General features: G+C 70.4%; 36 protein-coding genes. 16 read left to right on the plus strand and 20 right to left on the minus strand.

The genetic code is table 11. The features are described from left to right. A partial coding sequence (locus M1M07_RS23440; protein ID WP_248675710.1) for a LysM peptidoglycan-binding domain-containing protein occupies positions 1-148 on the plus strand: 148 nt, incomplete at its 5' end. Between the two features lie 106 nt (positions 149-254). Here M1M07_RS23440 and M1M07_RS32865 read toward each other — a convergent pair. Then, on the minus strand, positions 255-377 hold the full coding sequence (locus M1M07_RS32865; protein ID WP_269437609.1) for a hypothetical protein: 123 nt from the start codon (positions 375-377) through the stop codon (positions 255-257). Between the two features lie 145 nt (positions 378-522). Between M1M07_RS32865 and M1M07_RS23445 the strand changes: the two genes are divergently transcribed. Further along, positions 523-1,950 carry a hypothetical protein gene (locus M1M07_RS23445; protein WP_197252366.1) on the plus strand — a complete coding sequence of 476 codons (1,428 nt, stop codon included), beginning with the start codon at positions 523-525 and terminating at the stop codon, positions 1,948-1,950. Positions 1,951-1,989: 39 nt separating this feature from the next. Here M1M07_RS23445 and M1M07_RS23450 read toward each other — a convergent pair whose 3' ends face one another. Then, positions 1,990-2,517 carry an O-acetyl-ADP-ribose deacetylase gene (locus M1M07_RS23450; RefSeq protein ID WP_248675687.1) on the minus strand — a complete coding sequence of 176 codons (528 nt, stop codon included), beginning with the start codon at positions 2,515-2,517 and terminating at the stop codon, positions 1,990-1,992. A 54-nt stretch (positions 2,518-2,571) separates the two neighbouring features. Between M1M07_RS23450 and malQ the strand changes: the two genes are divergently transcribed. Next, complete coding sequence (gene malQ / locus M1M07_RS23455; RefSeq protein WP_248675688.1) at positions 2,572-4,701, plus strand: 4-alpha-glucanotransferase; 2,130 nt, start codon at positions 2,572-2,574, stop codon at positions 4,699-4,701. An 81-nt stretch (positions 4,702-4,782) separates the two neighbouring features. Here malQ and M1M07_RS23460 read toward each other — a convergent pair whose 3' ends face one another. The 7 genes from M1M07_RS23460 to M1M07_RS23490 all read right to left on the minus strand — a co-directional run bounded on the left by M1M07_RS23460 (position 4,783) and on the right by M1M07_RS23490 (position 11,591). Then, positions 4,783-6,576 carry a long-chain fatty acid--CoA ligase gene (locus M1M07_RS23460; RefSeq protein ID WP_248675689.1) on the minus strand — a complete coding sequence of 598 codons (1,794 nt, stop codon included), beginning with the start codon at positions 6,574-6,576 and terminating at the stop codon, positions 4,783-4,785. Next, entirely contained in the window at positions 6,569-7,063 is a 495-nt protein-coding gene (locus M1M07_RS23465) for a MarR family winged helix-turn-helix transcriptional regulator (RefSeq protein WP_248675690.1), read from the minus strand. Before M1M07_RS23465 ends, M1M07_RS23460 begins: the two co-directional genes overlap by 8 nt. A 61-nt stretch (positions 7,064-7,124) precedes the next feature. Beyond that, entirely contained in the window at positions 7,125-7,556 is a 432-nt protein-coding gene (locus tag M1M07_RS23470) for a MaoC/PaaZ C-terminal domain-containing protein (protein ID WP_248675711.1), read from the minus strand. A gap of 187 nt (positions 7,557-7,743) precedes the next feature. Then, entirely contained in the window at positions 7,744-8,829 is a 1,086-nt protein-coding gene (locus M1M07_RS23475) for an ABC transporter substrate-binding protein (RefSeq protein ID WP_248675712.1), read from the minus strand. Between the two features lie 22 nt (positions 8,830-8,851). Next, entirely contained in the window at positions 8,852-9,784 is a 933-nt protein-coding gene (locus M1M07_RS23480) for a TauD/TfdA family dioxygenase (RefSeq protein WP_248675691.1), read from the minus strand. A 5-nt stretch (positions 9,785-9,789) separates the two neighbouring features. Beyond that, positions 9,790-10,734, minus strand: coding sequence for a TauD/TfdA family dioxygenase (locus tag M1M07_RS23485; protein WP_248675692.1), 945 nt, complete (start codon positions 10,732-10,734; stop codon positions 9,790-9,792). A 128-nt stretch (positions 10,735-10,862) separates the two neighbouring features. Beyond that, complete coding sequence (locus M1M07_RS23490) at positions 10,863-11,591, minus strand: IclR family transcriptional regulator (protein ID WP_248675693.1); 729 nt, start codon at positions 11,589-11,591, stop codon at positions 10,863-10,865. A 170-nt stretch (positions 11,592-11,761) separates the two neighbouring features. Between M1M07_RS23490 and M1M07_RS23495 the strand changes: the two genes are divergently transcribed. The 4 genes from M1M07_RS23495 to M1M07_RS23510 all read left to right on the plus strand — a co-directional run bounded on the left by M1M07_RS23495 (position 11,762) and on the right by M1M07_RS23510 (position 20,192). Further along, a complete protein-coding gene (locus tag M1M07_RS23495) occupies positions 11,762-13,204 on the plus strand; it encodes a DUF2397 domain-containing protein (RefSeq protein WP_248675694.1) in 1,443 nt (480 codons plus the stop codon). Next, complete coding sequence (locus M1M07_RS23500; RefSeq protein ID WP_248675695.1) at positions 13,201-14,346, plus strand: TIGR02678 family protein; 1,146 nt, start codon at positions 13,201-13,203, stop codon at positions 14,344-14,346. The genes M1M07_RS23495 and M1M07_RS23500 overlap by 4 nt, the downstream gene beginning before the upstream one ends. After that, positions 14,343-18,488, plus strand: coding sequence for a TIGR02680 family protein (locus M1M07_RS23505; protein ID WP_248675696.1), 4,146 nt, complete (start codon positions 14,343-14,345; stop codon positions 18,486-18,488). The genes M1M07_RS23500 and M1M07_RS23505 overlap by 4 nt, the downstream gene beginning before the upstream one ends. A gap of 147 nt (positions 18,489-18,635) precedes the next feature. After that, entirely contained in the window at positions 18,636-20,192 is a 1,557-nt protein-coding gene (locus tag M1M07_RS23510) for a long-chain-fatty-acid--CoA ligase (protein ID WP_197252376.1), read from the plus strand. A 49-nt stretch (positions 20,193-20,241) separates the two neighbouring features. On the opposite strand, the gene M1M07_RS23515 is transcribed toward M1M07_RS23510, so the two are convergent. After that, complete coding sequence (locus tag M1M07_RS23515) at positions 20,242-21,426, minus strand: thiolase family protein (protein WP_248675697.1); 1,185 nt, start codon at positions 21,424-21,426, stop codon at positions 20,242-20,244. 129 nt (positions 21,427-21,555) lie between these two features. Continuing rightward, the gene (locus tag M1M07_RS23520) at positions 21,556-22,431 is read right to left on the minus strand and encodes a hypothetical protein (protein WP_248675698.1); all 876 of its coding nucleotides are present in this window, start codon (positions 22,429-22,431) and stop codon (positions 21,556-21,558) included. 366 nt (positions 22,432-22,797) lie between these two features. Between M1M07_RS23520 and M1M07_RS23525 the strand changes: the two genes are divergently transcribed. Continuing rightward, positions 22,798-23,118: a chorismate mutase gene (locus tag M1M07_RS23525; RefSeq protein WP_248675713.1), complete on the plus strand. Its 321-nt coding sequence runs from the start codon at positions 22,798-22,800 to the stop codon at positions 23,116-23,118. A gap of 80 nt (positions 23,119-23,198) precedes the next feature. Here M1M07_RS23525 and M1M07_RS23530 read toward each other — a convergent pair whose 3' ends face one another. Beyond that, the gene (locus M1M07_RS23530) at positions 23,199-23,996 is read right to left on the minus strand and encodes an SDR family NAD(P)-dependent oxidoreductase (RefSeq protein WP_248675699.1); all 798 of its coding nucleotides are present in this window, start codon (positions 23,994-23,996) and stop codon (positions 23,199-23,201) included. Positions 23,997-24,200: 204 nt separating this feature from the next. Between M1M07_RS23530 and M1M07_RS23535 the strand changes: the two genes are divergently transcribed. Then, on the plus strand, positions 24,201-24,767 hold the full coding sequence (locus tag M1M07_RS23535; RefSeq protein WP_248675700.1) for an NADPH-dependent FMN reductase: 567 nt from the start codon (positions 24,201-24,203) through the stop codon (positions 24,765-24,767). Here the strand turns inward: M1M07_RS23535 and M1M07_RS23540 are convergent. Together M1M07_RS23540 and M1M07_RS23545 are read right to left on the minus strand one after the other, a co-directional pair. Then, positions 24,748-25,248, minus strand: coding sequence for a hypothetical protein (locus tag M1M07_RS23540; protein WP_248675701.1), 501 nt, complete (start codon positions 25,246-25,248; stop codon positions 24,748-24,750). The two genes, M1M07_RS23535 and M1M07_RS23540, sit on opposite strands and share 20 nt — an antisense overlap. A gap of 183 nt (positions 25,249-25,431) precedes the next feature. Further along, positions 25,432-26,856, minus strand: coding sequence for an aldehyde dehydrogenase family protein (locus M1M07_RS23545; protein WP_248675702.1), 1,425 nt, complete (start codon positions 26,854-26,856; stop codon positions 25,432-25,434). A 280-nt stretch (positions 26,857-27,136) separates the two neighbouring features. On the opposite strand from M1M07_RS23545, the gene M1M07_RS23550 reads away from it, so the two are divergent. From M1M07_RS23550 to M1M07_RS23560, 3 genes are all read left to right on the plus strand, one after another. Further along, on the plus strand, positions 27,137-32,647 hold the full coding sequence (locus M1M07_RS23550; RefSeq protein WP_248675703.1) for a glutamate synthase-related protein: 5,511 nt from the start codon (positions 27,137-27,139) through the stop codon (positions 32,645-32,647). Further along, a complete protein-coding gene (locus tag M1M07_RS23555) occupies positions 32,644-34,395 on the plus strand; it encodes a sulfite reductase subunit alpha (RefSeq protein ID WP_248675704.1) in 1,752 nt (583 codons plus the stop codon). Before M1M07_RS23550 ends, M1M07_RS23555 begins: the two co-directional genes overlap by 4 nt. A 135-nt stretch (positions 34,396-34,530) precedes the next feature. Further along, positions 34,531-36,594, plus strand: coding sequence for an elongation factor G-like protein EF-G2 (locus M1M07_RS23560; protein WP_248675705.1), 2,064 nt, complete (start codon positions 34,531-34,533; stop codon positions 36,592-36,594). 13 nt (positions 36,595-36,607) lie between these two features. On the opposite strand, the gene M1M07_RS23565 is transcribed toward M1M07_RS23560, so the two are convergent. Together M1M07_RS23565 and M1M07_RS23570 are read right to left on the minus strand one after the other, a co-directional pair. Further along, positions 36,608-37,294, minus strand: coding sequence for an alpha/beta fold hydrolase (locus M1M07_RS23565; protein ID WP_248675706.1), 687 nt, complete (start codon positions 37,292-37,294; stop codon positions 36,608-36,610). Positions 37,295-37,303: 9 nt separating this feature from the next. Then, the gene (locus tag M1M07_RS23570; RefSeq protein WP_197252384.1) at positions 37,304-37,798 is read right to left on the minus strand and encodes a carbonic anhydrase; all 495 of its coding nucleotides are present in this window, start codon (positions 37,796-37,798) and stop codon (positions 37,304-37,306) included. A gap of 190 nt (positions 37,799-37,988) precedes the next feature. On the opposite strand from M1M07_RS23570, the gene M1M07_RS23575 reads away from it, so the two are divergent. Further along, positions 37,989-38,648, plus strand: coding sequence for a YoaK family protein (locus M1M07_RS23575; RefSeq protein WP_197252385.1), 660 nt, complete (start codon positions 37,989-37,991; stop codon positions 38,646-38,648). Between the two features lie 9 nt (positions 38,649-38,657). On the opposite strand, the gene M1M07_RS23580 is transcribed toward M1M07_RS23575, so the two are convergent. Further along, positions 38,658-39,308 carry a hypothetical protein gene (locus M1M07_RS23580; RefSeq protein WP_248675707.1) on the minus strand — a complete coding sequence of 217 codons (651 nt, stop codon included), beginning with the start codon at positions 39,306-39,308 and terminating at the stop codon, positions 38,658-38,660. A gap of 324 nt (positions 39,309-39,632) precedes the next feature. Here M1M07_RS23580 and M1M07_RS23585 point away from each other — a divergent pair, with 324 nt between their 5' ends. After that, a complete protein-coding gene (locus M1M07_RS23585; protein ID WP_197252387.1) occupies positions 39,633-40,334 on the plus strand; it encodes an alpha/beta fold hydrolase in 702 nt (233 codons plus the stop codon). Positions 40,335-40,382: 48 nt separating this feature from the next. Then, positions 40,383-40,808: a PPOX class F420-dependent oxidoreductase gene (locus M1M07_RS23590; RefSeq protein WP_197252388.1), complete on the plus strand. Its 426-nt coding sequence runs from the start codon at positions 40,383-40,385 to the stop codon at positions 40,806-40,808. A 4-nt stretch (positions 40,809-40,812) separates the two neighbouring features. On the opposite strand, the gene M1M07_RS23595 is transcribed toward M1M07_RS23590, so the two are convergent. Together M1M07_RS23595 and M1M07_RS23600 are read right to left on the minus strand one after the other, a co-directional pair. Then, entirely contained in the window at positions 40,813-41,841 is a 1,029-nt protein-coding gene (locus M1M07_RS23595; protein WP_248675708.1) for a DNA polymerase IV, read from the minus strand. Next, positions 41,838-42,749 (minus strand): pseudouridine-5'-phosphate glycosidase, encoded by a 912-nt coding sequence (locus M1M07_RS23600; protein ID WP_197252389.1) that lies wholly within the window; start codon positions 42,747-42,749, stop codon positions 41,838-41,840. The genes M1M07_RS23595 and M1M07_RS23600 overlap by 4 nt, the downstream gene beginning before the upstream one ends. A 141-nt stretch (positions 42,750-42,890) precedes the next feature. Here M1M07_RS23600 and M1M07_RS23605 point away from each other — a divergent pair, with 141 nt between their 5' ends. Beyond that, positions 42,891-44,039 (plus strand): serine hydrolase, encoded by a 1,149-nt coding sequence (locus M1M07_RS23605; protein ID WP_197252390.1) that lies wholly within the window; start codon positions 42,891-42,893, stop codon positions 44,037-44,039. A gap of 9 nt (positions 44,040-44,048) precedes the next feature. On the opposite strand, the gene M1M07_RS23610 is transcribed toward M1M07_RS23605, so the two are convergent. Continuing rightward, positions 44,049-44,723: TauD/TfdA family dioxygenase (locus M1M07_RS23610; protein WP_248675709.1), on the minus strand; the 675-nt coding region annotated here is incomplete at its 5' end.

Here is a 44,723-nt window from a genome sequence, read left to right on the forward strand (position 1 = left end):
CACCCACACCGTCGCCCCCGGCGACAGCCTGTGGGCGATCGCCGAGCGCGTCTACGGTGACGGCAACCAGTACCAGCGCATCGCCGATGCGAACGGTATCGCGAACCCGGATCTGATCCACCCGGGCCAGGTGCTCACCATCCCGTAATCGCAACGGAAATTCGGACGCCCCCGCCACCTCGTCCGGTGGCGGGGGCGTCTGCGTCCGGGCGGCACGACGGACCCGCGCCTCTGCCTGCCGGTGGGCAACTCCCTCAGAGCGTGAACCTGATCGCCACCGTCGCCACGGCGTCACCGGCACACTCGGACACGCCCGTGGCGTCCACGAGTTTCCGGAGGGCGGCGAGGGCACGGCCGAACACGGCGGATCCGATCATGCGGCGATGATGACGCGCCGCACGGATGCGACGGAACCGTTCCGATCAGCGCGATCGCAACTCACACTCTGCGACAGCGTCGATTGTCGGAGTCCCCCGCTAGTCTTTCCGGCACATCGTTCGGGTCACGGAAGAGAGGTCGATCATGCCGGGTACGCCATGGGAGAAGGCCGGCACCCGGTTCGATCGCGACGTCGAACGGGCGTGGAAGGAATTCCGGGAGCGCCTGGCCGACCACGTGGCGGCGATGCGCGACGGCGACGGCCTGGTGCTCGAACCGCTGGCGGAGGAGTCCGCCGGGCCTGCCGGGCCCTGTGTGCAGTTCTACGCGTGGGACGGTGGGCAGGTGCGTGTCGAGGTGCCGTCGGATGCGCACCTCGACGACGATCGCCGCCTGAGCACCGCCGATCGGGCGCTGCTGACCGAGCTGGGTCTGCAGGAACCCACCCGGGGCCCGGACGAGCCGGAGGACGGCGGCTCGCCCGCCTACTGGATGGACCGGCCCACCGGTTGGTCCGACGAGCTGGCGGCGGTGTCGGTGCGGGCGCTGCGCGAGATCTGGGGTGTGCCCCATCCGTTGTTCCTGCGTATCGAGACGTTCGGCCCCGGCCGTACTCCGGCCTTCGAGCCGCTCCCGACGGTCCGCGAGGCACCCGCTGTCCCTGCGCTGCCGGTGGCCGTCGAGCCGACCGGTGAGGAGCATCTGCGCGAGCTCGTCGAGGCGACCGTGCAGCGGCGGATCGGGTCGGCGCCGCCGTGGGACGACGACGGCGACATCGTGCTGCGCGTTGCCGGGGTGCTGCTGTTCGTCGGCATCGGACAGGGTTCGGGGACGGTGGACCTGTTCGCGCCGATCGTGCACACCATCACCGGCCGTACCCGCGCCGCGGAGGTCGTCGCCGATCTCAACCGCCGCTGGCCGCACCTGAAGTTCGTGTTGGTCGAGGATCGGGTCGCGGTGGCGCTGCACCTGCCGAGTTCGCCGTTCGTGCCCGCCCACCTGCTGTCCGGGCTCGACCGGATGGCCGAGTTCCTCGAGACGCTGGAGGTGGAGTTCGCCACCCATCTCGGCGGCGAGCTGCTGCGCGAGCCGGACCACGTCTGCGCGCCGGACGACGACGAGGACCCGCCGTGGACTCCCGAGTCGGAGGGCGATCTGCCGCTCGCGCTGCTGGCGCTGCGCGACTTCCACCTGCACGGGGAGGTGGAGATCCAGGTCAAGACGGTCGCGGCGATCGGCGACAACGAACCGTCCGAGCTCCAGCGTTTCCTCGCGATGACGGTCGAGCAGCAGGTCGGCTGGGAGTGCGAAGCGCTCGAGCGCGCCGCGGCCGGCGACGACGACGGCATGGAGGCGGCCGACGCCCGCGCGCTCGAATGGGAGCTGACGGGCCGATCCCTCACCGCGGCACTGGAGTTCCTCGACAGGCCGGCGGACGAGTCGCCGCGCGCGCCGGCGGCGAAGCCGGGTAAGCCTGCTCGCCCGGCGGTGTCGGACAAGCCGGCCCAGGCGGCCGCGCCGGAACAGCCCGCCCTGTTCGACGATCCGGACGAGCCCACCCTGTTCGACTAGGCCACGGGTCGGCCTGGGCGGTATGGAAGCCGGAGGGCCTCATCCATCGCGCTCCTCCCCCGCCACCGCACGCCGCAGCGCGTCTTCCGCGGCCGCGTCGAACGCGACCATCACGGCTCGCTCCACGGCGGTGACCGACGCGCGGATCGCGGCGACCGCCTGCCGGGCGGCGTCGTCCACCGGCCACCCGTACACGCCCGCAGAGATGAGCGGGAACGTCACGATGCGGGCGCCGAGACCGTCGGCGACGAGGAGGCTGCGCGTGTACGCCGAGCGCAGGATCGCCGATCTGTCCTCGCGGGCGGAGTACACCGGTCCGACGGTGTGGATGACCCACCGGGCGGGCAGCCGACCCGCGGTCGTGGCGACGGCTTCGCCCGCGGGCAGCCCGTCCGGCAGCCTGGTGGCGCGCAGTTCCCGGCAGGCCGCGAGGATGTCGGGCCCACCGACGCGGTGAATCGCGCCGTCCACCCCACCCCCGCCGAGCAGCGACGAGTTCGCCGCGTTGACGATCGCATCCGCCGCGATCCGGGTGATGTCTCCCGGGACGATGTCGATATCGGGCACGATCCGCTCCTTCCGCACTGACGGACGGACCTTTTCCTGGCATGATCGCATCCCGTGACGGCGACGGTGAAGCTCCGCGAACTGGCCGAACGTTCCGGCGTCTCCTGCTCGTACCGGGGCTGGGACGGGCAGGAACACTACGTCTGCGACCACACGCTGCAGGCGGTGCTCGGGGCGCTCGACATCCCGGCCGGCTCGGACGAGGAGATCGCCGCGTCCCTCGAGGACGTCCCGAACCGGGCGTGGCGGCGGATGCTGCCCCCGTCGCTGGTCGTCGTCGAGGGCGAGCATCGCACCTTTCCGGTGCACGTGCCGCACGGCGATCCCGTCGAGGTGTGGGTGGTCGCCGAGGACGGCACCGAACGCGAGGCCGAGCAGCTCGACGTGTGGGTCGAGCCGCGCACGGTGGACGACCGGCTCGTGGGCCGGGCGACGTTCGCGGTGCCGGATCTGCCGCCGGGCTGGCACACGCTGCGCGCGCGCAGCAACGACGTCGAGGCGGCCGTGACGCTCGTGGTGACACCCGCCCGGCTCGCGGCCGCGGACCGGCTGCTCGAGAAGCGACGGTGGGGTGTTGCGGCCCAGGTGTATTCGGTGCGGTCGAGCCGGTCGTGGGGGCTGGGCGACTTCGCGGATCTCGCGGATCTGGCCGCGGTGACCGGCGCGGCGTACGGCGGGGACTTCCTGCTGGTCAACCCGGTGCACGCCGGGGATCCCCGGCCCCCGGTCGAGCCGTCGCCCTATCTGCCCTCGTCGCGGCGCTTCGCCGATCCGCTGTATGTGCGCGTCGAGAACATCCCCGAGACGGCCTATCTGCCCACCAAGCACCGCAAGCGCCTCGACGCGTACGCGGCGAAGTTCGCGCGCGCGAACCGCAAGGGTAAGCGGCTCGACCGCGACGCGACCTTGCGCGCGAAACTCGATGTGCTCGAACACGTGTACCGGGTGCCGCGTTCGGCGTCCCGGCAGGTGGCGTTCGAGACGTTCCGCGCCGAGGGTGGCCGGGCGCTCGCGGATTTCGCGTTGTGGTGCGCGCTCGCCGAGAAGTTCGGCGATCGCCCCGAACGGTGGGCGAAGCGGGCACCGTCCCCGGATCACCCGGACACCGAGCGGCTGCGCGCGAAACTGGCCGACCGCATCGAGTTCCACTGCTGGCTGCAGTGGGTGTGCGACGAGCAGCTCGCGACGGCTCAGGAGGCCGCACGGACCGCGGGCATGGATCTCGGCATCGTGCACGACCTGGCGGTGGGGGTGCGCCGCAACGGTGCCGACGCGTGGACACTCGGGGATGCGCTGGCCACCGGCGTGACGGTGGGCGCTCCCCCCGACGATTTCAACAAGCGCGGTCAGGACTGGAACCAGCCGCCGTGGCGGCCGGACCGGCTAGCCGAACTCGGATACCGGCCGTTCCGGGACGTGCTGCGGGCGGCGTTGCGGCACGCCGGGGGGCTCCGCGTCGACCACATCCTCGGGTTGTTCCGCACCTGGTGGGTGCCCGACGGCTGCACCCCCGACGAAGGCACCTACGTCCGGTACGACCACGAGGCGCTCGTCGGCATCCTGGTGCTGGAGGCACAGCGCGCCGGGGCCGTGGTGATCGGCGAGGACCTGGGGGTGTTCGAGGGCTGGGTGCAGCAGTACCTGGCCGGTCGCGGGGTCGCGGGCACGTCGATCCTGTGGTTCGAGAAGGACGGGCACGATCCGCGGCCACCGGAGAGCTACCGGCAGCTGTGCCTGACGTCGGTGACCACACACGACCTGCCGCCCACGGCGGGTTATCTCGCCGGCGACCACGTGCGGTTGCGCTCGGAACTCGGCCTGCTCGAACGCGATCTCGACGCCGAACTCGCCGAAGCCGAGCAGGAACGGGATGCGGTGCTGCAGCTCGCCCGCGACCGGGGTCTGCTCCCGCCGGCCGACCCCGACGACACCGAGCAGGACGTCGCCGACCCGCAGACCGTCGAGGCGCTGCACCGGCTGATCGCAGCGAGTCCCTCTGCGCTGCTGGCGGTTTCACTCGTCGACGCGGTCGGTGAGCGGCGCAGCCAGAACCAGCCCGGCACCACCGACGAATACCCGAACTGGCGGATCCCACTCGCCGACGGTCGTGGCCGCGCGGTGCTGCTCGACGACCTCGCCGGAAGCGACCGGTTCGCCGCGCTCGCCGCCGCCGTCCGCGGCTGACTTTCCGGATCCACCCGGGACGACGATGCGGACCCACCCGTGTTCGGGTGGGTCCGCATCGGTTCCTGTCGACGCCGGCGATCAGTGGCCGTACATGCTCTCGATGTCCTCGGCGAAGCGTTCGGTGACGATGTTGCGCTTGATCTTCAGCGTCGGGGTCAGCTCGCCCGTCGCCTCGGTCAGGTCGCGGTCGAGGATCACGAACTTCTTGATCGCCTCGGCGTGCGAGACGGTCGAGTTGGCGTCGTCGACGATGGCCTGCATCGCGTCGCGCAGCGCCGGGTCGTGCCGCAGCTGGGCGATCGTCGTGGTGGCGGGCTTGCCGTTCTCGGCCTTCCAGTTGGCGAACACGTCGGGATCGACGGTGAGCAGCGCGGTGACGTACGCGCGGCCGTCACCGATCACCACGGCCTGCGAAACCAGTGTGTGCGAACGCATCCGGTCCTCGAGCGGGCCGGGCGAGACGTTCTTTCCGCCGGCGGTGACGATGAGGTCCTTCTTGCGGCCGGTGATGTACACGTAGCCGTCGTCGTCGATCTCGCCGAGGTCGCCGGTGCGGAACCAACCGTCGCGGAAGACCTCCTCGGTGGCCTTCTCGTTGCGCCAGTAGCCCTGGAATATCACGCCGCCGCGCAGCTCGATCTCGCCGTCCTCGGCGATGCGGGTGCTGTTGCCGCCCAAGGGCTGACCGACCGAACCGATCTTCTGTGCGCCGGGCATGTTGACGCTGTGCGCGGCGGTGGACTCGGTCAGGCCGTAGCCCTCGTAGATCGGCACGCCGACGCCGCGGAAGAAGTGTCCGAGCTTCGGGCTGAGCGCGCCGCCACCGGAGATCGCGTACCAGCAGTCGTTGCCCATCGCCGCCCGCAGCTTCGAGTAGACGAGCTTGTCGGCCATCGCGTGCTTGGCCTTGAGCGCCAGGGAGGGGCCGCCCTGGTCGAGGGACTCGCTGTAGGCGATGGCGGTCTCCTCGGCGAACCGGAAGATCGAGGCGTTGAGCTTACCGCCCGCGGCCGCCTTGCCGGCGGCGGCGTCGCGCACCTTCTCGAACACGCGCGGCACACCGAGGATGATGTTCGGCGAGTACCGCTCGAACTGGGCGGAAACCGTCGAGAAGTCCGACCAGTGCGACTGTGCCGCGCCGCATTCGAACAGCGCCAACGCCACCGCGCGGGCCAGCACGTGCGCGAGCGGCAGGAAGGTCAGGCCGCGGTTGCCGGGCTTGGCGACCGCGCCGACCGCGGAGGTGAGGATCGCACGGACCTCGGACAGGAAGTTGCGGTGGGTGAGGATGCAGCCCTTGGGCCGGCCCGTGGTGCCGGAGGTGTAGACCAGCGAGGCCAGATCGTCGGCGCGGATGCCGTCGAGGCGGGTCCGGACCTCGAGGTCGTCGATGTCGGCGCCCTCGGCGATCAGGGTGTCGACGGCACCGCCGTCGATCTGCACGATGCGGCGCAGGGTCTCGGGCATGTCGACGAACAGCTCCTCGTGGCCGGCGGTCTCGACGACGGCGAGCACCGCCTCCGAATCCTGCAGGATCCAGCGGATCTGATCGGTGGACGACGAGTCGTAGATCGGCACCGACACCGCGCCGGCGGCCCAGATCGCGTAGTCGAACAGGGACCACTCGTAGCGGGTGGCCGACAGGAGGGCGATCCGGTCGCCGGGCTGCACACCGTTGGCGATCAGACCCTTCGCGACGCCGGTGACCTGCTCGGCGAACTGGCTCGCGGTCACGGCGACCCATTCGCCCTGCGCTTCGGGGCGCGAGAACATCACCCGGTGCGGGGTCTTCTCCGCGTGCACGAAGACCGTGTGGACGACGGACTCGTCGTCGCCGACGGTGAACTGGGCGGGGGTCGAGTACTCACGCACGGGCATCTCCATCGTTCGAGTCGGTCGTCGCGGCGGACGCGGTGTCCACACCGTGACGGAATCGGCGCAGCAGGTGGACGAACCGGTCGAGTTCATCCTGGTTCCAACCGGCAAGTCCCGCACGCACATCGTCGTGTCGGCGCGCGACCGTGTCCTCGAGGACGGTCCGGCCGCGGTCGGTCAGGTTCAGCGGATGCCCGAGCCGGGTCGGTCCCGGTTCCGCCGCGACCCAGCCGGCGTCGACGCAGGTGCGCAGCTGGCGGGACACGGTGGAGCGGTTGACACCGAAGGCGTCCGAGACGTCGGTCGCGCGGCATCCGGGGTTCCGGGCGATGTACCCGAGCAGGGAGTGTTGCGTAAAAGTCAGCGCGCCGCTGTGCGCGCGTTCCCCCGCGATCAGGTACCGGACGAGGTGGACGAACTCGTCGTACACCTCGGCCACGACCGCCGGGCGCAGCGAGGCGTCGGCGTCGGCCTGTCCGGGCACAGAATGGTTCTGTTGCACACGGCAACCTTAAGCCTCGAGTGGCCCGGAACACGAATCGGGACTAGCTCCGACGACGCACATACGACTCGACCACCCCGTCGAGCACCGCGCTGCCCGCGTCGTCGACGAGCGTGACGGTGGCGGTGACCAGCCCGCGACCGCGGTCGTCGAGCGTCACGTCGTCGATCACATAGGTCCCGGTCAGCGTGGTTCCCGGCAGCACCGGGCTCAGGAACCGGACCTGCCTCAGCTGCCTGCCGGCGATCACCGCCCACCGTCCGTAGGCGGCGTCGACGGTGAGCCGCTGCGCGACCGCGAGGGTGTGGATTCCGCTGGCGATCAGGCTTCCGAACGGCCCCGATGCCGCGGCGTCGCGGTCGGTGTGGAACCACTGCGGATCCCACGACCGGGCGAAATCGACCAGTTCGTCCTCGCCGACCGTGTGGGTCCCCAATCCGATCCGGTCGCCGACCACCAGGTCCTCGGCATACATCAGGGTCTGCGGTGCACTCACGCGGTTCTCCTCGGTCGGGTCCGGATCCGTGACAACGATCCGGTCCCGCCATTGGACCATTCCACGGGCCGGCGACGACCGGCGGCCGAACACGGGGGTGCCCCGGGACGACGGATCGTCCCGGGGCATGCGCTGCCGGCTCCCCCTGCCAGCCGGCAGCGCCCCGCTAGCCGGCCGCTCGGACCGGCTGCCCGTCCGGGCCGCTGTCCGGCGGGTAGGTGCCGTTCGCATAGGGGTTGAACTCGTTGGTGAACAGCTCCTCCGGCTCGACGGCACCGGGCTGCAGACTGCCCAGTCGCACGCTCTGATCGATCCAGATCGCGAACTCCTCCGCGGCGATCACCCCGCCCGGTGTCGGCACCCCGGTGCTCTTCCACTGCCGCACGAAATCGGTGGACTCGCTGCGTCCGCGGCCTTCGATGATCGCCACGAACCGGTCGATCACCTCCTGCCGCGGCGTGACCTGCGCCCACCGCAACGCACGCGCGGTGCCCTGCACGAAGTCGGCGACCGCGTCGGGATGCTCGGCGACGAATTCGTCCCGGAAGACGAACCCGCCGATCCCGAGCGGCCCGGTCAGATCCACGTCGGTGAACAGCGGGCGCAGTCCGCCGCGCGTGAGCGCCGCATCCTTGACTACCCCGCCGAGATTGCCGACGTCGATCTGCCCCTGCCGCAACGACTGTTCGGTGTTCAGAGGCGGCACCACGACGAGTTCGACCTGTGCGATCTCCTCGTCGGTCAGTCCCGCCCGGAACAGCCACTCCTTGATCACGTATTCGTGGTACGCGCCGAGGGTGTTGATCCCGATCTTCCGGCCGATCAGGTCCCGCGCCGACCGCAGCGGACTGCCGTCGAGCACGTAGTACCCGTTGAAGCTGTCCTCCTCGGTGTCACCGTCGGAACCGTAGTTCGCGATCACCGTGGTCAGCGGTGCTCCCGCGTCGACCAGTTTGGCGATCGCCCCGTAGAACGCCGAGCCGAAATCCGTTTCGCCGGTCGCGGTGTTCTGAATGCTCGACGGCCCACTCGTGTTGTCGCCCAACCACTCCAACGTCACCGTGTCGAAGTAGCCGAGGTCCTCGGCCAGTTCAGGGAAGGTGACCGCACTGGCCGTGCCCTCGTATCGCAGCACCGTCTTCCCGGCCGGGTCCACCTGCTCGGTGTCCCCGGCCGGGCCGGCGCATGCCGTCGACACGAGTGCGAGCAGCGCGGCGAGGGCCGCGCCCACCGAAACCCTTCTTCGCAGCATCGACGGCATCCGTGTCTCCTCGTCAGTCGCGCCCGTGGAAGGGCTCGCCGATCACGGAGACGGACCGCTGCCCGTCCGGTCCCACCGGCACGTCACCTTCGACGGTGGTGCGGTGCAGCACCCGCACCACGTCGAGGTGATCGAGGTCGGTGGGCGCCTGGTGCGCGGTGATCCGGTTGTCCCACACGCCGATGCTGTCGTTCTCCCACCGCACCCGCACGGTGTAGGCCGGGTTGGTGATCTCCTCGAACAGCAGGTCGAGCAGCCGGTCGCTCTGGCGCGGCGACACCCCGAGGATGCGGCTGGTGAACCCGGGCGTGACGAACAGCCCCCGCTGCCCGGTTTCCGGATGCACCCGCACGACCGGGTGTTCGGTCACGTACGGCTCGGTGACGACGTGCTGTTCCGACTCGCTGCCGGCCGCCCACCGCGGTGCCCGGCCGCCGAAGCGGTGCTCGGCGCGCAGACCGTCGAGGAACGACTTGAGGGACTCGGGCAGGTTCGCGTACGCCGCGCCCAGGTCCGTCCAGGTGGTGTCGCCGCCGACGTCCGGTACCAGCTCGGACCGCAGGAACGTGATCGCCGGCGGGTTCACCAGCGCCGAGATGTCCGAATGCCAGAAGTTCGCGTACGAGTACTTCTTCGTCCCGGCCCGCGCTGCGTACTTGCGGCTGTCGACCTCGAGGATCTCCGGGAACTGCGAGTCGGGATCGTAGTTGTACGGGTGCGCGGGGGTGACCCGGCCGAAGTACTGCGTGAACCGGATCTGCTGGGCGTGGTCGAGCGGCTGGTTCCGGAAGAACAGCACCTTGTAGTCGAGCAGCGCCTCGCGCAGCTGCGCGACGGTCGCGGCGTCGAGTTCGCCGCTCAGGTCCACCCCGGCGACCTCCGCACCGAGGTATCCGGCGATCGGCGCGACCGTCGGTTCGGTGGCGCGCTCTGCGATGGCAGTCATGATCTCTACTCCTGTCCGCGGAAGGCGTCACCGGCGAGGGCGACCGACTCGCGGCCGTCCGGGCCGACCGGGACGTCGCCCTCGATGGTGGTGCGGTACAGCACCCGGGTGACGTCGAGATGGTCGAGGTCGGTCGGTGCCAGGTGGGCGGTGGCGCGGTTGTCCCACACCGCGAGCGAACCCGGCCGCCAGCGGAAACGCACCGTGTAGGCGGGGTTGGTGACCTCCTCGAACAGCAGATCGAGCAGGCGGTCGCTCTGCGACGGCGACAGTCCCACGATCCGGGCGGTGAAGCCGGGCTGCACGAACAGGGCCCGTTCGCCGGTCACCGGATGCACCCGCACGACGGGATGTTCGGAGACCAGCGGGTTCTCCTGCACCCGGCGGGCGTAATCGCTGTCCGCGGACCACTGCGGGCGGCGGCCACCGAATCGGTGTTCGGCGCGCAATCCGTCGACCAGCCGCTGCAGCGATTCGGGCAGTCCGTTGTACGCGGCGACGAGGTTCGTCCAGGTCGTGTCGCCACCGCGCACCGGGACCTCCCCGGAGCGCAGCAGTGTCACGGCCGGCGGGTTGACAACCGCGGTGACGTCGGTGTGCCACTGGTTGTCGTAGCTGTACTTCTTACGGCCGAAGCGCTTTTCGTACTTGCGGCTGTCCACGGCGAGGATCTCCGGGAACCCTTCCGGCGCCTCGTCGTCGTACGGATGCGACGGGGTCACGGTGCCGAAGTTGCGGGAGAACGCGATCTGCTGCGCATGGTCGATCTCCTGCTCCTGGAAGAACAGCACCTTGTATTCGTGCAGAGCCGCACGCAGCTGCTCGGAGATGTTGTCCGCGAGTGTATTTCGCAGGTCGAGACCGCTCACGTCGGCGCCGATGCGCCCGGCGACCGGGGTGATCGTGAACGTGCCGGCCGCGGCGGCAGGCGTGTCGGGTGCGAGTGTCATGGGTTTCCCTCACTGTGGAATCGATGCTGTGGAATCGATCGGTGGTTCGGACCGGAATCCGGTGCCTGTCACCACCGTGCCGTCCGGGAAGCCCCGGCGGAACCCGCTTTTCACGATGCGAAAAAGACTCAGCCGGAATAATTCTCGGCACTGGCGAGACGAGGGACCCGGCGTCCGATACGGGCTGCGGCGCGCTGCATGGCGGGCACCACGTCACCGACGGCACGGTCGGTGAGACGGCGACGCCCCGCCTGGACACCGACCGCACCCCACGGCCGCCGGTCGCTGCCGAACACCGGCACCGCCAGCGCCAGCACCGAGGACCGTTCGTTCCGGACCTCGGCGGCGTATCCGCGGCGGCGGACGAGTTCGAGTTCGGCGGCCAGCGCCGGGGATCGGGGCCGCGCGGGACCGAACGCCAGGATCGCGCGGCCCATCACGCTGTCGTCGATTCCCTCGCCGGCGGGCGGGATCTGCCCGTCGCAGCCACCGGACGGGGGCCGGGCCGAGAACACCGACAGCACCTCGCCGGACCGCGCGACCCCCAGACTCGCCGCGAGGTCGATGTCCGCGGCCAGCGCGTACAGATCCGGCGCCCAGTGCTCGACGCCGAGCCGCATCAGCGGCGGCACTGCCAGCGAGAACAGACCCGGACCCACCCGGTAGCCGTCCCCTCCAGGGACACGTTCGAGCATCCGTCCGCGCACGAGGGCCTGCACGATCCGGTGCGTCGTGCTCACCGGCAGCCCGGTGCGCGCGGCCAGCGAACCGAGTCCGAGTTCGGTGTCGCCGCCGTCGAAACACGCCAGCACGGCGATCGCGCGTTCGACTGCCTGAGACCCGGATCTAGGTGTCATCGCTCGGTGCTCCTGGATGTGCGCGTTCCGGCGCGTCGTCGCACCGGCCGGTTCGCACTATCTCCGGGGCCGCAACCCCCGGCAATGGTTTTCCGCACCGGGTGGTCCAAGTCTTCGGTCCCCCGTTAGCCTGTCCGTACGTTGAACGTGGGTGGGGAGGTAGGCACGGCATGGGCGAAAACCGCCGCCGCGATCTGTTCCGCCACCTCGCCGACGACGACGCCGACGACTATCTCGCGATCGTCGCGTGTCTCTGCGACACGCTCGCCTCCGATCTGTCCGCCGCCGAGATCGCCGACCGCATCCCGGGTAGGCCGTTGACCGCGCAGGTCGTCGAGCAACGCTGCCGCCGCCTCGTCGAGTGGGGCAATCTGACGGCGACCCGGCCGGCGGGGGTCGACACGGACACCGATCGGGACCGGTTCCGGGTGTCCGTCTTCGGCGGCCGGGTGCATCGCGAGGCGACCGCCGTCCTGACCGCGCGCGACGGTGCCCGCGAGGTGGCCCGCGAGGTGCTCGGTCTGATCGCCGAGGATCTCGCCGGCCTCGCGGACGCGCCGGGGACGGCCCGCACCGACCCGGAGGCGGTGTCCGGTCTCGTCACCAGCGTGTTCACGCACCATCGGACGTTCACCGACAGCATCGCCGACTTCTACGCGTATCTCGCGGACGTGCTGGCCCGGTTCGATCTGTCCGGGGACGAGTTCGGCCGGCTCAAGACGCTGCTGCTCGAATACGTCGATCTCCTCGACGGCGACGTCGCCCGGCACACCCCGGTCATCGCGGCGCGTCTGGACGCGCTGATCCCCCGGCTCGATCCGCTGCTCGCGGCACTTCCCGGCCCGCCCGTTCCGGACGGTATCCCGGTCGCGCGGCCCGCGGGCCGCACCCGCGGCGACTGGGAGGAACTCGCCGCCTGGTACGCCGCGGATGCCGGGCCGAAGCAGTTGCGGGAGGCGGCCGGGCAGGCGCTGGGCCGGTTGCTCGGTCACACCCGGCGACGGCTCGCGCCCACCGGCGCGGGCGGCTCACGGCGTGCCGATCTGCTGACGCTGGCCGGACGGTTCGCGGAATCCTCGGATGCGCAGGCGCACCGGTTGTTCGCCGCGGACTTCGCCGCCTACCCGAGCCGGCACCTGCTGCTCGGCCCCGACGAGCCGGACCCGCGGATCGGGCCGGGCACCTCGTGGTGGGACGCCGATCCGGTACCGGTGCCGGTGTCGCTGCGGGAACGCGGGGACCGGTCTCCCCGCGGCCACAGCGCCCGCGTACCGGACCCGACGCCGGACCGCAGGCGGATCGCGGCCCTCGCCCACGCCGACACCGAGGCGCGCCGTGCCGCCGCGGCCGAACTCGTCGCCGCCGGCGACCTGCACGGCGCGACCGTGTCCGCCGCGGCACGCGAACTGCTGCTCGATCGTCTCGCGGCGCTGCTCGCACGGCACCGCACCCTGGACACCGCGGTGCGGGTGCAGGACAGCGACCTCGGGTTGTGCCTGCACGCCGCGCCGGGACCGGACACCGTGGTGCACGGCCCGGACGGTGATCTGACGGTGCACGCCGTGCTGCTGCGCGCGACAGCCGTGGATTCGTGGCAGGTGAGCGCCCTGTGACGACCGGCACCGGTACCGCCGCGCAGGACGCGACGGGACGCCGCGACGCGGCGCGCACACTGCTGCAGCAGCCGATCCTCACCGCGGGCCGCGACCCGGACGCCCTGGCGCTGGTCCGGCGGCACGCGACGGCGTTGCGCACGATGTTCGCGAGCCGCCTCGGCTACACCCTCGTCGTGGAACCGACGTTCGCGCGCCTGGTCAAGGCCGCCCCGGCCCCGGGCACACCGCCGCGGCCGCTGCTGCGCGACGGCGGCGAACCGTTCGGCGCCGCGACCTACGCCCACCTGGCGCTGGTGTGCGCGGCCCTGCTCGCTCCGGGCATCGGCGATCACGTGCTCGTCTCCGCACTGGCCGAGCAGGTCCACGCGGACGCCACCGCGCTCGGTATCGCCGGGTCCGATCCGGTCGCGGACCGGCGGCAACTGGTGGCGGCGCTGCGGGCGTTGCAGGACTGGGGTGTGCTGACCGACGACGCCGGGATCGTCGACCGGTGGGCCGTCGGGGACGGCGAGGACGGGGTGCTGGACGTGCACCGCCCGCTGCTGGCCCACGTGCTCGCACCGGCGCCGGACGCCGGCGTTCCGCCGGTCCCGGCGCGGGTGCGGTTGTACCGCAGGCTCGTCGAGGATCCGGTCGTCGCACGCGACGACCTCGCCCCGGACGAGCTCGACGAACTGCACCGTGACCGGGTCGAACTGGCACACCGGCTCGACGAGGATTTCGGGCTCACCCTCGAGGTCCGCACCGAAGGTGCCCTCGCGTACGACGCGGACGGCACCCTCACCGATCTGTCGTTCCCCGGGCCGGGAACCCTGAAACAGGCTGCACTGCTTCTCATCTCGTCGCTGATCGAGGAGCACGAACCGACCCCGGGCGCGGATCTGGTGATCTCCGCGGCCGCGGTCGACGCCGCGATCGCGAGCCTGGTGTCCACCCACGCGCGGGACTGGCGGGCCCGGTACGTGCGCGACCCGGACACCCTGCGCCGCGAGATCACGGATCTGCTGGCCGACCTGCACTTGGCCCACCCGGACGGCGGCGGACTCGTGCTGCACGCCCCGGCCGCCCGCTACCGCCCGACTGCCACCGAACGACCGGACATCGAAACACACACGGACACCGAAAGACCCGCGCCATGACCCGACCCTCCGCCTCGATCGCTCCGGCCCACCACCCCAGGCGGTGGCGGCTCTCGCGCGCCGGCATCGTCAACGTCTGGCACTACCTGGACACCGAGTTCACGCTCTCGGGCGGTCGGCTGATCCTGCGCGGCACCAACGGTTCCGGCAAGTCCCGCGCGCTCGAGATGCTGTTGCCGTATCTGCTCGACGGCGACCGCAAACGCATGGACGCGACCGGCGCCGGGAAGGTGAACCTCGACGAACTCATGCGCACCGGCGCCGGCGACCAGGACAACCGCGTCGGCTATCTGTGGATCGAACTCGCCTGCCCCGACGAATATTTCACGATCGGCGCGCACATCCGCTACAGCGCGGCCGCGCATCGCAGCGAGGTGCACCTGTTCACCACCGGCCTGCGCGTCGGCCACGATCTGACGTTGGTGGACGAGCATCGGATGCCGCTCTCGCGCGACGACCTGATCGCCGCCGTCGGCGCCGACCGCGTCACCCGCAGCCCCGAGGAGCACCGCGACACCGTCCGCACCGAAGTCTTCGGTCTGCGCGGCGAATCCGGACGCGACCGGTACACCGGCCTGCTGCAGCTGCTGCACACGCTGCGCTCCCCCGACGTGGGCAACCGCATCGACGAGGGGCGGCTGCCACAGATCCTGTCCGACGCGCTGCCGCCGCTGAGCGAGAACCTGCTCACCACCGCCGGCGACCGTCTCGACGGGCTCACCGAAACCCGCACCGCCCAGGAACATCTCGAAGAGACACGGGAACATCTCGAACAGTTCCACGAGGTGTACCGCCGCTACGCGACGCACGTGCTGCGCGAGGCCGCCGACGCCGCGGCGCACGCCGCCGACCGGGTGGCGACGACGACGGCGGAACTCGCCGAGGCCGACGCCGACGCCGCCGATCTGGAAGCCCAGTCCGCTGCCGCCGACACCCGCCTGCGGGAACGTCGCGACCAGCTCGACGAACTCGAACGCGCCGTCCGGGGCCTCGAGTCGCGCCCGCTGTTCCGGGACGCGGACGATCTCGCGCAGCGCCGCGCCACCGTCGCCGCCCTCGCCGACGCCGCGGAACAGGCACTCGACAGTGCGGCCCGGGCCAGGCACCACGAACAGATCGACGCCGAGGTCGCGGCCGAGCACGTCGACGAGCTCACCGCCGCGGTGTCCCGCTCGGCCGAGCTGCTCGCCGAGGCGAAGGCACGCCTGGGCGCGGCGTCGATGCCGCACACCGCCCTCCCCACCGAACTGCTGCTGCACGTCGACACGGCCCCGCCCCGCATGGAACCGGTCCGCACCGACCGCGACACCGTGCCGGCCGCGCAGGTGCGTCCGGCCGTCGCGGACCTGCAGTTGCGGCCCGACGACCTCGAATCGGCGCGCGACGCCGCGCACGACGCGGCGATCGCCGCGCAGCGCCGCAGCGACCGCGCGGGGCGGCGGCTCGAGGAGGCCCGCCGCCTGGAGGCCGCCGAACGCACCGTCCACACCGCCGAGGCGGACGCCGAACGGACCGCCGGGGAGGCCGAACGCGACCGTGCCGAGCTCGCCGAGTCGACCCGGGTCCGGGACGACGCCGCCATCGACCTCAACCGGCGCTGGCGGGCCTGGATCACCGATCCCCGCACCGTGCGGTTGCTGCCCACGGTCGAACAGGACGGGCCCGAACTCCTGCAGGTGCTCGCCACGGATCTCGAGGCGCTCACCGGCACCGGCGGCGCGGACGCCGACGCGGCTCTGACCGAACTCGACCGGCTCCCCGATACCGCCGCCCGCGCCGCACGCGACGGCATCGCCGCCGAACTCGCCGCACTCGAACTCGCCGACCACGACGCCGATGCCATCCGCACGGCGCTGCTCGAGGAACGCAAGACCCTCGAGGCGGACCGGCAGCAGGCACCCGAGGACGCGCCGTGGCGACGCGAGAACGACGGTGTACCCCTTTGGCGCGCAGTCGAATTCGCCGACAGTCTCGGGGTGGACGACCGGGCCGGGGTGGAAGCGGCACTGCTCGCCGCCGGTCTCCTCACCGCCACCGTCGACGGCGACGGCCGCCTGCGCGCCCAGTCCGGCCAGGTCCTCGTCTCGCCCCGCAACGAACCGCCGCGGAATCCGCTGTCGACGGTGCTCGTCCCCTCCCCCACCGCCCCGGTGCCGGAGACGGCGATCGCGACGGTGCTCGCCGCGATCGGCTTCGAGGACGCCGGCGCGATCGCGTCGGTGTCCCGCGACGGGCGCTGGCACAACGGGGTGCTGCGCGGACGGCACACCGCCGACGAAGCCCGGTTCATCGGCGGCCACCACCCCGGCGACCCCGACGCACCCGGCCGCCACGCCGAACGTCTCGACGAGATCGCCGCGGAGCTCGCCGCCGCCGACGTCGCCGCCGCGCAGCGCGCCGAGCGCCGTCGCGCTCTCGAACAGGATCGGCGCGATCTCGACACCCACCTGCCGACGGCACCGCGGTCGATCGCGCTGCGCGAGGCCCGCATCCGGACCCGCGAGCACGAGGCGCGCGCGAGGCGCAGCGCGGAGGCGGCGGTCGCGGCGCGCGACCGTGCCGCCGAGCTGCGGGCCCGCTGGTCCGCCGACCTCGACACCCACCGCGCCACGTGCGCGCACTTCGAGATGCCGTCCGACGTCGCCGCCCTCGAAGCGGTCGTCGAGGCGTGCGCCGACGCCGGGCGCGCATGCGTCGACCTCGCCCGCGGCCTCGACGACGTGCGGGCGAGCCGCGACCGGCACAGCCGCGCCGTCCACCGGTTCGCCGACAGCGGCGCGCGGCGCGTCGAGGCCGAGGCGGTCGCCGAGGCCCGCTGGCACGAGTGGCACGGTAAGGCCGCCGTGGTGGCGGCGCAGCACGAGGCCGTCGCGATGAGCGTCGCGGAGCTCGAGGCCGAACTGTCCAGCTCCGTCACCGAGCAGGGCCGCACCGAGGAACAGTGCCGCCGCACGCAGGCGCACCGGGAACAGCTCGGCAAGGACGTCGCGCAGGTGCGCGAACGCTGTTCGGCGATCCGTGAGCGTCTGGTCCGCGACCGGGAGGAACTCGCGGCCGCGGCCGCCACGCTGTCCGCGCGGTTGCAGCTGCCGTCGATCGCCGCCGCCACGGACGTGCAGGTCGACCCGCTGGCCCACACCGACGATCCGGACACGGTGCGTGCGGTCGCCGACGCGGTGCGCGCGGCACTGCCCGCCGTCAGGGCGACCGGTCAGAACCGGGTCCTCGCGGCGCTGCAGCAGCTCGCGCGGGCGGTGTCCGGGCAGCTCGACGTCGAGCACACGGTCGACGACGGCGTGCACGTGGTCCGGATCTCGGGGGCGGGGGCCGACGGCACCCCGACCGAGGTCCTCGAGCACGTGACCGCGCGGGTCGACGAAGGCAGGCGCGCGCTCACCCAGCGGGAACGGGACGTGTTCACCGGGTTCGTGCTCGGCGGGGTCGCCGACGAGTTGCGGCGCCGCATCGAACGCGCCGGTGAACTCGTCGACGCGATGAACGCGAGCCTGTCGGGGAGCCGCACCAGCCACGGCATCGGGGTGCGCATCGGGTGGGTGCCCAACCGCGGCGACGACGAGATCGCCCGCATCACCGCGCTGCTGGCGGATCCGACCGGGCCGGGCAACGGGTCGGAACTGATCGACCTGTTGCGCCGGCGCGTCGAGGCCTCGCACACGACGGATCCGTCCGCCGGGTACGCCGCGCACCTCGCGCAGGCGCTGGACTACCGGAACTGGCACACCGTCGACGTGACGATCCTGGGTCCGGAACCCGATCAGGAGCGGCGGATCTCCAAGCGCGCCAAGATCTCCCAGGGCGAGACCCGGTTCGTGTCGTATGTGACGCTGTTCGCCGCGGCCGACGGCTATCTGTCGAGCCTGCCGGACGTGGACCGCGCGCTGCGGCTGGTGCTGCTCGACGACGCGTTCGCCAAGATCGACGATCCGACCATCGGCGAGTTGATGGGCCTGCTGGTCCGGCTCGACATCGACTTCGTCATGACCGGGCACGCCCTGTGGGGTTGTGTGCCACAGGTTCCCGCCCTCGACATCTACGAGGTCCGGCGGCTCGAGGACAGCTCCGCGGTGACCACCCACGTGCACTGGGACGGCCACAACCGGCACCTGCGCCCGCTGGACTGAGCCCCCCTTCCCCGCGACCGCGGGGCATCCGGGTCGGGCAGCGGGTCCGTCGATTCCCGGGACGGCGGCACCGGCCCTCTATAGCCTCTGGGCTATGTCGCGGCGCTCGCCCCCCACGGCGCCGCAGGCGAGAAGGAGGCTCTTCGGATGTCCGAGTCGACCCGACCCACCCTGATCGAACGTGTCGCGCACTGGGCGCGCACCACGCCCGATGCCGAGGCCGTGCGGTATCTCGACCGCAGCCACACCTGGTCGCAGTGGCACGAGCGGCTGACGCGCCTCGCCGGCGCCCTCGCCGACGCCGGGGTCGGCCCCGGCGACACCGTGGCGTTCGTGGACAAGAACAACCTCGCCTGCATCGAGGTCACGTATGCCGCGTCCGCGCTCGGCGCAGCCACCGCGATTCCCAATTTCCGGCTCGCCGGCGACGAACTCGTCTACGTACTCGACGACGCGAAACCCCGAATCCTGTTCGTGGGCAACGAATTCGTCGAGCAGATCGACGCCATCCGGGACCGTCTCACCGCGGCCCCGCAGATTCTGGTGGTCGGCGGGGACGACGACGAGTTCGAACCGCTGATCGCGCGCTCCGAGCCGCCGTCGGTGCTGCCGCAGGTCTCCGCGGACGACACGGCGCTGCTGCTCTACAGTTCCGGCACCACCGGTCACCCGAAGGGTGTGCAGCTGACCCACCGGAACCTCGCCGCGCACGCCGAGGCGGTGATGTCGGTGCTGCCGTTCACCGACGACGACTGCCTGCTGGTGGCGATGCCGCTGTTCCATGTGGGTGGCACCTGCTACGCGGCGATGGGCATTCACGCGGGGCGCCGCTGCGTCTTCACCCGCGAGGCGGATGCGCCGTCGCTGTTCCGCGGGCTCGCGGAGGGCGCGAACATCGCGTTCCTGGTGCCGCCGGTGATCGCGGGGGTGCTCGCCGCCGGCGAGAAGGCGATCGCGGCGTTCTCCCGGCTCACCCGCATCACCTACGGCGCCGCCCCCATGCCGCTGCCGCTGCTACGCGCGGCCCTGGCGGCGTGGCCGGACACCGAGTTCGTCCAGGTGTACGGGATGACCGAACTCGCCGGGGTGATCACCGCGCTGCTGCCGGAGGTGCACCGCGACGAGACGCAGGTCGCGCGTATGGCGTCGGCGGGCACCCCGCTGCCCGGGGTGGAGATGCGCATCGTCGACCCGGCCACGCTCACCGACGTCGAACCCGGTGCGGTCGGGGAACTGTGGTGGCGGTCGGAACAGACCACCCCGGGCTACTGGCACCGCCCGGAGGCGACGAAGGAGGCGATCGTCGACGGTTGGTTGCGCAGCGGAGACATGGGTCGCGTCGACGACGGCGGTTTCGTCTACATCGAGGACCGGCTCAAGGACATGATCATCACCGGTGGGGAGAACGTGTACTGCCCCGAGGTGGAGCGGGTACTCGTCGAACATCCCGAGGTCGCGGAGGTCGCCGTGATCGGCGTGCCGGACCCGAAGTGGGGTGAAACCGTCAAGGCCGTCGTGGTCCCGACCCCGGACAGCACCGTCAAGGAGAGCGAGCTCATCGACTACACCCGCGAACATCTCGCAAAGTTCAAGTGCCCCACCAGCATCGACATCGTCGATGCGCTGCCGCGCAATCCGACCGGCAAGATCCTCAAGCGCTCGCTGCGTGAGCCCTACTGGGCGGATCGGCCGCGCAGCATCTGAGCCGCGGTTCGCGGTGGGAGCGCACCGGCGCTCCCACCGCACCCGTTCGTCAGCCGATGCGACGGAACAGCGCCGCCAGCGCCTGGCCGCCACCGATGCACATCGTGACGATGCCGAGCTCGAGGTCGCGGCGCACCAGATCCTTGGCGACACGGACGGTGAGGATGCCACCGGTCGCGCCGACCGGGTGGCCGAGCGCGATCGCACCGCCGTACGGGTTCGTCTTCTCGGGATCGAGTCCGGCGTCGCGGATCACGGCGACCGCCTGCGACGCGAACGCCTCGTTCAGCTCGATCGTGTCGATGTCGGACGGCGTGGTGCCGGTCTGCTCGAACAGCTTCTTCAGCGCCAGCACCGGGGCGTAGCCCATCAGTTCCGGTTCCATCGCGGCGGTCGCGACGGACTCGAGGGTGACCAGGCCCCGCAGGCCCTTCTCCTCGGCCACCGACTGCCGGGCCAGCACGACCGCGCCGGCACCGTCGTTGATGCCCGACGCATTGCCGGCGGTGACGGTGCCGTCCTTCTCGAAGGCCGCGCGCAGCTTGGCGAGCGTCTCCATGGTGGTCTCGGGCTTGGGGTGTTCGTCGGTGGTGACGGTGACGGGCTTGCGGCCGCCGATCTCGACCGGGGTGATCTCCTCGGCGAACGCCTTCTGGGCGGCGGCGTCGGCGGCGCGACGCTGCGATTCGACGGCGAACTCGTCCTGCTGCTCCCGGGTGATGCCGTACTTGCGTGCGACGTTCTCGGCGGTCACACCCATGTGGATGTTGTGGAAGGGGTCGGTGAGCATGCCGACGGTGCCGTCGACGAGGGTGTGGTTGCCCAGCTTGTAGCCGGCCCGCGCGGAGTAGTCGTAGAACGGCATGCGCGACATGTTCTCGTCACCGCCGGCGACCGCGAGGTCGACGCCGCCCCAGCGCATCTGCATCGCGGCCGACCAGATGGCCTGCAGGCCGGAGCCGCACAGGCGGTTGACGGTGTAGGCGGGGACCGACTGCGGGATGCCGGCCGCGAGGGACACGCGGCGGGCGTTGTAGGCATCGGGGCCGACCTGGCCGATGCAGCCCATGACGACCTCGTCGATGTCCTCGGCTGCCACACCCGCCCGTTCGAGGGCGGCCTTGACGGCGGTGGCGCCGAGTTCGTGCGCCGGTACGTCCTTGAAGACGCCACCGAAGCTGCCGACCGGGGTCCGTGCCCCTTCGACGACGACGATCGGTTCCGGTGTGGTCATTTCCTGTCCCATCTGCTCGAAGCGTTCGCTACGTCTGGCACCCAGTGCCAGTACCGCATGTAATCCAAGTTACCCGCGCGACGGCGATCGGAATACCCCCTCCCCGTTCGTATTCACTCGACGAACCGATCAGTGCTGGTGAGGATCGTTCAGGTCCTGCCGCAGGATCCGTTCCACCGCCCGTGGCGAGCCCAGCTCGCGCCGCATCTCGGGGAAGCGGGCATAGAACTCGAGCACCCGGTGGAGCAGGACGGGGTCGATGTCGAACCGCCGCGAGTCCACTTCGATCATCGGTTCCCCGGGCATCCGGTCCAGGCGGAAGATGCGGCTGGTGCGGCGCCTGGCCCACGCCGCGGTGGGGGTGCCGAGCACCCACGATTCCGGGTAGCCGTGATGGTCGGCGCGCACCCCGGCCACCGACACCCACGGCAGATAGGACTCCACGGTCCAGCCGCGTTGCCGGACCCCGTCCGGTCCCAGAAGCAGGGAACCGGAGCGGATGTGGCCGAGCAGGACCTCGACGACGAACGCCACGCACGGAACGCCCAGCAGCGCGAGCACGGGACTCACCCACGGGAATCCGCTGCTGAACACGAAGATTTCGACGGCGGCGCCGACGGCGAGCGCGGCGGCACATCCCACCATCGCGACGAGCAACCCGAACACCGATCGTCGCGAGCGCACCTCGGTGGTCCCGGCGACGCCGGCCGGCACGAACCGCACACCGGGTGCTCCGCGCTGCGGTCGCCAGTAGGTGTAGCCGAACAGGGCGGTCAGTCCCATGAGGGCCGCGAGGACGAGGAAGAACCGCGTCACCGCACCCGACTCGGCGGCCGCGGTGCCGGCGCGCCACAGCGCCAGGACGAAGAAGACGGCTGCGAACCCGATCGCGAGGGCGACCCGGCGGTTGAACGAGTCGGCGGGCCATTCCGGGGGTCGCTCCAGAGGTGGGGCGTACGGCGCGGATTCCGGTTCGTCGTCGCGCCCTGTGAACGCCGGTCCCACTGCGATTCCCCTTCCGGAAGCGCCAGGGGACCCCGCCGCCCCCGGCCGGTGCCGGTTTGGGCGCGAACGCTACCGCAGAGCGGCGTTCGAGACGGGTAGACACGCTTGGAACTGGACATTTGGTCGAGAAACCGCCAAAGTAGTCCCACTGACCTGGATAATGCACACAAACATCTCGAGCACCAGTGTGATCATCACCATACTCGAGAGTCAGTTGCCGTATTCATGCTGCTCAGACCAAGTTTCACCGGGGGGAATCGGATGGCGTCGTACCAACACGCAGAATTTTGTGTACGGATGAGTAACACCTTCGGCGATCGACACGACACAATCTGTGACGATTCAGACGAGACCGGAGGAATCTGCATGACTGTCCAGCTTGATTCGCCTGGCATCGAAACCGCCGAGCAGGCCGCTTCGACCGAGGTCGAGCTCGTTTCGGCCGATGTCGAACTGGCTCATCTGTTCGACGAGATCCAGCAACTCGATGCCCAGATTCTCGAGGTGATCAAGCGGCGCTGCGAGCTGTCTCAGTTGATCGGGGTTGCGGCGAAGGCCACCGGCCATTCGCGTGAGGCCCAGAACCACGAGATGCAGGTCCTGGACCGCTTCACCGAGCTCGGCAAGGACGGCAACACCCTCGCGCTGACGCTGCTGCGTCTCGGCCGTACGCGCCTGGCTTCCTGACCTCAGCCCACGGGCGAACGAAGCCCCCGCACCGATTCGGTGCGGGGGCTTCGCCGTTCTCGTGTCCGAGCGCGGTCGGATCAGTAGTAGACCGCTCCGGGTACGCCGCCGCCGACGGCGACGGCGTCGCCGGTGATGCCGACGCTGCGCGGGGAGGCCAGGAACGCAACCACATCGGCGACCTCGCTCGCGTCGATCAGCCGGTGCAGCGAGTTCTGGGCGAGTTCACGTTCGAGTTCCTCGACCGGAATCCCGGTCTCCTGGGATCGTGCGGTGACCTGTGCGACGAGCCGCTCGGTCCGGGTCCGGCCCGGATGCACGACCGTCACGTTGATGCCGTGCGGTCCGAGTTCGTCCGCCAGGTTCTTCGTCAGCGCGGCGACGCTGACGTTCCGGACGGTCTGCGCGATCGAGTTGGCCGCCCGTGCCCCGAGGCCGCTGATGTTGATGATGCGGCCCCAGCCCTGGTCGATCAGGTGCGGCGCGACGGCCCGCGCGGTCCGCAGGTAGCCGAGTACCTTGATCTCGACCTCGCGGCGAACCACATCGTCGGTGGTCGCGGCAAAATCGGTCGGGGCGTTGGCACTCCACGGGGTGGCGGCCGAGTTGACCAGGATGTCCACGCCGCCGAACTCCTCGACGGTGCGCGCCACGAGAGCGTCCACCGAGTCCTGGTCGCCCGTGTCGGTGGGCACCCCGACGACCCGCCGCCCGGTTTCGTCGGCGAGTGCCTTCGCGGCGATTTCGAGGTCGTGGGCGGTGCGCGCGGCGATCACGACGTCGGCCCCTTCGGTCGCCAGTGCTCGGGCGATCGCGTAGCCGATACCGCGGCTGCCTCCGGTGACGATCGCGCGCTTGCCTTCGAGGCCGAGATCCATGGTGCTCCTCACGAAATGCCGGTTGGTTCCCTCTCGACGCTAGCCCGCCGCCGGGTCACCGCCACCGTTTGCCGTCACGGTGACCGAAAGTCGGGTGGGCCGACCGGCCGGAATCGGCCGAAAGGGCCGTGGCGGCACCACGATCGGCGGATACTCGGGCGGAGTTCCCCGTCGGGTTGCCCGAGCCTGGAAGGACGCTTCCCCATGACCACCTACACCGTCGGCTATTTCGTCGGAAGTCTCTCGTCGCGGTCCATCAACCGGACGCTGTCGAAGGCCCTGATCCGGTTGGCACCGGACGATCTCGAGTTCGTCGAGATCCCCATCAAGGACCTGCCCCTCTACAGCCCGGACTACGACGCCGACTTTCCGCCGGAGGGCACGGCACTGAAGGAAGCGATCGCGGGGGTCGACGCGGTGCTGTTCGTCTCTCCCGAGTACAACCGGTCCATTCCGGGCGCGCTGAAGAACGCGATCGACTGGGCGTCGCGGCCGTGGGGCCAGAATTCCTTCGATCATGTGCCGACCGCACTGATCGGCGCGTCCATAGGCGCCATCGGTACCGCGGTCGGCCAGCAGAGCCTGCGCGGGGTGATGGCGTTCTGCAACGCCCGGCTGATGACCGCCCCCGAGGCGTACATCCACTACACACCCGAGGTGTTCGGCGACGACGGCAGCATCAGCAACGAATCGACGGAGACGTTCCTGCGCAACTACATGTCCGAGTTCCGGGACCACATCGTGCGGGTCCTCACCGTGCTCCCGCGCTAGGGTCGAGCGGCGCGACCTTCTCGAGTTCGAACTCCGCCAGGACGCGGCCGACGACCGCGGCGATCCGATCGGCGGGTAGCTCCTCGTAGGCGGCCAGCACGATCGCCAGCTGCTCGGCCGGCGGCAGCGTCGCGAACAGCACGTCACCGCGCGGGCTCTCGCCGGCGACCCGAGGGGCCTTGCGCGGACGCTGCAGATAGACGAACCAGCTCAGCACGTACGCGCACAGTTCCGGTCCGACGGGCCCGCGCCAGGTCGCGACGGCCCGCGCGACCGCCCGGTCGAGGATCTCCGGTGCCGCATCCCCCGCGAGGAGCCGCGCGCACGGCGCCAGGTCGGGAAGTTTGCTTTCGAGGACTTCGCGCAACCCGGCGATCCGCTCCCGGTCCACGGTCAGGGTCAGGCCCTCGAGGGTGCCGTTGCCTCGGCCGCGTTCACCGCTGCTGCTCGCAATGGTCGTTTCTGCCGCCGGCTGGTACATGGCTCTACTTCTTCCTCGCGTCTCTACTACGACCATCGTCCCGCGAGTGAGGAATGTCACGCGTAGTCGCCTACGCGTGTCGCGAACGGGCACTACGCGAGAAAACCCGACCCGACGGTCGGTGCACAGATATTTCCGTACACGGACCGTCGGGCCGGGTGAGCTGTGCGTACCAGCGCAGGATCAGCGCAGGATCGACTTGATCTCGAGGAACTCCTCGAGCCCGAAGACGCCCGCTTCACGACCGAGTCCGGACTGCTTGTAGCCGCCGAACGGCGCTTCGGTGTTGAACGCGCCGCCGTTGACATACACCTGGCCGGTGCGCATCCGGCGGGCCACTCGTTCGGCACGGGCGGGATCTGCGGACCAGACGCCGCCGGACAGCCCGTATTCGCTCTTGTTGGCGATGCGCACGGCGTCGTCCTCGTCGCGGTAGCCGATAATCGACAGGACCGGCCCGAAGATCTCCTCGCGGGCGATGGTCATGTCCTCGGTGACCTTGCCGAACACGGTCGGGCCGACGAAGTACCCGGTGGTCAGGCCGGTCTCGCGACCGTCGAGGACCAGGTCGGCGCCTTCCTCCACGCCCTTGTCGATGTAGGACCGGACCCGCGCGAGCTGGGTGGCGTTGACCAGCGGGCCGAGCTTGGACCCCGGATCCGAGGGGTGCCCGACGGTGTAGGCCTGTGCGACCTTCGCGGCGAGCTCGGTGGCCTCGTCGAGGCGGTCGGCGGGCACGAGCATGCGGGTCAGCGCGGTGCAGGTCTGCCCGGAGTTGAGGAAGCACTTGGAGACGCCCTCGGTGACGGCGGTGGCGAGATCGGCGTCGTCGAGGATGATGTTCGCGGACTTGCCGCCGAGTTCGAGCGCGACCTTCTTGACCGTGTCGGCGGCGACCGCGGCGACGCGCTTTCCGGCGCGGGTGGAGCCGGTGAACGAGACCATGTCGATGTCCGGGTGTGCGGCGATGGCTTCGCCGACGACCGGCCCGTATCCGCTGACGAGGTTGAACACGCCCGGCGGCAGGCCGGCCTCGTCGCAGATGTCGACGAGCGCGTACGTGACGAGCGGCGCGACCTCGGTGGGCTTGAGGACGACGGTGCAGCCGGCGGCGAGCGCGGCGAACACCTTGAGCACGACCTGGTGCAGCGGGTAGTTCCACGGGGTGATGGCGCCGACGACACCGACGGGCTCGCGCACGACGAGGGCGTTCCCGATCTCCCGGTCGTCGAAGTCGTATTCACCGGCGAGCGTGGCGTAGGCGGCGATGTTGCTCAGCGGCATCCCGATCTGGACGGCCGCCGCGAGCTTGAGCGGCATGCCCATGTCGCGGGAGACGAGTTCGGTCAGTTCCCCGGCGCGGTCGGCGGCGAGGGCGGCGACCTTGCCGAGGTAGGCGCTGCGTTCGGCGCCGGACAGCGCCGACCAGGCGGGGAACGCGGCGCGCGCCGCGGCGGTGGCGCGGTCGACGTCGGAGGCGGTGCCCTCGGCGACGACGGCGATGACTTCCTCGCTCGCGGGGTCGATCACCTCGATGCGGCCGGTGCCGTCCGAGTCCAGCCAGGCCCCGTCGATGTAGATCTTGGTGCGGTCGAGTACGTCGGTCATGCGATTCCCTCTCTGCAGCACGTCCTGATGTGGCGTGGAACACTCCGACCTGCAGCTTAGCCGAGCGCTCACTCGGCCGGTGTGACGAACGTGGCGTCCACGCAGGGCACGCGGTGCGGTACGCTGGCCAGGCACTCGCGGGTTTCCAACGTGCTACACGCGGGTTGCCAGACAACGACGTCTGCCTCATTTCAGACGTCGGCATCCACCATCGGAAGTCCGGATTCCCGGGCGCACCCCTCCGTGGCCGCCGACACGATCCACCCGAGGAGGACGTCCGTTGCTTACGCATGCCGACGGAACCGGCCTGTACGACAGCACTCTCGACAAGAGCAGCTGCGGCGTCGGATTCATCACCCGCAAGGACGGCGTGCAGACGCACGAGGTCCTCACCCTCGGCCACGAAGCCCTCTGCGTGGTCCCGCACCGCGGCGGCATGTCCGCCGAGGGCGTCGGCGACGGCGCCGGCGTCAACGTCGACCTGTCGGTCGCGTTCTTCTCGCAGCTCACCGGAAAGAACCTTCGCGCAGGCGAATTCGGTGTCGGCGACTTCTTCCTCCCCACCGATCCCGCCGCCCGCCCCGCGGCGGAGGAACTGATCGGCGCGGCCCTCGCTGCGCAGGACATCGAGGTCCTCGCCGTGCGCGACGTCCCGGTCGACGACGGCGTGCTGCGGCCGGCCGCCGTCGCCTACCAGCTGCCGATCCGGCAGTGGATCTTCGCGCGCCCCGAATCCGTGGACAGCGCAAAGGAATTCGACCGAATCCTGCACGAGGCGCTGCTCTCGGTCGAGGCGCAGGCGTACACCGATCCGGCGCTGGCCGGGCTGTACCCGCTCTCGCTCAGCGCACGCACCCAGGTCCTCAAGGGACGCTTGAACTCTCACGAGGTCATCCCCTACTTCGCCGATCTCACCGATCCGGCGCACGCGGTGCACACCCTCTTCTTCCACACCCGGTTCTCCACCAACACCGACCCGCACCCGACGATGGCACAGCCGTTCCGGCTCATGGCCCACAACGGCGAGCTGAACACCGACCGCAAGAACCGCCTGTTCGAGGGCGCGCTCGCTCGCGCCTTGGGCCGCAACATCATCCGACCGCCCGGACAGTCCGACAGCTGCCGCTTCGACCAGACCCTCGCGTCGCGGCTGGTGTACGACGATCTCGATCTGGTGACCGCGGTCGTGCAGATGATGCCGCCGGCATGGGAGAACGACACCACCCTGTCGCCGCAGGTGCGCGCGATGCTCGAGTTCTTCTCGCTGTACGAGGAGAAGAACGACGGTCCCGCCGCGCTGATCTTCGGCAACGGCAGCGTCGTCGGCGCCCGCCTGGACCGCCTCGGCCTGCGTCCGCTGCGCACCGTCGAGACCGCCGACTACCTGGGCGTGACCTCCGAGGCCGGCCAGTTCGGGTTCGCACCCGAGACCGTGCTGCGCCGCGGCCGCATCGAGGCCGGCGGCATGTTGTACTTCGACCACGAGCAGGGTCGCTCGTTCGGCACCGTCGAGGCCCTCGAACTGCTCGCCGCGCGCCGCGACTACCCGGCGCTGGTGGCCGACGCCCGCGCCGAGCTCGCGTCGCTGCCCGAGATCCCCGCCGAGAAGGCGGGCTCGCCGCTGCGCTACAACGGCGACCTCGACCGCTACCAGCGGTACGTGTCGTACTCGCTGAACCAGGAATCGTTCAGGTTCATGCTCGACCCGATGCTCGCGTCGGGAACCGAGAAGATCTCCGCGATGGGGTACGGCAACGCCATCAACGCCCTGTCCGATCAGGAGGGCGGCGTCGCCAAGTACTTCTCGCAGCGGTTCGCGCAGGTCACCAACCCGTCGCTGGACTCGATCCGCGAGGCCGACGGCATGACGCTGCGGGTCGCGCTCGGTGCCCGCCCCGGTTCCGGTGCCGCGGAGGCCCGGCAGATCGTGGTGCCGTCGCCGATCCTCACCCACCTGGACATGCTCCGCATCCGCGAGCAGGCCGACACCCCGGTGCGCCGCTTCCAGATGCTGTTCACGCCGGTGTTCGACGATCCGGCCGCGAACGCCGCCGCGCTCGAGGCGGCCGTCGAGGCCCTCGCCGACGAGATCGCCGCGTTCGCCCGCGAATCCGGTGGCATCGCGGTGCTCACCGACCGGCACGTCGCGACCGATCGTGCCGCGCTGCCGATGATCCTGACCACCTCCGCCGTGAACCAGCGGCTCATCGACGAGGGCCTGCGGCTGCGGGTCTCGGTGATCGTCGAGTCCGGCCAGCTGTTCTCCTCGCACCACATCGCCGCGACCCTCGGGTTCGGCGCCGCCGCCGTGTACCCACTGACGGTGCAGATGCGCGCGGAGGAAAAGTACGGCGACGACGCCGACGCCGCCTTCCTGAAGTTCCGCAAGGCCGCCGAGAAGTCGCTGATGAAGACGATGGGCCGCGTCGGCCTGTGCACCGTCGAGTCGTACATCGGCGGCGAGTTCTTCGAACCCAGCTACCTCGACACCGACGACGCGGTGCTGCGCCGCTGGTTCCCGAACGTGCGGACCCCGGTCGGTGGCGTCGGATTCGCGACGATCGCGCAGGCGGTCGCCGACTGGCACCAGCGTGCCCTGACGGTCGCGGCCGAGAAGGACGTGCCGCTGCTGGGCCTGTTCAAGGAGCGCGCCGAAGGCGCCGGGCACTCGTACGGCACCACCGCGGTGCGCGGCTTCGTCGACATGACCGAGGAGCCCATCACGCTGCCCGGCAGCGAGCGGGACGGCGAACCCGACCTGACCGACGCGCTGCGGCTGCTGCCGCTGCACCGCCTCGGCGACGCCCACGGCCTCGACGACGACGCCTACCGCTACGGCGGTTTCCGGGCGCTGACCGCCGACGAGATCGACCGGTTCGAGATCACTCCCGGCTACCGCGCGTTCGCGCGGACCATGGCCGACGAGCGGGCCCAGCGTCCCGCCGCGCTGCGCGACGTCCTCGCGACGCCCGCCGACGTCACCTACGCCACCACCGCCGACGAGTTCCGCCGCGAGATGGGCCGCTTCGCCCGCTACGGCAACAACTCGATGCTGGTGCGCGGCATCTCCGCGGCCCGGGTCGGCGACGAGGAGTTCGTGCTGCGCCTGACCGGTCCGCGCGCCGACGAGGCCGACCGGCTCGAGGCGCTCGCCCAGTCCCTCGTCACCCGGTTCGGCGACGAGATCCTCGGCTACCGCTGCTACGGCGACACCGTCACCGTGCAGGCCACCGGGCAGGCCCGCGACTACCTCGCGCTGGTCCGCAAGGCCCCGGACAGCGTGCCGCTGGACCGGGTGCAGCCCGCCCACGAGATCACCCGCACCCTCGCGTCCGGCGCGATGAGCCACGGCGCCCTGAATTCCAACGCCCACGAGGCTGTCGCGCACGGCACCAACATGGTCGGCGGCATGTCGAACTGCGGTGAGGGCGGCGAGCACATCTCCCGTTACGGCACGATCCGCGGTTCGCGGATCAAGCAGTTCGCGTCGGGCCGCTTCGGGGTCTGGGCCGGTTACCTCGCCGACCCGATGCTCGAGGAGATCGAGATCAAGATCGCGCAGGGCGCCAAGCCCGGCGAAGGCGGGCAACTGCCGGCCGCGAAGGTGACCGTGGAGATCGCCGCCGCGCGCGGTGCCACGCCCGGCGTCGAACTGGTGTCGCCGCCGCCGCACCACGACACCTACTCGATCGAGGACCTCGCGCAGCTCATCCACGACTGCAAGGCCGCCCGGGTCCGGGTCATCGTCAAGCTGGTGTCCTCCGAGGGCATCGGCACCATCGCCGTCGGTGTCGCGAAGGCCGGCGCGGACGTCATCAACGTCGCCGGCAACACCGGCGGCACCGGCGCCGCGTCCGTCACCTCGCTCAAGTACGCGGGCCGCTCCGCCGAGATCGGCATCGCCGAGGTGCACCAGGCGCTGTGCGCGAACGGCCTGCGCGACAAGGTGGTGCTGCGCTGCTCCGGTGCCCACCAGACCGCGTCCGACGTGATCACCTCCGCGCTGCTCGGCGCCGACAGCTTCGAGTTCGGCACCACCGCGCTGATGATGCTCAAGTGCGTCATGGCCAAGAACTGCAACGTCAAGTGCCCGGCCGGTCTGACCACCAATCCCGAGGTGTTCGACGGTGATCCACGCGCGATGGCGCAGTACCTGCTCAACGTCGCGCACGAGACCCGCGAAGTGCTGGCCCGGCTGGGTCTGCGGTCGCTGCGCGATGCCCGCGGCCGCTCGGATCTGCTGCACCTGCTCGACCACCCGTCGTCCGTCGGCAAGCTGGACCTGCGGGCCATGCTGACCGTCGTGCCGGAGGTCTCGGTCGAGAACCCCGTGTACCTGGAGAAGGACTACGAACTCGACGACCGCTGGATCGCCGAGCTGCGGGCGGCGCTGGTCGACGCCGGCGAGACCGCGGTCGCGCTCGGTGACGGTGTCGCGCTGACCAACCGCAACAAGAGCGTCGGGGCGCAGCTCGCCATCGACATCGAGCGGATGCTGGGCCACGAGCAGCTCGGCGAGATCCCCGCGGCCCTGCGCGACGAGCGCGGCCGCCGCTGGCTGCGCGACGGCGCCGTCACCGTCACCACCACCGGCTCGGCCGGCCTGTCGTTCGGCGCGTTCTGCAACGACGGAATGGTGCTGGCGCACACCGGAACCGCGAACGACGGCGTCGGCAAGGGCCAGTGCGGCGGCGAGATCGTCGTGCTCTCCCCCGGCGGCGGTTCCGCCGATCACGGCGGCAACGTGCTCATCGGCAACTTCGCGTTGTTCGGTGCCACCGGCGGCCGGTTGTTCGTCCAAGGGCAGGCCGGCGACCGGTTCGCCGTCCGCAACTCCGGTGCCGCCGCGGTCGTCGAGGGGGTCGGCGAATTCGCGTGCGAGTACATGACCAACGGTGTCGTGCTCAACCTCGGCGGATTCGGCAAGGGCCTGGGCAACGGCATGTCCGGCGGGTTCGTCTACCAGTACGACCCCGAGGGCCTGCTGCCCGGCAAGGCCAGCGCCGACTCGATCGTCCTCGGTTCCGTCACCGGCGACGATCCGCAGGCGGCGGTCCACAACGCGGCCGTGCTCGAACTGCTGCACCGGCACGTCGAGACCACCGGGTCCGTCAAAGCCCGCTTCCTGCTGGACAACTGGCAGACCGAGCAGGCGCACTTCGTGTACGGCATGCCGCGGGCGCTGCTGCAGTACCAGGACTCGGAGCAGATCCTCGCCGCGAAGTCCCGCAAGGAACTCGCCGAGGAGGTCGCCGCGGCCCTCGTCGAGCACCAGGTCCGCAAGTTCAAGACCGACTACCAGCAGGGCACGCCGGTGGCCGGGGGCGTCACCCCGGACGGCACGGACAGCGAGGCGATGTTCGCGCTGCTCAACAACTACACGGTGCTCGCCGCCGCCCAGTCGATGGCGATGCAGCGCATCCCCGGCGCCACCGACGCCGCCGATCCGGCCGTGCAGAAGGCGGTGCGCAACCTGCTGCTGACCGAGGACTTCTTCCTCGTCAAGAAGCTGCAGCGGTACGCGCTCGAGGCGATCTCGGAGCGCACCGACGAGGAGCTCGCGGTGCTCGTCGCCGACAAGCGCCTCGGCGACTACAAGCGGTCGCTGGCGTTGCGCAACGTCCGGTCCGTGTACACCCCCGGCACCTACGGGTGGATTCTCCTGCAGGACAGGAAGAACCACGACTCCATCGGCCGGCTGCCCGGTTACGAGGAACTGTTCGCGCGTCACGCGGTGCCGGATCTGCTGACCCAGTCGCCCGCGCTTTCCACGGAGGTGGCTTCCGCATGACCCCGTTCATCCCCACCGACGCCCCGTTCACCACGGACCAGCGGTCCTGGCTCGCCGGCTTCCTCGCCGGCATGCAGACCCGTCTGCTCGCCACCGGCCCCGACACCGCCACCGCGGCGGGCTCGGCGCCCGCGCTGCACATCCTGTACGGATCGCAGACCGGCAACGCCGAATCCGTCGCCGAGGACACCGCGGCCGCGGCCCGCAGCCACGGATTCGCGCCGACGGTGTGCGCGCTCGACGACGTCGACCTCGACCGGTTCGCGACGTTCGGTCGCGTGCTGATCGTGACGTCCACCTACGGCGAGGGCGAGATGCCCGACAACGCCGAACTGTTCTGGGAGGCCCTGTCGGCCGAGTCCGCGCCGCGGCTCGAGGGCATGGACTTCGCGGTGCTCGCGCTCGGCGACACCGGCTACGACGGGTTCTGCCAGGCCGGCAAGCTCATCGACATGCGGCTCGAGCAGCTCGGGGCGCAGCGCATCGTGCCGCGCGTGGACTGCGACGTCGACTACGAGGACGTCGCCGCCGCCTGGATCGCCGAGACCCTGCCGCTCGTCGCGGCCGTCGAGGGCATCCACGGCGACGGCACCGCGGCCGTCGCGGCCCCGGCTCCGGCCCGCGCGAAGTCGCAGTGGAACCGCAAGAATCCGTTCCCCGCGACCGTGACGGTCAACCGGCTGCTGTCGGGTGAGGGGTCCGGCAAGGAGATCCGCCACTACGAGTTCGACCTCACCGGCTCGGGCCTCGAGTACGAGGCGGGCGACGCCCTGAACGTGGTGCCCGTCAACGATCCCGACCTCGTGCAGGCGCTGCTCGACACCCTCGGCCTGGACGGCACGGTCGTCCCCGCCGGGCACGAGCAGACCCTGACCGAGCTGCTCACCCACAACTACGAGATCACCGCGCCGAACATCGACCTGCTCGAGGAGGTCGAGAAGCGCACGCACAACGAGGAACTGACGTACGTGCTGCGGCACGGCGACAAGGCCGCGCTCGACGACTGGCTGTGGGGCCGCGACATCCTCGACGTGCTGCGCCTGGAACCGACTCCCGAGCTGACCGCCGAGGAGTTCCTGTCGCTGCTCAAGCCGCTGCAGCACCGCGCGTACTCGATCTCGTCGAGCCCGAACGCGACGGAGCAGAGCGTGCACCTGACGGTCGCGGCGGTGCGCTACGGCACCGACGGCCGCGAACGTCGCGGCGTGTGCTCGACGTTCCTGGCCGACCGGGTCGGCGAGAACGGCATCGCCGCGGTCTTCGTCACGAAGAACAAGGCGTTCCGGGTCCCCGCCGACGACACCGCCCCGATGATCATGGTCGGTCCCGGCACCGGGATCGCGCCCTTCCGTGGCTTCCTGCAGGAACGCCGCGCGCGGGGTGCGACCGGACGGAACTGGCTGTTCTTCGGCGACCAGAAACGCGCGTGCGACTACGTGTACGAGGACGAGCTGACCGAGTTCGTCGAGTCCGGTGTCCTGACCCGCCTGGATCTGGCGTTCTCCCGCGACCAGGCCGAGAAGATCTACGTGCAGACCCGCATGAAGGAGCACGGCGCCGAGCTGTTCGCGTGGCTCGAGGACGGCGGCCACTTCTACATCTGCGGCGATGCCTCCCGGATGGCGAAGGACGTCGACCGGGCGCTGCACGAGATCGTCGCCGAGCACGGCGGTCTGTCGGAGGAAGACGCCGCCGAGTACGTGACCGACCTCAAGCGCGAGAAGCGGTACGTGCGCGACGTGTACTGAGGTGCGGCTCCGCCGCCCGTGTGCCTTTGTGGCGACCCCAACCGCCACAAAGGCACACGGGCGGCACAGCCGCACGGTTACCCTGGTCGGAGGCCGTGTCGAGCGGTGGCACGGATGCCACGGGAGGAGACTCCGATGCCCGACCGAACCTCGGCGCGAACCGAACGGGCGCCTGTCGTCGAACGCCCGGACCAACTGCGCAACGTCGTTCTGATCGGATGCAGTGGGGTCGGCAAGACCACCCTCGCCGAATCGCTCGCGCTCGCCGCCGGCGCCATCGGGCGTGCGGGCCGCACCGTGGACGGCACCACCATCTCGGACTTCGAACCGATCGAACAGCAGCACCGGCGATCGGTGCAGCTCGCCGTGATCCCGCTGGAATGGAACGGCACCAAGATCAACCTGATCGACACGCCGGGCCACCCGGACTTCGACGCCGAGGTCCGCGCGGGCCTGCGCGCCGCGGATTCGGCGGTGTTCGTCGTCTCCGCGACCGACCCGATCAGCGCCGCGACCCGCGCGCTGTGGCGGGAATGCGCCGAGGCCGGACTCCCCCGCGGCATCGTCGTCACCAAACTCGATATCGCGCGCAGCGGCTACGAGGAGATGCTCACCGAATGCCACGACGCGTTCGGTCTCGGACCCGACACCCTGCGCCCGGTGTTCGTACCGGCGTACGACGGCTCCCGGCCGTGCGGGTCGGTGGACGTGCTGCTCGGCCGCACCTACGGTGACCCCGGCCAGACCCCGGATCTGGGGCAGATCCGGGAGAGTCTGGTCGAGGCGATCTCGGGGCAGGACGACACCCTCATGGAGCGCTACCTGGCGGGTGAAACCCTCGACACCGATTCCCTCGCCGACGGCATCCGACGCGAAATGATCTCGTGCACACTGCATCCCGCATCCGCCGCCACCGACTACGGGGTGGGTGCCGCCGAGCTCCTCGACCTGATCGCGGCGGTGTTCCCCGACCCGACGCACCGTCGGCCCGGCGCCCCGTTCGCCGATCCGGACGCCCCGCTGGCCGCGCAGGTCGTACGCGTCACCGGCGACGCGTACGTGGGGCGGATCAGCCTCGTGCGCGTCTATTCCGGCAGGCTGCGCCCCGACACGTTCGTTCGGTTGAGCGGGCCCGGCCACACCGAGGAGACCACCGAACGGATCCCGACGCTGACCAGCCCGTTCGGCAAGCAACAGCGGCCGGTGCCGGAGGCGGTCGCCGGGGACCTGGTGTGCATCGGCAAACTCGGCAACGCCGTACCCGCCGACACCCTCTGCGACCCGGACCATCCCGTCGTCCTCGATCCGTGGCCGCTGCCGGAGGCGCTGCTGCCGGTCGCCGTCGAGGGCCACACCCGAAGCGACGACGACAAGCTCGCCCAGGCCCTGTCCCGGCTGACCGCCGAGGATCCGGCGGTGCGCCTCGAAAACAATCCCGACACACACCAATTGGTGTTGTGGTGCACGGGCGAGGCCCACGCCGAAGTCGTCCTCGACCGGCTCCGCAACCGGCACGGGGTGAACGTCGACATCGTCGACTACCGGGTCGCGTTGCGCGAGACGTTCGCCGGTCCCGCGAAGGGGCACGGCCGGCTGGTGAAACAGTCCGGCGGGCACGGCCAGTACGCGGTGTGCGACATCGAGGTCGAGCCGCTACCGGTCGGCAGCGGTGTCCAGTTCGAGGAGCACGTCGTCGGCGGCGCCGTGCCCCGCCAGTTCATCCCGTCCGTCGAGAAGGGCGTGCGCAGCGCCACCGCCAAGGGTGTCGCGACCGGTCATCCGCTCGTCGACGTCAAGGTCACGCTCGTCGACGGCAAGGCCCACTCGGTCGACTCGTCGGATGCGGCGTTCCAGGCCGCCGCGGGACTCGCGTTGCGCGACGCCTCCACCCACACGACGGTGCGGGTGCTCGAACCCGTGGACGCGGTCAAGGTCGTGGTCCCCGACGACTATCTCGGCGCGGTCCTCGGCGACCTCTCGGCCCGGCGCGGCCGGGTTCTGGGCACCGAGAACGCGGGTCCGGGCACGACCCTGCTGCGCGCCGAGGTTCCCGAACTGGAACTGACGCGCTATCCCGTCGACCTGCGCGCCCTGACGCAGGGCACCGCCGAGTTCGCGCGCGGCTACCTGCGCCACGAACCGATGCCCGAATCCCTCGCCGCGCAGCACACGAGCGCCGGCAACGGCAACGGACACTGAGGCCACGCAAGAGTCACGGCACCGACGCGACCAGCAGATCGGTGAGTTCGCGCGGACACACCAGCGCCACCAGGTGACCGCTGTCGAGGACGTCCGGTTCCACGCCGACCCGCTCGCGGGCGATCCGCCGGATGAGATCGAGCGGAAACAACCGGTCGTGACGGCCGGCGACCACCCGCACCGGCACATCCGGCCATCGGTCGGCGCGCCACGCCGGTTCGAACGCCGAATCCGAGAGCACGGGCGCTTCGTGCGTGAACGCTTCCGCGACGATCTCGGCGGGCACGTCGTGGAAGAACAGTTCGCGCGGATCGAAGGGAAGGTCGGGGTCACGCCCGTCCGCGATGTCCTGTGCGCGTTTGGCCTGCTCCTGACCGACTGCGCTCCACCATCCGCCGGGTGACTCGCCGGGAGCCGGGATCATCGGCGCGACGAGGATCAGCCGGTCGACGACCAACCGCTCCGCCGCGATCGCCGCGGTGAACGCGGACATGGACTGGCCGACCAGAACCAGCGGCGGCTGCGCGTCCCGGGCCGCCGCGACCACCACGTCCGCGTACTCGTACTGTCCGGCGGCGTCGTCGGAGTACGGCAGGTCGACGGGAATCGCGGTGTGCCCCAGTTCCTGCAGCAGCGGCACCACCCGATGCCAGTACCACGAGTCCGATCCGGCACCCGGCAGCAGCACGAAGGTCGTCATCGCGTCCCCTCAGTCGGGCTTCACCTCGCTCAGCCGACCCGTGGCAACGTCGAAGACGAAGCCGCGCAACGATTCGGTCTGGGTGATGAACGGGCTGTCCTCGATGCGGCGCAGCGACTGCCGCACGTCCTCCTCGACGTCCGGGAAGGACTCGGGCGACCAGGACGGTTTGATGCCGATCTCGTCCTGGATCGACCGCTTGAACTCGTCGTCGGTGAATGTGAGCATGCCGCAGTCGGTGTGGTGGATGAGGATGATCTCCCGGGTACCGAGCAGTCGCTGGCTGATGGCGAGGGACCGGATCTCGTCGTCGGTCACGACACCACCGGCGTTGCGGATCACGTGGGATTCGCCTTCGCCGATTCCCAGGGCCCGGTAGACGTCCAGCCGCGCGTCCATGCACGCCACGACCGCGACGTGCTTGCTGGGAGGCAGCGGAAGCGGGCCGGTGAAGGACTCGGCGTACTTCCTGTTGTTCTCGAGGTATTCGTCGGTGACAGTCATGGGCTGTGCCTCTCGTCGACCCGGCGTCCGCAAGCGCGGACACCGTGGTCCATGGTCCTCCGCCCGGCTGTTCATGCAACAGGATTCGGATCTGCGCGCTCCGTACTCTGGACGGGCGCCGAAAACTGTGCAAGCTCCCCGCCGGTGGCCCTATGGTGGTCGAAGCACCTCGGGCGGAGGAACCCGGTTCATGGCGACGCAGACCTCGACTTCCCTTCGGTTCGCCGTCATTCTCACGATGGTCGGCGGCTACCTCGACGCATACACGTTCATCACCCGCGACGGTGTCTTCGCGAACACGCAGACCGCCAACGTGATCCTGATGGGCATCGATTTCGCCGAGGCACAATGGCGCGACGCGCTCGCGCACCTGTATCCGATCCTCGCGTTCCTCGTCGGCATCGCGGTCGCGATGCTCGTCAAGACCGGCCGCATCGAACGCCGCCTCACCCGCCCGCTGCGCTGGGCGACGGGCCTGCAGGTGATCATCCTCGTGATCGTGGGGTTCCTGCCGGACAGCGTCCACGCCGCGGCGGTCACCGTCCCCATCGCGTTCGTCGCGGCACTGCAGATGGGTCTGTATCGCATGATCGGCGAGCTGACCTACATGTCCATCGCCACGACCGGAAATCTGATGCGGCTCACCGAGGCCTGGTTCCGCGGGTTCGTCGACCACGACGAGGTGGCCCGCCGCCACACCGCCGTCTACGGCGCGATCTGCGCGTCGTTCGCGGGCGGCGCGGTGTTCGGTGCACTCGTGTCCCAGTGGATCGGCGGGCAGGCAGCGTGGGTCCCCGCCCTGATCCTGACCGTCACCCTCGTGTTGTTCCACCTCGACGAACAGGACTGACGGCGGCCGTCATTCCGTTGCGTCGCCCATCCGCTCGCCGACCCGGTCGGGATACCAGGCGGAGAACTTGATCGCGGCGACCATCGCCGCGACCTGGATCACCCATCCCGTCCAGATGTTGTCGTCGTCGTGGAGCACCGCGTCGCCGTACCACCCCGCAGCCGCCGCGACGAGGAAGGCGAGAGCCCACGCCCCGGTGATGACGTAGTTGGTGCGCAGGAACACCGGCGAATCCCAGTACTGCGGATCGACCTCCTCCCGCGCGTACTGGATCGTGAACGGCCTCCGCGCCAGCATCGATCCGACCGCGATGAGCACCAGCGTGATGTTCGCGATCTCACCGATCCACGTCTCGAGCCACATCTGGTTGTCCACGCTCAGCGAGAAGTGGGTGATCAGCAACGCCGCGAAGAACACGACGTCCACCACACCGAGCAGTTTCAGCGACCGGCCACGGATCAGGTCCAGGACGAGGAACAGGACCGACAGGCCCAGTGCCACGGCCGCGACCCACGCGATACTGCCCGGTCCCTCGAAGACGGCGAGCACGATCCATGGGGCGAGACCGGCGAGCGGACTGTCGAGCAGTCCCTCCACGACCGGTGGGAACCGACCTTGCTGCGGGGACGAGCGTCGGGCGTTCTCGATGTCGTCGGCCATGGCGATACCTCGACGAGTTCGCGTGCAGTCGGACCTCTCGATCTTAAGGTTCGGCCCTCGATGCGCACGGGCGTTTCGCCGTCATCCGAGGACCGGACCCGCCGTGCAGGGTCCGAGTCGACGGTCGGTGTACCGAATTTTCGGGACGTCCACCGTCGTTCCGGGCCGATACGCAACCGGATTGGAGACCCCGGCAGCGACCGGCAGCCGAGCACCCGTCCGTCTGTGCTCGGGCACAACTATCCGGCCGGAACGGCGCCGAGAAAATAGGATGTGTTCCTGCCGTCAACCTTGCGCACCGGCTTCGAGCGCGGAAAGGACCCCATGGTCTCGCATTTCCAGGACGACGAATTCGCACAGCTCCCCCGGAACGCCGCCGAACTCGGGCTGACACTCGATGCTCCACCGGTGGTGCAGCGTGTCGGCACCGACATCCGCGAGGGCGTGCACGTGAGCTCGCTGCTCTGGGCCACCGAACCGCCTCGTATCGTGTTCCTGCACGACAGCGGTCAGGACGCCCACACCTGGGATGCACTCAATCTCGCGCTGGGACTGCCCGCGCTCGCCGTCGACCTGCCCGGGCACGGACATTCGACGCCGCTCGACCACCCCGACCACTCCCCCTGGAACGCGGCCGACGCGGTGGCACACGCCGTCCGCCGCTGGGCACCCGAAGCCGAAGCCGTGGTGGGCGCTTCCCTCGGCGGTCTCACGACGATCCGTCTCGCCGCGATCGTTCCGGAACTGGTGCGCCGCGCGATCGTTCTCGACGTGACGCCCTCGGCGGTGCTCGACGACGGCCAGGATCTGTCGGCGCTGTGGGACGATCTAGCGGGCATCGGGGTTCCGCTGACGCTGATCCGTGGTGGCGCATCGGATTTCGTGTCCGATTCCGATGCCGACGAGGTCCGGCGGCGCAATCCGGCCGCGCGAATCCTCGCGGTGCCGCACGCCGGTCACACCGTGCACAACGACGCGCCACGCGAACTCGCCGAGATCATCGGCTCGTCACTCGAAACCGTCTGATACACAGAATCATCCGAACTCGACCCACCACGGCTCTAGGCTGGACGCATGGCATCGACCGATCCGCTCGAAGCGCTGTTCACCACCACCAAGGTCGCGACGCTCGTCACCCTCAAGCGGGACGGACGGCCGCAGCTGTCGAACATCCTGCACCACTACGACCCCCGCACCCGCACGTTCTCCGTCTCGGTGACCGACGACCGCGCCAAGACCCGCAACATGCGCCGCGACCCGCGCGTGAGCATGTTCGTCGACTCCGCCGACGGCTGGTCGTACGCGGTCGCGGAGGGTTACGCCGAGTTGTCCCCGGTCGCGGCACTTCCGCACGATGAGACCGTCGAACAGCTGGTCGAGCAGTATCGGCAACTGCAGGGCGAGCATCCGGATTGGAACGAGTTCCGCGCGGCGATGGTGACCGAACGGCGGCTGCTGCTGCGGGTGCGCGTCGAACGGTTCTACGGCATGTCCCGCTGACCGCTCACGGCTCGACCATCACGACCCGCACCCCGATCAGCCGTACTTTCCGGTCGTGATCGAACCGGTCCAGCAACGCGACCGCGGCGTCCGAGACGACCTGCGAGTCCAACGTCGGTTCGGGCAGGGCCCGGCCGGTGGTGTGGGTGGTGAACGGCGCGTACCGGAGCTTGACCTCCACCCGCACGCCCGGTCGCTGCTCGGCGCGGATGTCCTCGGTGGCACGGACCGCGAGCCGGCGCGCATGTTCGGCGAGTTCCGCCCAGTCGCTCACGTCGTGCTGGAACGTCACCTCCCGCCCGTGCGACCGCGCGACCCACGGCTCGGCCGTCACGGTCGCGCCGCCGACCCCACGTCCCAGTCCGACGAGCCACGGCCCGGTCTTCGGTCCGAACCGCGCCGCCAGGTCCGCTTCCGACGCCATCGCGAGATCCCGCACGGTGCGGATCCCGAGCGCGTCGAGTTTCTTCGCGGTGCGCGAGCCGATACCCCACAACGCGTCGGTGCCGCGGTCGCCCATCACCGCGAACCAGTTGTCGCGGGTGAGCCGGAACATGCCGCGCGGCTTGCCGAAGCCGGTGGCGATCTTGGCGCGCAGCTTGTTGTCGCCGATGCCCACCGAACAATGCAGTCCCGTCGCGTCGAACACCGCGGTCTGCACGGTCCGCGCGACCGCCTCCGGATCGTCGGTGTCCACCCCGAGGAACGCCTCGTCCCAGCCGAGGACCTCGACGACGACGCCGAGCCCGCGCAACGTGTCCATCACGACGTTCGACACCTCGGTGTAGGTGTCCGCGTCGACGGGCAGGAACACCGCGTCGGGGACCTTGCGGGCCGCGGTCCGCAGCGGCATCCCGGACCCGACGCCGTGCTCGCGGGCCTCGTAGGACGCCGTGGACACGACACCCCGTTCGGTCGGGTCGCCGCGACCGCCGACGATCACCGGCCGCCCCGCCAGGTCGGGGTTGCGCAGTACCTCGACCGCGGCGATGAACTGGTCGAGGTCGACGTGCAACACCCAGTGCCCGGTCACCCGGATGCCAATTCGACGGCCACCGACGCGGCGAGGGCGACGTTCGCGCGGTAGACCGCGACGTTCACGTCGAGGCTGCGGCCACCGGTGGCGTGATGCAGGTGGGCGAGCAGGAACGGGGTCGTCGCCTTCCCCGTGACCCCGGCGGCCGCGGCGGCATGCTCGGCGTCACGCAGCACCCGATCGTGCAGCGCCGGATCGAGCTGGTCCTGTTCGGGCACCGGATTGACCAGCAGCACAGCACTTTTCGAGCCGAGACGGTCGCGGGCGTCGACGATCGCCGCGGCTTCGGCGGGCGACTCCACGGAATAGTCGATCGCGCAACCGCTGTCGCGCACGTAGAAGCCGGGGAACCGCCGCGTCCGATAGCCGACGACGGGCACGCTCAGGGTTTCGAGGCGTTCCAGGGACGCCGGAATATCGAGGATCGATTTCACTCCGGCGCTGACGACGAGGATCGGTACCGATGCCAGGGTGGTCAGGTCGGCGGATTCGTCGAACGTCGACGCCGCGCCGCGGTGGACGCCGCCCAGGCCGCCGGTCGCGAAGACCCGCACTCCCGCGTGGTGGGCGAGCACCGCGGTCGAGGCGACGGTCGTGCCACCCGAGATGCCTTTCGCCGCGGCGGCGGGAAGGTCGCGGACGCCGAGCTTCTCGACGCCCGGCTCCGATCCGAGCGCGGTGATCTGCTCGTCCGACAACCCCACCGTGGGGATGCCACCGACCACGCCGACGGTCGCCGGCACCACGCCGGCGTCGCGCAGGTTCCGTTCGGCCTCGAACGCGACCTCGAGATTGCGAGGCGGGGTCAGCCCGTGCGTGAAGATCGTCGATTCCAGCGCGACGACCGGTCGCCCGTCGGCGACGGCGTCACGCACCTGCGGTGACACGTGGATGAGCGGGTTCATCGATACTCCGATCCGTCGTCCCACACGGTAGGACGGGGCCGCGGGGACGCGGGCGGATTCGGTGATCGCGCGGACAGTCCGGCCGAGCCCGCCGCATACTGAACCGGACTAAGCGACCATCCAGTCCCATCGGAGCCCACCATGCGCAGACTCCCGATCTTCCTGGCCGCCACCGTCGTCGCGCTGGCCTCCGCGTGCACCAGCGACGACACGACCACCTCGCCCACGACGGGCACGGAATCCCCGGAGAGCGCCGAGTCCGCGCTGGCGGACCGGTTGCAGGAAACCCTCGACAGCCTGCACGGGGAGATCGGATTCCCCGGCGTCGTCGCGCGGGTGATCGGCCCCGAGGGGGAATGGACCGGGACCGCGGGTGTCGCCGGCGTCGACACCCAGCAGCCGCCGACACCGGAGGACCACACGCGCGTCGGCAGTCTCACCAAGACGATGACCGCCACCGCGATCCTGCAGTTGTGGGAGGACGGACGGCTCGAGCTCACGGACCCGATCGGCAAATACGTACCGGGCCTTCCGAACGGAGACATCGCGACGCTGGAGCAGGTCGCCACGATGACCAGCGGAATCCCCAGCTACACCTTCGACGAGGGGTTCCAGCAACAGCTGTTCGCCAACCCCGACGCTCCGTGGACCCCGGAACAACTCCTCGACGTGGTGCGCGGCGATCCGCCGAACTTCGCGCCCGGCGAGCAGTTCGAGTACTCCAACTCGAACTACGTCGCGCTCGGTCTCGTCGTCGAACAGGTCAGCGGGCAGAGCCTCGCGGACTACTTCGAGGAGCACCTGTTCGCACCCCTCGGCATGTCCGAGACGTCCCTGCCCGCCGACGCGGCGTTCCCCGACCCGCACCTGGCCGGCATCACCGAACAGGGCCAGCCGGAGGGCGAGACCGCCGACGCCACGAACTGGAACCCGTCGTGGGGATGGGCGGCCGGCGCCGTGATCTCCTCCATCGACGACCTGCAGCGCTGGGCGAAGGCGCTCGGCACCGGCGAGGGCATCCTCAACCCCGAAACCCAGCAGTACCGGCTCGAGTCGTTCAACTACGACGTGCCACCGGCCACCCCCGAACGCGCCTACGGCTTCGGCTGGGGCATCGAGAACGGCTGGCTCGAGCACACCGGCGAACTCCCCGGGTACAACACCTATGCCGGATACCTGCCGGCGTCCGGCACGATCCTGGTCGCCGCGGTCAACAGCGACATTCCTGCCGCCGACGGCACCGCCCCCGTCACCGTCGTCGTCAACGCCCTGAAAGAGGATCTCCGGTAACCCCGGAGGTCAGATCGCCTCGAACGGCTCGCCTTCGAGCGCGACCGACTCCCGGCCGTCCGGTCCGACCGGAACGTCACCGACGAGGGTGATCCGGTACAGCCGGCGATCGTCGTCGGTGGTGAGATCACGCGGCGCGAGGTGCACGCTGGAGCGGTTGTCCCAGAACGCGATCGAGCCAGGCGCCCACCGGAACCGCACCGTGTACTCCGGACGCGCCAGCTCGTCGTAGAACAGCTCGAGCAACCGGCGGCTCTCGTGCGGCGACACCCCGACGATGTGGGACGTGAAACCGGGATTGACGTACAGCGCCTTCTCCCCCGTCTCCGGGTGCACCCGCACAACCGGATGTTCGGTGAGCAGCGGCCGCTTCTCGACCCTGCGCAGGTAGTCCTCGGTGGGGGTGGTGCCCGCACCGGGACTGAACCGGTGCACGGCGCGCAGGCCGTCGGCGAGGGCCTTGACCGGCGCCGACAATCCTTCGTACGCGGCGACGGTGTTGGACCACTGGGTGTCGCCACCGTACGGGGGCAGCACCTCCGCACGCAGGATCGACGCTGCCGGCGGATTCACCGCGGCGGTGACATCGGCGTGCCAGCCGGGCCGGTCGTAGCCGGAAGTGCTCGCGACCCGGGCCTTGAAGCGGTCGCGGAAGATCGGGTAGATCGTCGGGTAGTTCGGGTC

It is taken from the genome of Rhodococcus sp. HM1 (assembly GCF_023218075.1).
Taxonomy (GTDB): Bacteria; Actinomycetota; Actinomycetes; order Mycobacteriales; family Mycobacteriaceae; genus Rhodococcus.

Coding starts and splice junctions, on each gene's coding strand:
- M1M07_RS23485 (WP_248675692.1), bottom strand. CDS start 10,734: ATGACACTCGCACCCGACACGCCTGCCGCCGCGGCCGGCACGTTCACG.
- M1M07_RS23540 (WP_248675701.1), bottom strand. CDS start 25,248: ATGTACCAGCCGGCGGCAGAAACGACCATTGCGAGCAGCAGCGGTGAA.
- M1M07_RS23505 (WP_248675696.1), top strand. CDS start 14,343: ATGACCCGACCCTCCGCCTCGATCGCTCCGGCCCACCACCCCAGGCGG.
- M1M07_RS23600 (WP_197252389.1), bottom strand. CDS start 42,749: ATGAACCCGCTCATCCACGTGTCACCGCAGGTGCGTGACGCCGTCGCC.
- M1M07_RS23535 (WP_248675700.1), top strand. CDS start 24,201: ATGACCACCTACACCGTCGGCTATTTCGTCGGAAGTCTCTCGTCGCGG.
- M1M07_RS23545 (WP_248675702.1), bottom strand. CDS start 26,856: ATGACCGACGTACTCGACCGCACCAAGATCTACATCGACGGGGCCTGG.
- M1M07_RS23445 (WP_197252366.1), top strand. CDS start 523: ATGCCGGGTACGCCATGGGAGAAGGCCGGCACCCGGTTCGATCGCGAC.
- M1M07_RS23490 (WP_248675693.1), bottom strand. CDS start 11,591: ATGACACCTAGATCCGGGTCTCAGGCAGTCGAACGCGCGATCGCCGTG.
- M1M07_RS23515 (WP_248675697.1), bottom strand. CDS start 21,426: ATGACCACACCGGAACCGATCGTCGTCGTCGAAGGGGCACGGACCCCG.
- M1M07_RS23565 (WP_248675706.1), bottom strand. CDS start 37,294: ATGACGACCTTCGTGCTGCTGCCGGGTGCCGGATCGGACTCGTGGTAC.
- M1M07_RS32865 (WP_269437609.1), bottom strand. CDS start 377: ATGATCGGATCCGCCGTGTTCGGCCGTGCCCTCGCCGCCCTCCGGAAA.
- M1M07_RS23475 (WP_248675712.1), bottom strand. CDS start 8,829: ATGCTGCGAAGAAGGGTTTCGGTGGGCGCGGCCCTCGCCGCGCTGCTC.
- M1M07_RS23605 (WP_197252390.1), top strand. CDS start 42,891: ATGCGCAGACTCCCGATCTTCCTGGCCGCCACCGTCGTCGCGCTGGCC.
- M1M07_RS23555 (WP_248675704.1), top strand. CDS start 32,644: ATGACCCCGTTCATCCCCACCGACGCCCCGTTCACCACGGACCAGCGG.
- M1M07_RS23525 (WP_248675713.1), top strand. CDS start 22,798: ATGACTGTCCAGCTTGATTCGCCTGGCATCGAAACCGCCGAGCAGGCC.
- M1M07_RS23560 (WP_248675705.1), top strand. CDS start 34,531: ATGCCCGACCGAACCTCGGCGCGAACCGAACGGGCGCCTGTCGTCGAA.
- M1M07_RS23575 (WP_197252385.1), top strand. CDS start 37,989: ATGGCGACGCAGACCTCGACTTCCCTTCGGTTCGCCGTCATTCTCACG.
- M1M07_RS23590 (WP_197252388.1), top strand. CDS start 40,383: ATGGCATCGACCGATCCGCTCGAAGCGCTGTTCACCACCACCAAGGTC.
- M1M07_RS23585 (WP_197252387.1), top strand. CDS start 39,633: ATGGTCTCGCATTTCCAGGACGACGAATTCGCACAGCTCCCCCGGAAC.
- M1M07_RS23510 (WP_197252376.1), top strand. CDS start 18,636: ATGTCCGAGTCGACCCGACCCACCCTGATCGAACGTGTCGCGCACTGG.
- M1M07_RS23580 (WP_248675707.1), bottom strand. CDS start 39,308: ATGGCCGACGACATCGAGAACGCCCGACGCTCGTCCCCGCAGCAAGGT.
- M1M07_RS23570 (WP_197252384.1), bottom strand. CDS start 37,798: ATGACTGTCACCGACGAATACCTCGAGAACAACAGGAAGTACGCCGAG.
- M1M07_RS23480 (WP_248675691.1), bottom strand. CDS start 9,784: ATGACTGCCATCGCAGAGCGCGCCACCGAACCGACGGTCGCGCCGATC.
- M1M07_RS23470 (WP_248675711.1), bottom strand. CDS start 7,556: ATGTATGCCGAGGACCTGGTGGTCGGCGACCGGATCGGATTGGGGACC.
- M1M07_RS23530 (WP_248675699.1), bottom strand. CDS start 23,996: ATGGATCTCGGCCTCGAAGGCAAGCGCGCGATCGTCACCGGAGGCAGC.
- M1M07_RS23495 (WP_248675694.1), top strand. CDS start 11,762: ATGGGCGAAAACCGCCGCCGCGATCTGTTCCGCCACCTCGCCGACGAC.